This window comes from uncultured Pseudoramibacter sp. (assembly GCF_903789625.1).
GTDB classification, from domain to species: domain Bacteria; phylum Bacillota; class Clostridia; order Eubacteriales; family Eubacteriaceae; genus Pseudoramibacter; species Pseudoramibacter fermentans.
Genome location: NZ_CAIFFF010000009.1, coordinates 1 through 57,671, shown reverse-complemented (window position 1 = coordinate 57,671; position 57,671 = coordinate 1). Strand labels below are relative to the sequence as shown.

Below are 57,671 nucleotides of genomic sequence, written 5' to 3'. Positions count from 1 at the left end.
CGAGTGCATTGTCCGGATCTTTCTCTATGAGAGACCGGGCCTGCGTACGAAGCGACTGCAGTTCCGGATTCTCGTAATACCATAGGTTCATCAGGATTTCTCTGGTTTTACGAAGATTCGTAGGACTCTTTATTTCAAAGCTAAGGTATTCGTTTAGCTTGTCTTTGTATTCTTCTTCCGGCAGATCCTCGGATAACAATTCGACAGCTTTATTCAGCCATGTCATCTTCAAGTTCCTCGAAAGTCCGACCATCTTACCCATTGTTATCCACCGCCTTTATTTTGATAAATGGGACGATTACCTCGTCCACTGTGATTCCTCCGTGTGTCATCACCTTGTCGCCTTTCGCATCAAAAGATTTTCCTATGTTGCAAATCAAATAGTCGTACTTTTTGTCGAGGAAGTACTTCGGGTACTCGATCATGTCATATTGTTCCTTCATTTTCTCTTTGTTGGCAAATTGCTCCAGAACCAGCATGCGATGGCTCTTTGTTTCCGTTTCGACTCCGAGCTTCATCAGCTTACCCTGTCCAACACAAGGAGTATTGCCGTGGTCTGCCGAAATGTAGACATCAAATCCTTTCCCGAGCAGGTTTCGTACAAGCGTCGCCAGCTTCTTGGTGCTGGCCAGATATTCAACGTCACGATACATCCCGGAGCGTCCCTGCTGCTGACCGTGTACCATATCGTCTATGTCATTGATGATGACACAGCCGCATCGGATCGTCGGTCCAAAATCCGCGTCGTATCCTCGATGGTATTCAACCTGCTCTTTACGTAGGTCGAAGCTCATCGCACAGTCAGTGAATTCTTTTCCTTCCTTGCTTGTGCTCCACGGGCTTAAAAGCTGCAGCGGGTATTTGCTGGAGACAAGGCTCTGCCGTGAAAGTGATGTAATTGTCGGAATCATGGCAAAAGCTGCAGATCGTTCGTACTTTATGTCTCCGAAGCTTTGCGACAATATCGTCCAGTCGAATTCCGACATACCATCCATGACGATGATCACGAATTTGTCGCTGTGACTATACATGTAGTCCATTGCGCCTTTGACGAGCACTGGCGTTTCGCGATCAGAAGTTATTTTTCCTGACAATTTGCCGAAGTTTTCCAGTACGTATTTCAAGAACGGTTCTTGCACAAATTCTGCATTCGCATCGATTCCGTAAACCGCACAGAAGACATCAATCTCGGATTTTGCCTCAGCGACCTTGCTCCAATCCCTATAGTTCTGAGCCTTTTCTACCTGCACTGAAACATCTTTAATCCGCTGGTTCACGTATTCTCGAACATTGTCCTTGCCGTATACGACATCGTCTATGAAGTCTTTCGTCTTATCGTACGTGCGGCAATCGTCAAAAAGGCTCTTGTATGCCATACAGAGAAGGTCATAGTTCAGATTCGGCCAGTCCCGGACGCACTGCACATTCAGGCGCGAGAAGAGATTCGCCAATGAAATCCGGAACCTATAGGAGCCGCATGCCTGCAAAATGTCGTATGGTATATAGGCTTTTGGCTGTGCAAGAATCAGATACTTATCCCGGCCATTTTTGAATTGGTCTTCCCATTCAATCCTGAAGCTCAGGTCGTCCTTATACCGGATGATCTGAAAACCTCTGTTTTCAAATTCATCGAGATAATGAGTCTTTTCCTCAAGCCCATCCTCGTCATAGAGGACCATACGTGAAGTATTAGAAGCGTACGTTGTCTCGTATACATATTGTGCAAACACCATCACGCCTCCAATCTGACAAGCAGGCATAATCTGAATTCCGGATAAACCTCTTGTCCTTTTTTATATCGTTCCTCTACAGTTTCCTTCTCTTTTTCGAGTCGCTGCAGCCGGGACTTTCTGATATTATCAATGCCAACATGCTCCGTTGCCTCTGTCCGCAGTTTCAGAGCATACATGTATTTGTCGTAGCTTTCCTTATTCCTTTTTAGCTGCTTATCCTTTAATTCAAGAAACGAATCGTAAGCAAATTCTGTGCTCAGATTTTCGAGCTGCTGGTATTCTTCTCCAGTTAAGTTCGGTACGGAATGGACTGAAAGTCGTGACGTTCCGTCGAGAAACACATCCATGATCCGCTGCCCAGCCATTGGCCGCAGCACAAAATCTTTGTTGACAAATACGGGAAGTATTCTCTGGTCCATTTCTTCATCGGTTACAGACAGATCCCAGAGCATGAAGTAGCCTTCCTCGTTCGGAAAATCCTGAATCGAAACCGACAATATCGGGGAGAATCGATCCTGAATCACGTTTGCATTGAGATGCCGCGTAATGCTCTCGTCATTGATACTGATATCCATAATGAGCCGCGGGTCCAGTCCCTGCCATGCATCATAATAGGTGAGCATCTGGCGTAGAGCGGAATCTACATCAAAGTTCGATTCCTTCCCGACGAGCTTCGTCAGGTCTTTGTCTTCATGAAGCAGGCTCTTGTATTTCTGCGCGTTTTTCAGCTCCTGCCGCAGCTCAGATTCTACTGGATACAGATTCTCATCGGATTTTCTATGTGGCCTGCTGATCGAACGCATATAGACGTCGGTAAAATCGACCTCTGCGACTTCGCTATCGAGGACATCGGAATACTTATCGACCCCCATTTCTTTGAGTATCACAGAGAGCTTTTCTTCCAGCACCTCTCGTACACGGTTTTCAATCGTGTCTGTTACAATAAAATTGAAAATCTGCACATCTCGCGTCTGACCGATACGATCCACACGACCGCAGCGCTGTTCGATCTTCATCGGATTCCACGGCAGATCGTAATTGATGATGATATTCGAGAACTGCAGGTTCAGGCCTTCGCCACCGGCGTCAGTAGAAATAAAGATATTCGTGCTGTCCCGGAATTCCCGGAGCGCCTCGTTGCGTTCTTCAATGCTCATCCGGCCATTCAAGATTGTCACTGTATATCCCATTGAAGTCAGCAGCCGCTGGAGATATTCCTGCGTGGCCACAAATTCCGTAAAGATGATGATTTTCTGGTTTCGATCTGCGTTCAGAAGCGCGTCTATCGTGTTCTCCAATGTTTCGACTTTTACATCCGGGTGCTGGAACTCTGCCTGCTTGGCAACGGCGATGATATTCTCCAGCTCGCTGATTTCTTCTTCCATGTCAAGGGACATTGCCTGAAGAGCATCCTCGACACCGTCTTCGATATCAAGTTCCGCCAAATCCTCCTCGGTCAGAGAACCGAGCTTGGTATTCTGGGTTTTCAGGATTTCAAGTCTGCGCTCAAGGCTTTGACGAATGGCAGCCGTGCTGCTCGTGACCATGCGCTGCATTATGATAAGCAGGAAAATCAGGCACATGTTTTTCTTACGATTCCGGAGCGCCTTGTTATAGGTCTTCGAAACGTAGGACGTGACCATCTCATAGAGCTTTCGCTGATAAGTATGCCGTTCGTCCCAGGTCAGCTCGACCAGATGTGTGACGCGGTTCTTAAACAGCAAATTTCCATTATTATCTATGGCTTCCCGCTTTTCCGTACGAATCAGGAACGGGGCTACCTGTTCCTTGACGACGGATTTTGCGTTCGGAAAGGCGTCTTCATCCAGCAGGCGGACTAGCCGCAGGAACGGCTCAGTCTTACCGTTATGAGGTGTGGCTGTCAGGAGCAGCAGGTATGGGCTTGCCTGCGAAAGCAGATATCCGAGCTTATAGCGCGCCACTTCTCCGGAAGAGCCAGCGACGCGGTGCGCCTCATCGATGATGATCAGGTCCCAGCCGCTGTTGATAATGGAATAAATCCGCTCCTGGTTATATTGCTCGACGCGTTCCTCCGTCCAACCGGCATGTTTTTCGAGCGGCTTGATCGAATCCATCGGGGAGATGACTTGATCGTATTGCCCATAGACATCCTCGCTGTCCGTAAGCCTGCGAATCGTATCGTAGTCCGACGGAAGAATCACCTGAAACTTCTCGTGGAATTTCTCCTGCATTTCCGCAGACCACTGCGTTACAAGGCCGGTCGGGCAGACCACAAGCGTCCGCCTGACCAGTCCTCTTGCTTTCAGTTCCTTGATGACCATGCCAGCCTCGATCGTTTTCCCGAGGCCGACCTCATCCGCCAGAATATAGCGGATGTTGTTTGTGGACATCACACGATTCAACACATGCAGCTGATGCGGCAGCGGAATGACACCGCTGGCAAGAGAAGTCAGGAGTCCTCCTGCAGTTTCGTTTTTAATCTTTGACAGCAACGTAACATAGCGCAGATAATTCTCATCGTAGGTATTCGATCCAACTGAATCACTCAGGCTGTCCTCCATCACTTTATAGACGGTTCCGGTCGATGGATCGAAGACGCGATAGGACACATATCCCCACACTTCGAGCCGTTCGAGCACCTGTACACTTCTTCCTGTATTCCTGTCAAAGGCGAATTCCCCTGCCTTCAGCATGCATTGCCACCTCCAAAAATGTGCAGATCAAAGCCTTACTGCACGCGGCTCAAACTAATGTCGTAATACATCAGTAATTTGTCATCTTCCTGAATAGTCTGCTCAGGCAGACGTTCTGCCATATCAACAATGGCCTGATAGTTCTTGTCCTTCCAAAGCCGCGAGAAACCGACACGAATAGCTTCTGAGCGGAACAATTTCAGCTTGCCTTTGCTATTCATGTAACCTTCAAACTCTTTCCAGAGATTCTTTTCGCGGAGCTTGGCAACATCGCCTTCCTTCGTTCGATCCGGAATATACCAGCGACCTTTGTCATCCTGAATAAAGTTCTCGTCCAGCATAACAGACAGCTCAGGCATATCCTCATAGCGGTCAACTGACTTCACTTCCTGCATGAACTTCGGCTGAAGTTCTGCATATGTCTGCGGTGTATCAAGCTGCTGGTACAGCCACGCAATGGCAGACTTCTCATTTGTTACAAACAGCTCAAACTGAACCGGCTCAACATCCATTTTTATACGAGCGGTATCGTACTCATTTATCTGATCCGGGAGAAAATACATGCCGTCGCGTTTCAAAAACCTCTCGTCAAGACCTTTGTAAAAATCCGTCGCATCAATCGGCACCGGAATCCCATTCATGATATGGTAAGCCACCATGCGGTCGAAGAGCAGATAGGCCTGACGTTCGGAGATTATGTCTATTTTCCCGTCATGATCTGCATCCACTACAACCGGAAGATTGGCGAGGTGCTGGCGGACGAAGGACCATGCGGTTTCTTCTGAACCGGCATTATCTACAAAATCTTTTCTGAATCGATCAGTAGGTTTATATGCAGAAATTACCAAGTCTTGTTTTACCGCACCATTTGTCGTAACCTGTTTAAAACTTCCTTGCTTCTTATCAAGAGTTCTAACATCAGCAATAACAAAACCAGCAACAGACAAGGCTTGCTGGATTGCATTCCAGACAGCATTTTTTGAATTATGGAATTCTACAGTCATCCATCTGTTTGGCTTTAAGATTCTGAAAAATTCACTAAAGCACTGTTCTATAAGTCTTTGATAATCAACAAGTTGTTTGCCTTGTACAGTATTTATGATTGCCTCGTCTTTGTTGTTCGTAAATACCTTCAGCCAAGCTTCCCACAAGAAATTACTTTCGGAGTACATTATGTTATCGCCGAAAGGCGGATCAACAAAAATGTAATCTACGCTGTTATCGAAGATATTACATAAATCATCACTACTTTGAGTTGATACTAAAACATTTCCAGTTTCAAATCTGCTTTCTAAATAGAATCTTTCAATGTCATCAACCTTGTTACTAAAGCCATTAAAAACATTCAATTCCGGATAAAGAGAAGGAATATAAAGCATCCCACTAATAGGCCCTGGAGCCATATGCAAAGAGGGTAGCCACTTATTTGTTCTGTTTAATCGAGGCATGGCTCCAGTTAAAGCAAACATCAGCATTAATTTAGTACGTTCATCATCGCATTTATTAATTGCTCTATACAAAGCTGATAAAACAAGAAGATTTCTTTTTGTGTAAAAGTGGTGCGAATGAGTATATCCTTTATGATAACCACTTCTATAAATATCTCCCCACTTTCCATCTCTGAAAAGCATCTTAACAGCAGGAATGTCTTTTCCCTCGAGAGAAGTCTCTTCAATTTTCTTCAAGATATCATAATCATATTGGTTCAATGGCTCCTCACATTTTTTGCCTGCATATTTATATATCTTAAAAACCGGGACTTCGCTCGCTCTCGTAACCGTTTGTTCTATTAGTTCATCATAAAATACATCTTCCTTGTTCAGTGCCTGATTCTTGGTCATCGAAGCGCCGCAATTTGGGCATATAATATTTTTCTTTACTTTTCCTTCCTTATTTACACCTTCTTTGTAAAATACAAAATCTTTACCACAGTGTGGGCAAATCAACACCGATGACCAAACGGTGTTTGTAATTGTCCCTTTTGTCTCAATAAATGACCCCTGAGCCTTCTCATTCGGAATTGTCTCATACATCCATCCACATTCTTTATATGCCTCCTGAATAACTCGCTCTGCCTCAGACTTGAATCTTTTTATATCAAAGCCAATATTATAGTTTGCTGCAATATACGAACCGGCAACAGCAAGGTCGCTAACGATTGCTTTTCTTTTTCCCCATTGTATATTGTCTATTTCATAATCAAGTAGCTGTTTAAACTCTGTAGATGGCGTCCCACACTTTTGTGCGGCAACCCCAGTCATTCCAGTACCGCAAAAGCCGTCAAACACAATGTCTCCCGGCTTAGTGTAATGCAGAATATAGCGCATAATCGCCTTGTATGGAACCTTTGTGTGATAACTGTGTGCGTTGTATATTGGATCATTCTTCCCTTCACTCACATCCGCTGCAAACGGCTCACAGTGATAGTCATCCGTCTCCTCGTCATAAGGAGTCCCGTTCTCCTCGATAAACTCCTTAATGAATGGATTCGGGCAGGCCGTGTAGTACGGCGCGTCAGAGAGCGCAATAATGTCCTCGTCCGAGCCGATCGGGAAGCCTTCTATATCACGGACCTTGTCGAGGTCCTCCTTGGTCAGTTTTCTCTTCTCCATGTTTTTTAATTCTCCTTACGCTTTACGACGATGCGCAGTTTGCTTTCATCCTTGCCCTTTGTATACGAAGCGATGATGTCCTTCAGCTTCTTACGGAAGTTCTCTTCACTGAGTGGCTGCAGCTGTTCGAGTTTCTCAACCAGTGTTTCCGCGTTGATGACCACCGGCTCAAATCCCTTCAGAAGCGCGGTGATGCTATCGACAAAGAAATTATCCACCCGTTTCGGCAGTTCCTTTGAATTCACGAAGTCATCAATAACCTTTTGCTGGTCATCGTTCAGATACTGCTTCTGCGCCAGCACCAGCGGATCGGTGACGGTCTCCAGCAGCTTCTTTGTCCATTCGCGCGTCAGTTCGTCAATGCCGTCATCAATCTGATCCAGAAGTCCATGCACATTTCTCTCATGGCTGCTCATATCGAAATGGCAGTGCGGGCAGATTGGATTCTTCTTGAGCTCAGTAGGTGTCAGCTCGTAGCAAACCTTAATGTTCGCCATCGAGGTTTCAAGGTCAGACAGCTTCGCTCCCGGTAGTATCGTAATGCTATGCAGCTTGCGAAGGTTCTTGAGCGCAAGGCTTTCCTGAATTTTGCCTTTCCGCTGCGCTTCCTCAATGCCAAGACGCTTCTTTGAATGTGCGTCATAGTAAAGATCGATGTACTTCTGCTGAACCGGTTCCAGCGCATCCTTTACTGCTCTAGCTGCATCTGTTCCAGAAGTTCCTTCTGCGATGCTGTCTCTGGCCGTACGGAAAGCTGTGCGTGCATCTTCGATGGACGTTTTAAGTTCTTCGATATCAAAATTCTGAACGCTGGCAATATAGCCGACAAGGTCTCCACATTCGTTCTTGAAATCCAGATATTCCGGAATGCGGCGCATTGTCCAGATCTGCTTTTCGATTTCCTGAATCTCATCGATTGTGTGGCGGAAGTTGTTCAGCTTTGCGAAAGTATTGTATTTCGCCTGGTAGTTGCTGAACTCAGTTTTCACCTTGTCACAGGCGCTCTGCATTTTTGCTTTCATCTGTGAATCCGCAAGTGGTTCTCCCCAAAGTTCGAAACCATCGGAAAGTTTTCGGCTTCCAAGAACGGCATCATTGCAGAGATTCTGCGCGGCCTGGATCAGTTGCTTCACTCCGTTGTCCCTATCCTTCGGAAGATCAAGAAGTGCCGGATTCAGTCCGAGAACTTCGAACATCTTCTTGAGCTCAGCCAACGCCATCTTTGCTGGACGAGAGATGTATTTGAACTCGTACAGATCGAGAGCATTGGTATTTGGAATCTCATCCAGATTAGACGCTGTGATTGTCTTGCCACTGTTCAGCGTAATCACGGCATATCCTGCGTAAACAAGCGACAGAAAAATGATCGGCGTGAAAAGGAAGCTGATCTTAAATTGCTTGTCTATATACACTCCCATGAACTGTTCTTCAAACAGGTCTGTATAGTTCAGTACACCTTGTGGCGGAAGCTTCTGCAGAAGATCGATATAATATCTTGCATACTTTGAGTTTTCTGGCTTAATCTTGTCGTCCTCGAGTACGCCAAAGCTCTCCAACATCATTCGTGCCTGCTGCGTCTTCCGACCAGCAAAATAATCAAAGGAATCCCGTGCCAGTGCAGCCATGTTCTTTCTGGTGACTCTGGTCTTCATGATCGGGTAGTTTGGATACTTGCCGTTAAAATACTCATCAAGGCAGATAGATGCCGCAAGATCGATGGTGTCTTTGAACGTCAGATCTGGGCGATATTTGCCTTTCAGAACTTCGATCAGCTGCCGCATCTGTGCCTTATATGTCACGTTGAAACAGGTGTTCTTATTATCACTCAGATACTTTACGAGCTGGCGATTGAACATTTTGGCCTTGTTTAGATAGGCTTCTTTATCCTTGCCTTCGCTAATTTCTGCCAGTTGATTGGCAGCTGCATAAAGCTCCAGGTTCTTCTTGAACTCATCCGAAGAGCGGAAGAAAAAGTAGACCTCATCTGGGAGATTTGCAATATCCACATTGTCATTGTCATACGGCGGCATAATATGAATATAAAAGTCCCGCTCCGGCTGGGCCGTGCTGCGTTCTCCCGGAAGTCCCATGAAGAGATATCCTTCTCGGAATATGTTGTGGCTGTTCCAGTTCAGGTCGTACTCATAGATCTTGAAATTTGTAACATATTCCTTTGCATCCCATTCGAGGCAGTTATAGACAACAGTATAGAAGTACCGGTTCAGCTCCGCCGGGGCCAACAACGATGCCTTCTGGTTGATCTTTTCATCATAATCGACGATCTTATCGACATCTATGTAGTACTGGTTATTCGCGTCGTTGTGAATGATGAACTGCCCTGAGACGGTTGTCATAATGTCCTTGAGCGTCGTGTTGACAACTCCGAGAAGGAAGTCCGCGTCGTTTTCCGGCATAGAATCCAGATACAGGCAAAGATCATCCTTGAGGTTTTCGGCCGTGAGTCCAAACTGAACGTCGAGGCCGTTCGTCGTCAGCCGGTGCACACTGAGCGCATAGATGATCTGAATTGCCATCGGCTTATAGACCTTGTGTGGGAAGGATCGGTTAATGATCTCCTCCAGTTGTGTGCTGGCATTCACGACCTTGCTGATTGTGACGTCACTTTTCAGAAGCCCATTTCCCTTGATCGCAGGCCAATAGGTGTCGAAGGAATAGATTCCTGGTGCATCTTCCGGCACGTCTTTATCAAAAATGTCACGGATAACCTTGGAGATGTTCTTCAGGATGTGCCGGTTCTCTACGAGGTAGACCTTGTTGAACACATCAATATATGCTGGATGAATCGGAAACAGATCTACGAATTCATCCATGCGCGTAGACATCCCACTGTAAAGGCTGGAGAACTTCTCGAGGTGATTGCGGATCAGCGCCTTCTGCTCAGGATTCTTCTTCAGGATTCTTTCTGAAACAACGTACTCCGTATCTTCCTTTGTGATTTCCATCTGCGTGAAGCGGTCGCTGACATGCTTCAGCGTTTCGGACACAAAACTGAACTTCGGATTGTCGAAGATCTTCTCCTGAATGCCGAGGATGATCCGGAGGTTGCTCTTGGAGCACATCTCTCCAAACGCACGCAGCACTTCCAGGTCGAGAACCAGCTGGCGCTCGTCTCTGGAAGTCAGGTAGGCAAGGAACTCATCGACGACGATCAGATATCCCTTGTCCGTATACTTTGCATTGAAGGCTTCCATCATCTGACGGATGACCTTCTTGTTATCGCGGACTGTAGAGTAGTCTGGCTTCTTGAAATCAATGCCGCGGTGCTGGAAATCCTCCTCTATGTAGTCGAAGAGAATGTCATAAAGCGTCATGGTGACACCGCCGATTTCCAGACGCAGAATCTCGAACTTTCCTGCGACCGGTTCCATGCGCTTGGCGAAATTCTGGTTCTGCAGGTACTGAAGATTATCTGCGTCATTGGCAACTGCGGAGATCACGCTCATCAGGTGTGATTTACCAGTGCCGTAGTTACCTACGATGAAAACGCCTTTGTTATCGACCACTTCATCCATCTGTAGCTGGTCGATGACAGGAGCCTGCAGGCTCTCCGCCATGCTGTCTGACATGACGTAAGTCTGCACGAGTTCCTTGACTCCGCTTTGTGTTTTAGTACCCTCGACAAGCTGTATTGTCGATTCGATTGGCTTGAAGCTTATTAGCTCTGAATACTTCATATTGGCGTTTCCTCCTTAAATGACACAGGTGATGTCATAGTTCTTTACTTCATATGTTTTATAGTCCGGGTACCCCTGCTCGCTGTAATAAAGCGTCCCGTTTTCATATCGTCCCGGCCAGATAACGCTGTATGGTTTGCCTTTCCGGGCCTCGGTCAAGATTTTCAAAACGTCGACCTGATAAGCTGGATTGAACATCACATCGATATCCTTGATGACCACATTGTCCGGATATTGTGCGAGCACGCTTTGAAAGCATGAGGCGAGCCTCATAGTCCTGCTCCTCGATGATACGTCCTGCAGCTTTTTCGATAGAGGCTTGCTGATGGACACCGGCTGAGAAGACAACTCCCGTATTCGAGCCCAGTAGATGAGCAACCGGGAGATAGCGTTCTTCTGCCTTTTGAGATTTCCGTATTCAATAATCTCACCCATGCCGATCCACCTTCCTCATTTTGCCTCTTCGTTCGTCATTTCCATTATGTCGCTGACATCACAGTCCAAGGCAACACATATTTTTTCTATAATCTCTGTATTTACATTTTCGTTTTTTCCAAGTTTTGTGATTGACGCCGAGCTGATACCGGCAGCCTTCTGTAAGTCCTTCTTTTTCATATCGCGATCTATCAGTAGTTTCCACAATTTCTTATAGCTAATGGCCATGACGCTTACCTCGCTTTCCGCCAAAATCAGACTTATAGACCTATTATACACATTCGCCAATGCAAAATCAAGATTCAATCGAGCGTTCGCAAGAAAATTTCCATCGAATTCTTGAATTGTACATAAGATTTTGATATACTGTATTTAATCTATCTTTCTTCACCATGCAGCACACTTAGGAGGTGGTCCTATGATCTTTATCAGTGGCATTCATGCGGTCGGCAAAGGCTACTTCTGTGGCCTTGTGAAAAAGGAACTGGGTATCGAGGCGTACTCGGCAAGTGATCTGATTGCTAAGGCGCGTAATGCCGGTTTCAGCAGTGACAAGCTGGTCGCCGACATAGAGGAAAACCAGCAGTATCTTTGGTTCTTCACGAAAACTTGGGGGGATTAACTCCGAACAAATGGTAACGAAAGATAACGAATGAACGTGAAAAAGTAACACTCATTTCGATACCCGTATCCAATGCGTTTGGCCACTTTGATCTTATTGTTAAACCCCTCAAGTTTTCCTGTGTTGATCGGATATACGGCGTGTGCAATTAAACCAGATAAGCGTTTTTCTTTGAGTCTGGCAAACTTTTCAAGCGCCAGTATGCCGCTTGCCTTAGCCGCTTCGAACCACCGTTTCCAGCCATTTTCTGCCGCTTTTTCGTCCCTAAGCTCAAAGAGTCGGGTCATTTCTTCTTTCATAGCGTAGCAGACCGCAAGGCTTTCGTGTTCGCTTAAAATCTCATCAAGATTTGCCTGTCTTTCTGTGCTCAGATTCTTACCGTTTCTTAAAAGTGTCCAGCGTGCATTTTTCAACTTGCTGTAAGCACGCTGTTCTGCCTGCGCTTTCTCTTTGATGTCTTTCTTCTCTGCTTTATCAGATATTTCGTTTAAGCTGCTCTTGAGTGCTTTTGAACTGTTCTGATGCTTCCGGGCTTCCTCCAGGCGAACAACGCCCAGAACATCCCGTCCAAACTGCGCCTGCATATGATACCTGTCATAGACAATCTTCGCTTTTGGAAGATGTTCTTCGACTAGCACGTTATACGCCGCGTTCATGTCCATCGCGACAGCTTTAACTTCAGAGAGAAACGAAGGCTTGACTTCTTCAAAGAACTTTGCGAAATCCTTTTTCGCCCGGCCTTTGCCAACCCAGATCAATTCTCCCGTTTCAAGATCCATCACGCAGGTCGCGTAGCGATGCCCTTTATAGATTGCGAACTCATCAACCGCTAAAAACGTTGGCTTGTAGTCTTTTCCACGAAGCGCCTGCCTTCTTTCAGTCAACGCCTTGTCCATTACATCTTTCTGAACGGTGCGAATCGTATCCCAGTGAATGCCGGTAAGCTTCTGGGCAGCACTAATAGAAAGACCTTTGCTCAAAAGCGCTTTGATCCACTGCACTGCAAAGGTCGTAATACGCGTCCCCGGATATTTAAACGGTGTCTTTTCCGTAAATGTCTCGCCGCACGCGCTACAGCGGAAGCGGTGTCCAGAAAACTTGATAAAGGCGGGCTTTTCCGGTATAAAAATCGTTTTGAGACGTGACTTAAAAGCAGCGTGGATGTGAACGTGACCACCGCAGACCGGGCACTTGAAATCCTCTGATCTGCGCGTGCTCTTTAATTCAAGAATAGTTGAATTAGAATTTTTATTAAAAATCACATTTTCCAAAGACACGCCTTGACAATTGAACCAATTTTCGATAATTTTAAACATGAGCACCGGCTTCTCCTTCTTTTGGTTGTAGCGACTATATTTTGGGGAATATGGTGCTCTTTTTCAATACTTATTTTTTATTTGACCCCAGTTTTTCGTGAAGAACCAAAATTATTGTATAAAAAGCATTTCATTTTAGATTTAATAGCCATTGGCCACTTTTTCTAAAATCACAAATCCAGACTATCTGGATTCAAAAGGAAATCGTAAATCGACATAATCGTCACGCCCTGTTCGTTGCGCCACAGCGGTGCATGATCGCCGGTGATAATGATCTTTTTGAACGAATCCGAAACATGGATCAGCGATGCCTGTTCCTGATTCATTTTCTCCATATCGGGGATCGCGTAGGCTGACTGCAGATAATAACGCCGGCTCCCCTGATTGGCGACAAAATCAATCTCAAGCCGTTTGGTCACGCGTTTACCGTTTTCCATCACGCGCACTGGCACGACGCCGACATCGACCGAAAAGCCGCGGTAGCGCAATTCGTTGTAAATCACATTTTCCATCAAATGCGTCTGCTCAAATTGCCGAAAGCCAAGTAGGGCATTTCTTAAGCCGGTGTCAGTGTAATAGTACTTCACCGGCGTTGAAATGTATTTCCGCCCTTTCACATCGTAGCGCTCAGCCTCCGAAATCAAACCCGCGTCCTTCAAATAAGACAGATACGCCTGAATCGTCGGGAGAGAGATACCTTTCATACCGGCACTGGCAAACGTATTGGAGATCCGCTGCGGATTCGACAGCGAGCCGACCGACGACGCGATGACCCGCATAAGTTCTTCCATGCCATCCAGATTGGTCACGCCGTAGCGTTCCTGAATATCCTTGAAATAAATTTCTTGATTCAAAGTCGTCAGATACTGCATTTTCTGTTCATCGCTGTTTAACGACAAGATGTGCGGCAGTCCGCCGTACTGCAAATAAGCCGTCCACGCGTCCGGCTTGGAAAGCCCCGCCGCCGGAAAGTATTCGGAAAAGGACAACGGCAAAACGTGGATTTGGTCGCCTCTGCCTCGGAACGTCGTCAGCACGTCCGTCGCGAGCAGCTTTGAGTTGCTTCCGGTCACATAGACGTCGACGTTCCGCCTGCGGAGCAGTCCGTTAAATACGCCGTAAAGCGCAACATCCGTGTCAGACTGTTTGAGTTCTTCTTTTGAGATCGCGAGCTGAATTTCATCGAGAAAGACAAAATAATGTGCCGAGGAAGATTGAATCCGCTCCTTTAAATAAGCGTACAGCGCATGTGGATCGCGGTAGGCCTCGTTTTCGATATCGTCGAGGGCGAGGGTAATAATATGATCCGCTGGCGTGCCGTGCTCGAGCAGATAATGGTAAAACAGCTCAAAGAGCAGAAACGACTTCCCGCATCGGCGCACCCCGGTGATGACTTTGATCATCCCATTGCCAATGCGTGAAATCAGACGCTTCAAATACAAATCGCGTTGAATAATCATGATCGACTCCATTTTAGATTTTGTGGCCATTGGTACTATTTTCTAAAATAGATGAAAGATCGGCCGATGTCAAGGTTCATTTTAGATTTTGTAGCCATTGGCTACATTTTCTAAAATGGCCACCCGCTGATATCCAATCTGAACGCAAATAAAGCGCACCTGCCCCCGCAGATACGCTTTTTGTGATTGAAATGATTTTCGAAATTATTTCCCAGGTAATATTTATTGGTGGCTTGCTTTCCAGTCGGTCCCGATCTGGTCGGCCTTGAGGATCGCGTCGACGAGGATGTCCGGGCTGGTTTCGACCGGGACGGCGGCGATGTGCTTGGTAGTCATGGCCTTTTCGGCGACCTGCTGCAGGCTGGCGGTGTTGTCCCGCGAAATGCCGATATCCGACAAAGTCAGCGGCAGGCCGACGTCCTGATTGAACGAAAGGACGGATTCCAGGGTCGCCTGGTCGTAGTTTTCGAGGACGAGCTCGCAGATGGTGCCGAAGGCGACGATTTCCCCGTGGCTCGCGTGCTGGCATTCGGGCAGCGCGGAAAAGCCGCTGTTGAGGGAGTGGGCGCCGGCGCACCCGGCGGATTCGACGCCGATCCCGGAGAGCAGGGTGTTGACTTCGATGATGTCCTCCACGGCTTCGGTCAACTCGTGGTTCTTCACGTCGGCGAGGGCCTGGCGGCCTTCGGCCATCAGGGTCGTGTAGCACAGTTCTGACAGCGCCATTGCGGCCAGCGGCGTCTTGTACCCGGCGCGGACGCGGTTCTTCGTGTCGGAATCCACGTGAGCCTTCGCTTCGAAATAAGTCGACAGCGCGTCGCCCATCCCGAAGGCCAGGTATTTCGCCGGCGCGTCGAGGATGATCTGGGAATCGACGAGCACGAGATCCGGATTGCGTTTATAGTAGATTGATCCGGCGTGTTCGCCGCTTTCGGTGTACGTTGCCGACAGCGCCGAGGTCGGGGCGTCAGTCGAGGCGATGGTCGGGACGGTCACAATCGCCGCGCCGGTTTGAATCCCGGCGTACTTCCCGGCGTCCATCGCCTTGCCGCCGCCGATGCCGATCACCACGTCGGCGTCCGCTTCGCCCGCCAGCGCCGCCAGGCGGTCGAGCTCGGTCCGGGTCGTCTGCCCGCCGAAGGCTTCGCAGGTGATCATCAGCCCTTCGGCCTCAAAGGTCTGGGTCAGCATCGGGGTCAGCTTGTCCACAAAGGACGGGGTGATCACGGCGAAGGCCCGCGTCGTTTCCAGATCGGCGCACCATTTGGCGAGATTTTCGATTTCGCCGGGGCCCTGAACGTATTTAGATGGGCACGCGAATGCCCGGGTTGTTAAAGTCATACTCTCCTCCATTGCGATTGGGTTTTCTTTTATTATAGCACGGCTGGGCGGGGCGCATCAGAGCGAAAAAAATTACACAAAAAAATTCCGGCCGAAGCCGGAATTTTGTGATGCGTATTATGCGCGGACGATGACAGAAATCCCGTTCGGGATGACCGTAAAGGTCGCGTCTTCGCCTCTGATTTCTTTTGCCTTTGCGACTGCTTCGTCCAAAGTCGCCGCGTACATCATCTTCATTTCTTCGATGGTCTGCTTCATTTCTGGACGGCTGACGTAAATGACCGGGTGATGGATCAGAATACGGGACTGAATCTGATATTCCCACTGGTCTGGCTGGGTTTCGTCCTGCGGCACTTTCAGGATTTGATCCATCAGGGCCTGCGGGCTTTCGCAGTTCTTCAGCGCGTTGTAGAAGCCGTCGCCGCCGGTGCCGTCGGCACATTCAGCGCAGATGATGATGACGCCGCCTTCTTTTGTCGTCGCTTCAGCCGCGGTCATCCCCTTGACGCACTGATACATGTTCTGATCCAGCGGGGCACCGCCGTTGCTGGTGATCGAAATATCCGCCGGCACCGCCTTGACCTGGCAGTAGCCAGACAGGAATTCGCAGCCGGATTTGTGGGCTTCAAAAGGATCGCCGGCAAAGGCCGCGACGACCTTCTTGTCTTCGTCGATGACCACGTTGACGATGTAGGCCAGTTTCGCCATCTTCGCCGCCGCGACCATATCCTTGTGCAGCGGGTTGCCTTCGAGAATACCCGTTCTCGCGTACGGGCTGTCGATGAATTTCGAGCAGTGGTTGCCCATCACGGTCTTGCGGTCACAGACCCCTGGCAGCACGCTCTTGCGCCCGCCCGAAAAACCAGCGAAGAAATGCGGTTCAATGAAGCCTTCGGAGACGAGCAGATCCGCGTTCGCCGCGACCTTGTCGATGATGCAGTCCGCACCCGACGGCAGCACGCCGATCTTCACATTGGATTCTGCGTTAGCTGAATCGTGAACGACGATCTTTTCGCTGTCGACGATGGCGTCGCCGAATTTCGCGCGCATTTCCTTTTCAACTGACAGACGGTGGAAGCCCGTCGCGATCAGTAGGGTGATGTCGATATCCGGGTTCCCTTCTCTTAATTCCTTGAGCATAAACGGAATGATATGCTTACTCGGCACTGGACGGGTATGATCCGAGCAGATAATCGTGCAGGTCTTTTTGCCCTTCGCCAGTTCCGCCAGGGTGGTGCCGCCGTAAGGCTTCGCCATCGCGGCCTGAACGATTTCATCTTCGGTTCCGGTCGCCTTCATCGTGCCGATGTTCGATTCCAATACGCCGACAACCTGTTCATCAGGCAGGGTCAAGTCCAGCTTCTGCTGGCCACACGGTATTTTAAAATTCATTGTAAAACCCCCTATTTTTATTGGTCTGACCAATTGATAATTTCAGTATAAACCGATTTCATACATAGTGCAAGTACAGGGCAAAAAATTACACAAAAAAACCTCCGGCATCTGCCGAAGGTTTAAGAATTGATTTAAGAAATTAAATAAACGTGTAGCCGGCCGCCTTGTAGAGCCGGTTGATCAGCGCGAGGGTGTCGTCTGTCACCGGAATATCCTCCGCGAAAATGTCGGTGGCGCCGAGGTCGTCAAAGGCCCGCAGGCAGTCGAACAGCTTGTGGGACATGCCCGCCGGATCCTTCCGGCTGCCCAGGGACAGAATCAGGCCCTTGTGGTAGCGGTCGATGGTTTCGTCGGTGGCGAGAATCGCGCCCTTCTGGTCGCCGTGGAGCTTCCCGATCCCCTCGTTGATCTTGGCGACCATTTCGTCGAGGTTCCCCTGAGCGATGACCATTCGCCCCTTTGGGGCGTAGTGGCGGTATTTCATCCCCGGCGAGCGCACTTCCTTGAGTTCCACCGGCTTGATCGCGCCGGGTGAGACCTTCACGTCGCCGATCACGCGGCGGATGTCGTCGACGGTGACGCCGCCCGGGCGGTACACCGTCGGCGGGGTCGTCGTCATGTCGATGACGGTGGATTCGAGGCCGACGTCGGATTCGTCGCCGACGAGTATGGCGTCCACCTTGCCCAGCATGTCCTCGAGGACGTGTTCCCCCTTGGTCGGACTCGGCCGGCCGGAGATATTGGCCGAGGGCGCGGCCACCGGCCGGTCCGCGGCCTTCAAAAAGGCGTTCGCCATCGGGTGGCTCGGGTAGCGGATGCCGACAGTGTCGAGTCCGGCGGTGACGGTGTCGGGAATGCGGTCCGAGCGCTTCATGATCATCGTCAGCGGCCCGGGCCAGAAGGCGCCGGCGAGGCGCTTCGCCTTGTCCGGCACCGCTTCGACGAGGTCGTCGAGCTGGGCCAAATCGTAAATGTGGACGATCAGCGGATTGTCGCCAGGGCGGCCCTTCGCCGCGTAAATCTGTTCAACCGCAGCCGGGTCCAGGGCGTTGGCGCCGAGGCCGTAGACCGTTTCCGTCGGGAAGACGACGGTGCCGCCCTTTCGGATGATGTCGCCGCAGACCGCCATCGCTTCGGCGGTATCGTCGGTATTCAAATCGAAAATCTGGGTGTCCTTTTCAGGAATAGGCTGGTCGTTATGGGGTTTCGTTTCTGGCATAGTCGTACTCCTTTCCTGTTTGGTGTGTGTTTTCTATAATTAAACGTTAAAATGACGCGTCTTATTTCGACGCTTTTCTGTCGACGTTGCGTTTTTTCGGGTCTTCAAAGGGCGGTTCGGTCTCGGTCAGATCGACGTCGGCTTCGTCGAGCAGATCCTGTTTCAAATCCCACAGCTTGCGGGACAGGTCGACGTGGTACACGTGGGGGTTGACCATGCGCTTGTAGGTCGGCCACAGCGTGCGTTTTTCTTCCCGCAGGTGTTCGCGGATCTCGTCGATGGACGGCTTGTCGTAGACGCATTTCCCGTCCACGAAAATCGGCACCAGCAGTTCCTTGGCTTTAAAGTTTCTCAGAGTCATCTGCTTCCAGGTGTGGATCGGGTGGAAGATGCGCAGCGGCTTCGTGTCGTCGACCACTTCGTCTTCGAGGTAGAGCTGGTCGGCCATGGCCATGCCGTTGTCCCGGGAGTAGAACCGGACGATTTTCTTCGTGCCCGGGTTAGTGATCTTGCCCGGGTCGTCGGAGATCTTCATCTTCGGCTTGCCGTTGATTTCCGCCATTTTGTAGACTCCGCCGAGGGACGGCGAATCGAAGGCCGTGATCAGCTTCGTGCCGATGCCCCAGGAGTCGATCTTCGCGCCCTGGGACTTGAGGTCGCGGATCAAATACTCGTCGAGATCCGAGGAGGCGACGATTTTCGCGTCGGTGAAGCCGGCGTCGTCGAGCATTTTGCGCGCTTCAGAGGTCAAATAGGCCAAGTCCCCCGAGTCGATGCGGATGCCGTAATTGCCGGTGATTTTCCCGGCGGCCTTGTATTCACCGAACACCTCGATCGCGTTGGGCACGCCGCTTTCCAGCGTGTTGTAGGTGTCGACGAGGAGCACCGCGTTGTCCGGGTTGTAATCGCAGAATTTTTCAAAAGCCTCCCGTTCGGTGTCGTAACTGAGCACGAAGGAGTGGGACATTGTCCCCATCGACGCGCGGTGGAGCATCGGTTCGGTTTCAACCACCGACGTGCCGGCGCAGCCGCCGATCACCGCCGCGCGGGCGCCGAAATAGCCGGCTTCCGTGCCGTGGGCGCGGCGCAGGCCGAATTCCATGACCGGGCCGTCCCCGGCTTCCTCGACGATGCGGGAGGCTTTGGTCGCGATCAGCGTCTGGTGATTCATGATCGCGAGAAGGGTCGTTTCGACGAGCTGCGCCTCGATCAAGGGTGCCTTGACCCGCACGATCGGTTCGTGTGGGAAGATGATCGTCCCTTCCGGCACCGCGTAAATTTCGCCCGAGAATTTGAAATGACGCATGTAATCGAGAAAGGCGTCGGTGAATTCCGGGTGGTAGTGATGCAGCTGGGCGATGTCTTCGTCGGTGAAGGCCAGCCCATTGATGTAGTCGATCATCTGTTCGAGACCGGCCGCGACGGTGTAGCCGCCGTTGAACGGATTGCGCCGGATGAACGCGTCAAACACGGCGGTTTCGCCGGCCTTGCCGTCGTTTAAATACACATTGCCCATGCTGAGCTGATAGAGATCAGTCGCCAGCTGTAATTTTCTTGGAAACTGCATGTCTTCTCCTTTGTTTCCTTATCGTTTTGAAATTTAAAATCCAGGCGAAGCTTATTTCGCCACAAAGGTATCTGGGATGATCGACGCGTCGGTCTGACGCACCATTCTAGCTGAGATCGTCCCCTTGGTGTAGGTCTTGTTTTTGGTGTTGTAGCGCACCGCGGCGAAGGTCTTGTGAACGTCGTCGGTGGTGATTTTCCGATTGACCCAATAGATGTTGAAGCCGTAGCGTTCCCCGTCGTAGGTTTTGCCCTTGTGATTGGGGAGCATGACCCAGGTGTAGTGGTTCTTCACTGTCTTCACCTTGGTGTCCATCGCCTTGGCCAGCTTTTTGCTCACGTAGTACTCGTAGCGGGAGGGTACGCTGTAGGTCTCCGAATCGGTCATGTAGCGGTACTGCCCGTTCACGGGCTTCATGTAATAATGCTGGCGCAGGGAATAATTGACGTCCACCTCGCTGTGGTCCAGCACCAGCGCCGCGATGGTCTCACAGCCGACGTGGGACGGCGCCTTGGACGTGTAGGTGATGTGGTCGGAATCGACGGACGGCGTCTTGACCTTCGTCGCCTTCGACGCCTTGACTGTCACCTCGCTGCCGGAGTTGGCCGTGCCCGCGTAGTGGTTGCGCACCGCAAAGCCGTGGAGCCGGCCCATCATGTAAAGTGCGAAGACCACCGAGGCGATCGCCGCGACGTAAATGAGGCGCAGCGCCCAATTCGGCAGCTCAAAGGCGCCCGGCACGCGGTGCTTTTGGTTCTTGTTTTCCATATTTTTCTCGTTTCTATTTATTGTTGTGAACTTAACGATTCATTATACCACGCAGCAGGACGGCGCTCAACCGCGGGGAACTGCCTTTAAGACTTTTTTACGCCGTCCTGGGCTTCGGCCTGCTGCTGCAGCTCCGCTTTGGTGGCGTCGGACAGATCGACGTCGGGATTGACGTGGATCATGCAGTGCTTCAGGTTCGGGTAGCGTTCCTCGAGGACGTTGTGCAGCGTCTCGGCGATGGCGTGGGCCCGCTGGATGTCCAGGGTGTGGTCCACGGCGATTTCCAGATCGATGTAGAAATTCGAGCCGAAGGTCCGGCTGCGCAGGTCGTCGACCCGGACGACTCCCGGGTGATGTTCGGCGACCCTCAAGATCGCCGCCAGGGTCTTTTCGTCGACCGAGCGGTCCACCATTTTATTGATGCTGTCCTTCCCGATGTCGAAGCCGACCTTGATGACCATCAGCGCGATGATTATTTCGGCCAGCGGGTCGAGAATGGGCAGCCCGAGGCGGGCACCGGCGATCCCGATCAACGCCCCGACCGAGGACAGGGCGTCGCTGCGGTGGTGCCAGGCGTCGGCCTTCAAAGCGCCGGAATTGACCCGTTTGGCCGCGCGGATTGTGTAGTGGTACATCCATTCCTTGACGGCGATGGACACCACGGCCGACACCAGGGCGAGGACGCCCGGCACCGCGATGGCCTTGCCCGAGGCGATGGTCTGAACGCCGCTTTTGCCGATCAAAAAACCGGTCACGGCGAGGAGCCCGGCCAGAATCAGCGAGGCGACGCATTCCATCCGGTCGTGGCCGTAGGGGTGCTCTTTATCTTCCTTCTTCGAGGAAATGCGCACGCCGACGATGACGATGATCGTCGAAAACACGTCCGAGGCCGAGTGGATGGCGTCGGAGATCATCGCGCCGGAGTGGGCGACGATCCCGGCAAAAAGCTTCATCAGCGAAAGGGCAATATTCACGACAATCGACACAATCGACACGTGCGTCGCCGTCTGGGCGAGGGTTGAAGTGTGTGGCTTGCTTTCCATAGAATTCATCTCACTTTTTTCTTTTATATTTTTTACAAACACACAGCCAATTAGGATTCGGCCGCAAACTGGCGCAGCCGCTCAATTTCGCTGCGGTAGCCGGTGTAATTGGACTGGGGCGTCTCCAGGAAAAAGGGCAGGTCCCTCAGCGCCGGGTGAGTCACGATGCGGCCCACGGCGTCCCAGCCGATGCTGCCGGCGCCGAGCTTTTCGTGGCGGTCCTTGTGGCTGCCAAATTCGGTCTTGCTGTCGTTGAGGTGCACCGCCTTCAGCCGGTCGAGGCCGACGACGTCGTCGAAATGCTTCAGCACCCCGTCGAGGTCGTGCACGATATCGTAGCCGGCGGAATAGACGTGGCAGGTGTCGAGGCAGACGCCCATGTGCTCGGGCACCTCGACCCGGGCGATGATGTCGGCGAGCTCCTCGAAGCTGCGGCCGATTTCCGTTCCCTTGCCCGACATGGTCTCCAGGAGCACCGTCGTCGTCTGCTCATGGGTCATCGCGCCGTTGAGAATGTCGACAATTTCGTCGATGCCCACCGCCGCGCCCTGGCCGGTGTGGCTGCCGGGGTGGAAGTTGTAAAGGGCGCAGGGCAGCTGGGCCATGCGCGAGAGATCGTCGGCGAAGGTTTCGGCCGCGAATGCCCGGGTCTTTTCCGTCTTCGAGGCCATGTTCATCGTGTAGGGCGCGTGGGCCAAAAGGGGCCCGAAGTGGTGGTCGGCCAGCCCCTTTGAAAAGGCGGCGATCTCCTCGGGATCGAGGGCGCGGGCGGCGCCGCCCCGAGGATTGCGGGTGAAGAACTGAAAGGTCGATGCGCCAATAGCGCAGGCGTCCTTCAGCGCGGCGAGGTAGCCCTTCGCGATGGACGTGTGGGGGCCGACAATCAATGTGTTGGTGTGTGCCATGGTATCCCTTTCTCAAGAAAAAACAGCCAGTGGACACTGGCTGTCGTAGAATGCGTTAGGCCTTTGGATGAGCGGCGTCCCATTGGGCGATTTTCTCGTCGAGACGGGCGTTGGCGACGGCTTCCGCCTCCTCGAGGGTCGTCCCGTCGTCGGGCATGACCGCCTGACCGAAGGACAGGCCGATTTCCGGACAGTTCGGGTATTTCGCCCGTTCGATTTCCATTTCGGTGCGGGCGTTTTCGACGATCTGGGCGATCTGCTCGCCGCTTTTGGCGTGGCGGATGAACAGCGCGAAGTAGGCGCCGGAGTAGCGGCCGATCACGTCCTGCACCATCAGCGACGTCGAGAGGACGAAGCCGAGGCGGTGGAGCATCTTGTCGCCGACCTTTTCGCCGCAGACGCGGTCGATTTCAGACAGGCCGTTGAGGCAGACCAGGGCGAAGACGCGCTGGCTTTCTTCTCTGGCCTCGAGAATCCAATTGATGGTCATCATCGTCGACGGGCGGTCCTGCAGGCCGGTGACCAAATCCATGTGGGCGCGGCGCGGCGCAGTCGGGCTCGAGGCCACCGGTTCGATGTGGCCGATGGTGTGCGGGCTCACGGCACCGTGGACGCTGATGGTCGTCGGCGTACACGTCGCCCGGCGCCATTCGTACTCCCCGTCCTTGCGCAGGCCGAGAAAATCGACCTCGGTCGCCGTCCGGGATATCAGAGCCTTTTCGTACTCGCGCACGGTGCTGATGTGAACCATCTTGTGGTTGCGCAGGTTTTCGAGATAATTGTCGATCACCTTTTCTTTCACTCCGCCGTTTTCGTCCCGCACAATGAAAAAGAAACGGTCCTGCTCGACGTCGTAGTCGAAGCTCGAAGTCGCTTCGTAGCGCGCGATGTTGCGGTAATTCTGATTGAAGGTGACCGTCGTCGGGTCGACTTCTTCTTCGTTGTCCGAGCCGGTGATCATCATGCCGACCTTCGGGTATTCGTACTGCCGCTGGACGCACCAAATCCGCAGGTGGGCCTGCAGCATGACCTGATCTTCAAAGACGAGGCGGGCCGTCATTTCGCCGCTGATGCCTTCAGCGCTCTGGCGCAGGCAGCGGATGACGTTTTTGCGGTCCGGCTCGTATATTTTCGAGAAGACGTTGTCCTTCAGCGCGGCCTGTTTCTGGCTTTTGTAGCCGAAAAGGCGGCGGTACCAGGTGTTGCGGTATACGGGCACCAGTTCCCGTCCTTTTTCAATTGTAAAAATGACAACCCCGCAGGGCAGATCGTCAAAATAACTAAAATCCTCTATGAGCTCTTCAAGCTGATGCTTTTGATCCCGGGATGCCATAATTTCCTCCAAATCCAAACTGATCTCATTTGATTTTATAATGTGATCGGTGAGCTTTTCAATAATAAGTTAAACTTTAAAATATTCTACCATATTCCCCGCGTTTTAACAAGCGCCCGCCGCCTGGAGATTTGCCGGTTCCCGGCCTTCATTGCGAAGGGCGTCCGGTTGTGATATACTCTTTCTACTTTAAATAAACGCAATGCGTCATCAAAGGAGAACACAACGCAATATGGGCTTTATCGGTATTTTATTGTTGGCCTTCGGATTGGCCATGGACTCCAGCGCCGTCTCTGCCTGCGAGGGTCTGGCCATGCCGAAATACAACGCCAAGCTGGCCGCCACGATCGCACTGTCCTACGGCGGCGCCGAAGGGCTGATGTCCTTTCTCGGCTGGCTGCTGGGCTCGCAGTTTTTCAACCTCATCTCGTCCTTCGATCACTGGGTGGTCTTCATTCTGCTCTCGATCGTCGGCGGCAAAATGATCTGGGACGCCTTCCACGAAGACCCCGCTGACCAGGCCAAGGCCTCTTCTGAACACTTCACACCCCAGGAAATCATCCTACTCTCGATCGTCACCTCGGTGGACGCGCTGGCGGCGGGTGTCAGCTTCGCTTTCATCAAAATCAACGTCCCGGTGGCCGTCATCACCATCACGGCGGTCTCCGCTGGGTGCTCCTTCGGCGCCACCTTGATCGGGCATTTCATCTCGGCAAAGTTCGGACGGGTGGCGGAAGTCGCCGGCGGCGTCATTCTGTTTTTGATCGGCCTCTACGTGCTGCTCCACGACCTCGGGGTGATCGCGTTTTGAAAACCCGATTTGACATCCACAACCGGCGCCACGCCGAAGGGCTGCTCGCGGCGGTCATCTTCGCGCGCTCAACCTCGTTCCTGCTGGTCAAGCACTGCCTGACCGCCTTTGACGTGTTCAATCTGCTGGCAGTGCGTTTCACCATCGCGGCGGTGCTGCTGGTGATGCTCTTCAACCGCCGTCTCAGAGGTTTAAAGCTGATCACCCTCGCTCGGGGCGCGGTGCTTGGCGTCGTCTTCTTCGCGGTGATGGCCGGCGAAACCATCGCGCTGTCCAAAACCTCCAGCTCCACCACGGCCCTCGTCGAAAGTTCCGCGATCATGCTCGTGCCCTTTCTCAGCTGGGCGTTTTTCCACGACAGGCCGACCCGGGCCAACATTTTCGCGGCGGTGGTCGCCTTCGTCGGTGTCGTCTTCACCATCGGCCAGACCGGCCACATCGTCATCAGTTCCGGCATCCTCTGGTGCCTCGGAACGACGGTGGTCTACGCGCTGTCGGTCATCGTCACCGACACGCTCTCGAAGCGGGACGACGCCATCGCCCTCGGCGTGATCCAGGTAGCCGTGATGGCCCTCTGCTCGATCGGGGCGGCTTTGCTGACCGAAACCCCAACCCTCACTGCGCCAAGCGATGTTTGGGGAAATGTGTTATACTTAGCAGTAGTCTGCTCGGTGTTCGGCTTCGCGATTCAGCCCTACGCCCAATCGGGGACGACCTCCGACCGGGCGAGCCTGTTCCTCGCCATCACCCCGGCCACTGCGACAGTACTCGGCGTGGTCTTTCTCCACGAGACCCTGACCTGGCTCGGCGCCATCGGCGTCGCGCTGATTCTGTCGTCCTTCTTTCTGGCCAACCGGCCGCCGAAGTGGCTGCGTTAATATTGAAAGATTATACAATTGAAATAAAGCATTTCTGCGAATAGGAGTTTTTATGGATATCGTACACCGCTACGGTCAATGGATCAAAAATAAACTGCCGGACAATCCCAAGGCGGCCGGCCGCTACATCCGCCTGGGGCTGCGCCTCGAGAGCTTCGCGAAGCGCCACCTCGGCGACAAGAACGTCCCACTGCCCTACCGGGATTTGAACTGTCTGGCGCTGGACGGGATGCTCCACACCCTGGAGCACCCGGAATCCGCCGCCTGGACCAATCTGTTCACGCCGGTCGAGATTCTTCAGAATTTCGATTTGAGATGTCTCTCGATCGAAATGATGGGCTCGTTTCTCTCGGGCTTCACGATCGAGGACTGGTGCATCGACCAGGCCGAGGCCGAAGGCATCGCGCCGACCCTCTGCTCGTACCACAAGGCCTTCATCGGGGCGGTGGACGCGGGCTTAATCCCGATGCCGAAATGCGCGGTGACGACGTCAATCGTCTGCGACGCGAACCTCCTGACCTTCCGCTACACCGCCGATTCGAGACATATCCCGACGACCCTCCTCGACATCCCCAACGAAAAGTCGAAGGACAGCGTCGCCTACGTCGTGACCCAGCTCAACGACTGGATCGCTCAGCTCGAGGATTTGAACCATCAAGGCTTCGATCTCGACAAGCTCCGAGACACCCTCGACCGGGAAAACCAGTCCTTTGAGGCCTACCGCCATTTCATCGAGCTGACGCGCTCGCGCTACTACCCGTCGACGCTGACGCTGCAGATGTTCGTCCTCTACGCGTCTCACCTGATCATCGGGAGCCCCGAGGCCCTCGATTTCTTCAAACGACTCGAGGCTGACGCGGCGTCCCGGCCGGTGTTCTCCGGCAAGCGGATTTTCTGGCTCCACGTGCTGCCCTTCTACGAACCGGCGCTGAAGCACGCCTTCAATTTGAGCCGGAAGTACCAGATTCAGGCCACGGACATGAACCTCGACTACAACAAGCCGCTGGATCTCGAACGGCCCCTGGAAGCGCTGGCGGAAAAGATGATCGACAACATCTTCGTCGGGCCCCTCGACCGCCGCATCGAGGCGGAACGCCGCCTGATCCGCGAGACCGGCGCCGACGGCGTCATCTCCTTCAACCACTGGGGCTGCAAGCAGATGGCCGGCGCCGCGAACCTGATGAAAAAGGCGCTTGCCGACGCGAACATCCCCTACCTGATTTTGGACGGCGACGGCATCGACCCGCGCAACAGCCCGGAGGGTCAAATCAAGACCCGGCTCGAAGCGTTTCTGGAAATGCTGTGATGATAAAGAGAGAACCACATGTTAGCTTATATCTGTAAATACACGCCCATCGAATTGTTTGAATCCATCGATGTGGACATGGAATTGATGGAGCCGGAGGTCGTCCAGTTCAACCGGGCGGAGGCGATCCTCCACCCCAACGTCTGCGCCTACGTCAAAGGGGTGCTTGAAATGTTCGCCGACCTGGTGAACAAACGGGACGACGTCGAGGGCATGATCGTCACCTCCTGCTGCGATTCGGGCCGCCGGCTCTACGACGCGCTGAAGGCCACCTACCCCGACAAGTTCATCTACCTGCTCGATCTGCCGCGGAAGGTGACGCCCGAAGCCGTGAAGCTCTTCACGAAAAACGTCAGCGCGATGGTCTCGGCCTACAGCGAACACACCGGCCGCGCCTTTTACAGCGACGGGATGATCCGCCCGCTGAAGGCCTATCTCAAGGCCCATCCGGCCGAGCTTCGGGGAGAAGAGCCCGCTGACGCAAAGGTCAACGTCGGCCTGATCGGCGCCCGGTGCAGCCAGTCCCTGATCGACACCCTCCACGCCCACGGCGCGCGGATTTTATTTAACGTGACCTGCAACCATCTGGCCCGGCTCTTCGACCCCAACGCCATCGGCCGGCTCGAGGACTACTGCGAACAGCTGCTCGCCCAGTTCCCGTGCATGCGCATGGCCGGCGCGGAGGACCGCCTGAACATGCTCGACGACTTTGAGGACAAGCTCGACGGGCTGATTTACCACACGGTCAAATTCTGCGACCAGTACCACTACGAAGCGGCCGCCTTGAAAAAGCTCGATTCCTTCCACGTGCCGGTGTTAAATCTCGAAACCGATTTGACACGGCAGTCCAGCGGCCAGATCAAGACCCGGATCGAAGCCTTCATCGAAGAAATTTCAGCGAATAAAGCCCGACCGGCTGACGAGGCGGCAGTCTCAGCCGAAACACAGCCGGAGGCGGTAAAAATCGTTCCGGCCGCCCATCACCAGGCGCCCTACGTCCTCGGCATCGACAGCGGCTCGACCTCGACCAACGCCGTCGTCATCGACGGCAGCGGGCAGCTCGTCGCCTGGGACATCGTCCGCACCGGTGCGAAATCCATTTTGTCGGCCGAAAAGGCGATGAACCAAGTGCTCGACAAGGCGAAGCTCAAGCGGGAGGACCTCTCGCGGATCGTCTCCACCGGCTACGGCCGGGATCACCTGCCCTTCGCCGACGCGGACCTGACCGAAATCACCTGCCACGGCAAGGGCGCCCACGCCTTCGATCCGGCGGTGCGCACGATCCTCGACATCGGCGGCCAAGACAGTAAGGCGATCCGCCTAAACGAGGCCGGTGACGTCGTCGATTTCGTGATGAACGACAAATGCGCGGCTGGGACGGGCCGCTTCCTCGAAATGATGGCCCACACCCTAGACGTCTCCCTCGAGGAATTGGGGCAGCTGTCCTTGAGATCCAAGGAGGACATCCGCATCTCCAGCATGTGCACCGTCTTCGCCGAATCCGAGGTCATCTCGCTGATCGCCGAAAACAAGGAGCCGGAGGACATCGCCCACGGCGTTCACGTGGCTATCGCCGGGCGCGCGATCTCGCTGCTGCGCCGAGTCGGCATCGAAGAGGACGTGATGATGACCGGCGGCGTCGCCAAGAACCCGGGCATGGTGACTGTGCTCGAGGAACAGCTCGGCCTCAAGCTGAAAATCGTCGAAGAGCCCGAAATCGTCGGCGCCTACGGCGCGGCGCTCTCGGGCCTTGAGCAGCTCAAATAGTTTCTGCAAATTTATCTAACAGACGGACCCGCTCAAAAGCGCAGCGGCTTGTCCGTCTGTTTTTTTGTGAGCAGGCGCACCGCGACCGCCGAGGCGCCGAGGGCGGCGCCGCCGAAAAGAATCCAGAGCGCGTAGGCGGACAGCCGCGCGGCCGGCATCAAATAGGCCAGCAGGGTCACGGCACCTGCCGGCGGAAACCACAGGCCCCACCGCCACGCGAGCAGGAGCAGTAGCGCGAAGGCAGCCGCCGCGGAGACAGCGGCCGCGAAGCCCATCGTTTCGGTGAGCACGAGGCGGCACCCGGAGCCGAACACGGCCGCGGCGGCGCAGAGGATCAAAATTTTGACGAGGGTCATCAGCGGAATCGGCTTCGGGTTGTCGACGACACCGGCCGCCCCGACGATTAACGGCGGGGCGATAAGCATCAGCCGGTTCAACTGCCAGCCGAGGGCCGCCAGCACCAGCACAAAGACGAGGAGCAGCCCGAAACGGCATACCTGAGCGCGCACCGGAAGGGCGTCGTCCCGTTTGGTCTGGACCGCGTCAGCATCGCCGTGCATCGCGCCCGCCGGCAGCAGAATGACCGCCGCGAGGACGGCGACCGCAAGGCAGTACACCGGCGTGTCGACGCCGAGGATCACCGGAAGCATCACGGCGGAAAACACCGGATAGAGACTCGAATGACTGACGACGATCAGCGCCGCGCCGCAGGCGTAGCCCACCGCGATCTTGACCATCAGCGGCGCGGGCAGCCACGCCGAAATCCCGTAACCCAAAAGCCCGGCGGTCACCATCATGGCCGCCCCCTGCTTGGCGCCGACGCGCCACGGACAGACTGGCGCGGTCCAGAAGCCGATGGTCAGTGCCGCGGCCTCCGGAAAGATGATGTCCTCAATCCCCAGGATTTCCGCTGCGGCGACCATCGCCGCGACGACCCCGATGGCCAGCGCGAAGACGGCCGTCCTCGGCAGCTGATGAGTCTTTGTACTGCGGTTCATTTTCATTTCTTTTTCTCCAAAACCCTTTCTAAATTTTATCTAAAATATGGCAATCTGCGCTTTTCCACGCGGATTTCTGTGATATAATCATCCTCATCATAACACAATCCAGCGTAAAACTTTGAATTTTATCCACGCAATAATTCATCATACGCGAGAAAGGAATTTGTATGCTCAACATTATCAAATCGATTATTTTCGGCATTGTGGAAGGGATTACCGAATGGCTGCCGATTTCCAGTACGGGCCACCTGTATCTCTTTCAATCCTTTATGAATTTGAACGAACCGAAGAGCTTTATTTCGATGTACATGGTCGTCATTCAGCTCGGCGCAATTCTGGCGGTCGTGCTGCTGTACTGGAAGCGGCTGTGGCCGATCCGCCGCATCCGCACCACCAAAGATCGGGTCGGCAAAATCGGCTGGGACCACAACATCCTGAAAATGTGGCTCAAGGTCATCATCGCGACAATTCCGGCGGCGGTCATCGGCGGCCCCTTCGACGATTTCTTCGAAGCCCATTTCTACAACCCGACGTCCATCGCCGTGATGCTGATCCTATTCGGGATTCTGTTCATCGTCGTCGAAAACCACAACGCGACCAAAAAGGCCCGGGTTTACAGCGTCGACGATTTCACCTACAAGGACGCAATCATCATCGGGATCTTCCAGTTAATCGCGGCCCTCTTCCCCGGCACGTCCCGCTCCGGTGCGACGATCATCGGGGCGCTGATGATCGGGATCTCCCGCACCTCGGCCGCAGAATTTACGTTCTTCCTGGCGATCCCGGCGATGTTCGGCGGCTCGCTGCTGAAGCTGCGCCACTTCCACCATTTCACCGGCGACCAGGGCGCGGTCCTCGCTGTCGGGATGATCGTTTCCTTCGTTGTCTCGGTGCTGGCCATCAAATTCCTGATGCAGTACATCAAAACCCACGATTTCAAGGCCTTCGGCTGGTACCGAATCGTCCTCGGGATTATCGTTCTCGCCGTGGGATTCCTCGTTTGACATTTGATATTTGCAGCGGACCGAAAGGTCCGTTTTTTATTGAGCGCTGACTAATTTTGGGCAATAAAAAAACTCCGAAACAAAAGTTTCGGAGCGTTGTGATCTGCGAATTTTAGAATAAATCGCTGTGTGTTCCCGTTCGTGACAGATATAAATATAAAACTTCTTCGTCGACTTCGTAAATCAGAAGCCAGTCTAGCGTAATGTGGCATTCTCGCTTCCCGATGTAGTTCCCAGTCAGCGCGTGATCCGAATTTTCCGGTGCTAATTGTTCGCCATTGGCAAGCTTTGTCACAATTTCTCTGAGCTTCTCTACAGGATATCCACGCTTTTTTGCGCGTTTATAGTCCTTTTTAAATCTCGTGGTTCTTAAAATACGATATTTCATTACGCTTCAAGATCTGCAAATAACTCGTCTACACTATCGTAAGCCTTGTACTGATCCGGATGTTTTTTCATCTCTTCAACTTCATGGAAAGCTTCCAGTGTTTCAGCATTGGGTTCACTGTCCATTCGAGTTTCATTATTGGTTGTACGCATCACACTACCTCTCTTTTTGATTACATTTTTCAGTGTTTTATATGCATCCGAATTATAAGCAATAAAAAACTCCGAAACGTCTGTTTCGGAGTGTGTGATCAAATGGTGATCCCTACAGGGCTCGAACCTGTGACCTCCACCACGTCAAGGTGGCGCTCTTCCAGCTGAGCTAAGGGATCAACTCGCGACTACCTGATTATTATAGCGGTCTATTCGCATTTTGTAAAGCCTTTTTTTAATTTTTTGTGAATTTTTTTGAAATTTTTTGTACTGACGTACACTGTGGTTTTTAAGGTCTTTCTATTCAAATCATTGTATAATTGTTTTACTTAATCGGCATTATGTTGTATACTTAATATATCAAAAATCATAATCAAGTGCGCTTTATGCGCTTCGATTGAAAGGAAAGAAATGCAAAACTTTACGAAAACTCAGCTGAGAAAAAACAAGAAATACCTGGAGTTGCTCTCCAAGGATTTCCCGTCGATCACCTCGGCGGTCAGCGAAGTCATCAACCTGCGCGCGATTTTGAACCTACCGAAGGCGACAGAGCACTTCCTGACGGATATCCACGGAGAGGACCTCGCCTTCAACCACGTCATCCAGAACGGCTCGGGCGCCATCCGCCGCAAGGTCATGGAAGAACTCGGCAACACCGTGTCCCTCGAGGATTTGGAAGAGCTGATCCCGCTGATTTACTACCCGCAGCAGAAGCTCGACCTGATCAAGCAGGAAAAGAAGGGCAAATACCTGACCAATTGGTACGAGCTGACGATCTACCGCCTGGTCAAGGTGTGCCGCGCGTCGGCCGGCAAATACACCCGCTCTAAGGTCAGAAAGAGCCTGCCGAAGGATTTCCGATACATCATGGACGAATTGATTCAGGAAGACGAAAAACGCTACAACAAGCGGGATTATTACCGCGCGATCATCCACAGCATCGTCGAGTACGGGATGGCCGATCACTTCATCGAAGAAATTTCCACCGTCATCAAGCGCCTGACCACTGACCACCTGCACATCATCGGCGATATCTTCGACAGAGGCCCGGCCCCCCACCACGTGATGGACACGCTGATGCACCACCACTCGATGGATCTGCAGTGGGGCAACCACGACATCCTCTGGATGGGCGCCGCGGCCGGCAACCGTGCCTGCATCGCCTGCGCCGTCCGTATTGCGATGCGCTACGCCAACACCCGCGTCCTCGAAAACGGCTACGGGATCAACATGCTGCCGCTGGCGACCTTCGCCCAGAAGACCTACGGCGACGACCCCTGCACCGATTTCTACCCGAAGAACATCGCCGACAAAAACGCCAGCATCGACATCGACTTGATCTCGAAGATGCACAAGGCCATCTCGATCATCCAGTTCAAAGTCGAGGAACAAATCATCGACCGCCACCCGGAATACCATATGGAAGACCGCTGCCTGATGCGCGCCATCAACCTGGAAAAGGGCACGGTCACCGTCGAGGGAAAGGAATACCCGCTCAACGACACGAATTTCCCGACCCTGGACCCCGAAAACCCGTCGAAGCTCTCCGACGAGGAAGAACACGTGATGTCGCTGCTGTGCCACTCCTTCCGCCATTCGGAAAAGCTGCAGCGCCACATCCGCTTCATGTACGCTAAGGGCAGCCTGTACCTGACCTACAACGACAATCTGCTCTACCACGCCATCGTCCCGCTGACCGAGGACGGCGAATTTGACACCGTCGTCTACAAAGGCGATACCTACTCGGGCAAGGCGCTGATGGACAAATTCGACCAGCTCGCCCGGGAAGCCTATTTCTCGAACGCTCGGGAAAACCCGCCGCGCAACGACTTCCTGTGGTTCCTGTGGTGCAACAAGAAGTCTCCGCTTTTCGGGAAGAAAAAGATGGCGACCTTCGAACGCTATTTCATCGACGACAAGACGACCCACCACGAAGAAAAGATGCCCTACTACAAGCTCATCGCCGACAGCGAAGAAATCGCCGACAAGATTTTGATTGAGTTCGGCCTCGACCCGAAGGACGGGCACATCATCAACGGCCACACCCCGGTCAAGACGAAGAACGGCGAATCGCCGATCCGCGCCGGCGGCAAGGTGCTGTGCATCGACGGCGGCTTCGCGAAGGCCTATCAAAAGACCACCGGCATCGCCGGCTACACCCTGACCTACAATTCCTACGGCATGACGCTGATCTCTCATCAGCCCTTCGAATCCGTCGACGCGGCCATCCGCAACGGCGTCGACATCAAATCGACCAAGGAAATCGTCGAAACCAACAGCCGCAGAAAAACCGTCGCAGACACCGATATCGGCAAGGACCTCCGGGATAATATCTACGACCTCGAAATGCTCATCGCGGCCTACCGCAAGGGCTTCATCAAAGAAAAAGTTTAATATTTCGGCCATTAAAAAAGGCAGACGCTGTGCGCCTGCCTTTTTAATTGCGATTGGTTTAGACCACCCGTTTTTTCCGCGGGACGCCGATAAAGAACACGCCGATGGCGTCCGGGCCGATGTGGGCAGCGATGACCGGGTCGAGGGTGTGGATCAGCACCTGATTCGGGTGAATGACCTCGCGGATTTTGCGCGAGAGGTTCTGCGCCTTTTCGATGCAGTCGGTGTGAGCGATCATCACCGGGCGGTCGTCGGCGTCGGCGATTTTGTGGCTCATGCGGTTCACAATCGCGTCGATAATGCCCTTGTCGCTCCGGGCCGAGGCCTTCGCGTGAATACCGCCGTCCTCGTCGACTGAAAGCAGCGGCTGACGCCCAAAGCTGCCCGCGAGACGGACCCGTCCCTTGAGCCGGCCAGAATGGGCCAGCGTCTTCAAATTAGGCACAGTGAAATATTGATGCAGACAGTTGCGGTCATCCTTGAGCTGGTCAAACACCTCGGTCAAGGTCGCGCCCTTTTCCTGCATTTCCGCCGCCTTCATCACCAAAAGTCCTTCGCCAAAGGAGACCGCCCGGCTGTCGAACAGACAGATCCGGCGCTCCGGATACTGCTTTTCCAGCCGCGACAGCACGGCCTTTGCCGTCGCGTACACGTCCGACAGGCGCGACGAAAAGCCGATGTAAAGCAAATCTTCCCCGTGGGCCAGGATTTTCTCAAATACCGCCTCACAGGCCGCCTCGTTCGCTGGAGACGTGCGGACGTCGACGCCGTCTCTGAGCCGCTGATTCCAGCCCTTCAGCGCTTCGTCGTCGTCGGCCAGCTCGCTGTCCAAAATCATCGGCTCGCGCCCGACAATCAGCTTCAGCGGGATCACCCGGATGTCGTACTCCTTCACCAGCTGCGCCGGCAGGTTGCACGCTGAATCCGTCACAATTGTATAGGCCATATTCCCTCCTTATGTATTTTTAAAAAAATAAAACCATACAGCGTCGGCGCTGTATGGCCTTGGATTCACCGATCGGCGGTTACGCGGTCATGGCTTTTTCCGCTTCCTGTGCTTCGTCCTTAATCAGCGCGATTCTGACGGCGCGCGTCAGTACGTCGGAATAGGAAAAGGACAGGCGTTCCGGCACATGACTTCTCGGATTTTCGACTTTCACGGTAAAAATACTCGGATAAATTCCTTCGATTCTGCCGATTTTCCGGTACAATTTCTTTTTGCTTTTATGGGCCTGAAGTTTAATCAAATCTCCCTTGTGAGATTCCACTTCACGTTTGACATCATTTAAAGTCGCATGGATACGTTGCGGCATCTTTTTCACCTCGCTTGTATGTTGTAACCATTATAGCACGATACCATCTAAAAGTAAAGGTTTGATATTATAGCAATTGAAATAACAGATGTCAAGCTGTAAATTTGTGCAAATTATTTGATTTGTAAATAATTACACTATTAAAATTTTTATATGGGATTTTTGCCGCTTTTTTCAGGTTTTTGACGCCCATATATTGATTTTCAGCCGATTTTAACCCCAATTTCTGCGTTTCATGAATGAAACTAAACGAATTTTTTTGCATATTTTGAGAAATAACCGGCACATTCTCTGTACTTAATTCTTTCTTAATTTTAAATAAAATTCCGCAGGATGCGCGGCCTCTGAAAACTATCTGCCCCGTTTTGTCCGCTTTTGTGTTATGATTGAAAACACAATGAAAACAGAAAGGGAGACAATCATGGTATTCACCGGTGAACAGCAATCGTCGATGGCCCGCTACCTGCAGATGAAGCGGCAGATACGGGCGCCGCGCGCGGCCGGCCTCATCGCCTATTCCGGCACCCAGGGCTCGTACGCCGAAGAGGCCTGCATCCGCTTCTTCGGGGACGACCGGCTCTTGATTCCCCACAAAAGCTTCGGGGACGTGTTCAAGACGATCACCGGCGGCGGCGCGGACTACGGGGTCGTGCCGATCGAAAACTCGACCACCGGCGCCATCAACGAAAACTACGACCTGCTCATCCGCTACCAGGCGTCCATCGTCGGCGAGGTGCTGATTCCGGTGCACCACTGCCTCCTCGGTGTGCCCGGGGCCAAAATATCGGACATTCAAAGCGTCTATTCCCACGAGCAGGGCTTCTACCAATCCCGGGATTTTCTCTCGAAATACCCCGAATGGGCCTTTGTGCCCTACCACAACACCGCCGTCGCCGCGAAAATGGTCCACGACGCCGGGGATAAATCCAAGGCCGCCATCGCGAGCCGGCGCGCGGCCCAAATCCACCACCTGGACATCCTCGCCGGGCCGATCAACGGCGCGGACAACAACACGACGCGGTTCATCGTCGTCTCCCGAATGCCAGAAAACCGGCCGGGGCGCAACAAAATCTCGCTGCGCTTCACGCTGAAGGACGAGCCCGGCGCCCTGTACCACCTCCTCGGCATCTTCGACGCCGAACATCTCAATCTCTCGAAGATCGAGTCCCGGCCCATTCCGGCGAGCCAGTGGCATTACCAATTCTTCATGGATTTCATCGGCGACATCGACGAAGATCATTTGGACGCCATTATCGGACAGGTCATGGCGCACACCCGCTCCTTTGAATTTTTAGGCTTCTATCCTCACGGATGAGGCCTTATTTTTTTGCCTGCGTCTCACCGATTCGGCGGTTCAAGGTCCTCAGCAGCGCGAGGGTAAAGGGCAGCGCGATGACAAAGGTCAGCACGTCCGACACCGGCTGGGCGATCTGCACGCCGAGGAGCCCGATAGTCCGGGGCAGAATCAAAATCAGCGGGATGAAGCACAGCCCGTTGCGCAGCAGGGCGAGAAAGGTCGCCTTTCCGGCGATACCGGCGCTTTGGTAGGTCATGTTCGTCATCGTAAAGGGCGGCGTGACCACCAGAGCCGCGCATTGGTAAATCAGCGCCGGCGCAGCGATGGCGATGACCTTCGGGTCGCCGATGAAGAGGCTGACCACGGCCCGGGCGTTTAAGCCGACCGCGAGGGCCAGCGCCAGGGCGACGCAGGCCGACAGGCTTACCGTGAACACGAAGGCGCTCTTCAGCCGTTTCCAGGCCTTGGCGCCGTAGGAAAAGCCCGCCACCGGCTGGAGCCCCTGACCGATGCCGATCACCACCGCGAAAACCATAAAGGTGACGCGGTTGACGATACTCATCGCCGAAATCGCCGCGTCGCCCCATCCCGCGGCCGCGATGTTCAACAGCAGCGTCGACACCGTGTTGAGCCCCTGACGGCAGAGGCTCGGCATGCCCACAGACAGAATCTCCAGAATCACCGGCGCCTTGAGCTTCACCAGACGCAGAGACAGCCGCGTCGTCGTCCGCCCCGACAGGAAGAAATAGAACAGCAGCCCGAAGGCGATGACCTGGGACAGCGCCGTCGACAGCCCCGCGCCGAGAATGCCCAGATGGCATTTAAACATTAAAATCGGGTCGCCGGCGATGTTGAGCAGCGCGCCAATAGTGAGGCCCGTCGTTCCGAGGACCGCCCGGCCCTCGTAGCGCAGCACGTTGTTCATCAAAAAGCTGGCCGTGATAAACGGCGCCGCCAAAATGCAGCGCCCGTAAACCCGCGCGTAGGGCAGAATGGTCGGCGTCGCGCCGAGGAGGCGCATCAGCGGGTCGATAAAGATCAAGCCAAGGACGGTGATCACCAAAGTCATAATCACCACGAGGGCGAGCCCGGTCGACACGACGACGCTGGCCTCCCGCGTTTTTTTGCGTCCGAGGTACCGGGCGATGATCGACCCCGAGCCGTGGCCGCACATGAAGCCCACCGCCTGGAGCACTGCCATCAGCCCGAACACGATGCCCGTCGCCGCCGACGCGGACGTCCCGAGGCGGCCCACAAAATAAGTGTCGGCCGCGTTGTAGATGCTCGAGACCATCATCGAAATGATCGTCGGAATGGACAGGGCGACGATCAGCTTGTGGACCGGACTGTACATCATTTTGTTGTACTGCGCGTCCTTCTGGTTTTCTGCCATCTTTAACGCCTCCTTCTTTTCTTTACACAAACTCATAATTGTACAACATACCACAATGATCTGAAATGAAAACGCATTTGCTCACGCTGCTCTGCTAAATGCCACCGTTGTCAAAAGCGGCCAAACCTGTCATAATAATCAATAGAAATTCCATTTTATTACACGAGTACAGGAGGCACAAATGGTTCAACACGAAATACGCGAAGTCGTCGAAAACATGGCCGGCGGCGTCGGCAAGGCTTATCGCTACCACATCGTCAGCGCAGACAAACTCTACGGCCACGGCAGAATGTACGCCAAGGTGGTGCTCCCGCCGGGATCGACCATCGGCTGGCACCAGCACATCCACGAAACCGAGCCCTACTACATTTTGTCTGGCGAAGGCACCTTTATCGACAACGACAAATCGAGAACGACCGTCCACGCCGGCGATATCTGTACGATTGAACCTGGCCAGTGGCACAGCATGGAAAACAACAGCAGCGAAGATCTCGTCTTCATCGCGCTGATCTACAATGACTGACCCTTTTTCAGAAAATCGCAAATTCAACCGAAGCGCGCGCTTCGGTTTTTTATTTTGGAAAATATAAAAACAAAAAGAGCCGGTGCAGCGCACCGACTCCTAATGATCGATATGGATAAATTAGAATCTGCCGATTGTGTTGTTTGCAGTGACGATTCTCTGGATTTCGTTGGTTCCTTCGAAGATCTGGAAGATCTTAGCGTCGCGCATGAGTTTTTCAACCGGGTATTCACGGCAGTAGCCGTAGCCACCGAACATCTGAACAGCTTCAGTGGTGATTTCCATTGCAGCGTCAGAAGCGAAGCATTTAGCCATTGCAGCTTCTTTGGTGTAGCGTTTGCCCTGATCCATCAATGTCAGTGCGTAAGCGTTGAGCTGACGAGCTGCTTCGATCTTGATTGCCATATCAGCAATCTTGAACTGCATTGCCTGGAATTTCAGGACTGGACGGCCGAACTGCTGACGTTCTTTACAATAAGCAATCGCTTCGTCCATAGCTCTCTGAGCTAAACCGACGGAGACAACACCCATCCAAGCACGTGCCTGGTCGAGGGTTTCCATTGCGATCTTGAAGCCTTCGCCTTCGCCACCGAGGAGGTTTTCCTTCGGTACGCGGACGTCTTCGAAGATAACTTCTGCAGTGTTGGACAGACGGATACCCATCTTGTCTTCTTCTTTACCAGTTGACAGACCCGGTGTGCCCTTTTCAACCAAGAAGATGGACATGCCGTGGTGTGTGCCCTTGGATTTATCAGTCATGGCTGTGACGCAGTAGAAATCTGCGATCCCACCGTTGGTGATGAAGCATTTTGTACCGTTGATGATGTAATCATCGCCGTCTTTAACAGCTGTGGTTTTGCCAGCTGCCGGGTCAGAACCTGCACCAGGTTCAGTCAGTGCGAATGCGCCGAAGCCGCCGTTGCAGAGGATGTCGCAAACGCGTTTTTTCTGGTCGTCGTTGCCAGCGATCAGAACTGGTTTAGTACCAAGGCCGGAAGCGGAGATTGTGGTTGCGAAGCCAGCATCTGCTCTTGCCATTTCTTCGAAAAGCGCAGCGATATCGACACGGGACATCCCTTCTTTATCATCTGGGTTGGAGATTTCCATTCCGCCGTATTCCGTCGGAACTTCCAAAATGTTCAGGCCCATTTCCTTAGCCTTGTCGTACATTTCGGTTGGGAATTCGCCAGTTTTGTCGTATTCCTTTGCCTGTTCGATGACTTCTCTTTCGCAGAAATCATGAACGTCGTTCAATAAGTCCTTCGCCTGGTCAGAAATTTGATAAGCCATGTTTTAGTTTCCCTTCTTCTCTTTAAAATTTTTCTCTTTTCAAATTTTTCCGCAAAATTTATAAAAAAGTTCTGTTAATCCGGATTGAGAAGGTTCCGAATTAACAGAACATATTATATCACAGAATTTTCGTGTTGAAAAGTAAACTGTGAAATATTTGTCAATTTATTAAATTTATCTTTAAAAAGATAATATTTAGTCATCCGCTTCCGGATCGAAGCAAACCTTGCCTGGGTTCATGATCATGTTCGGGTCGAAGACTTTCTTGATGCCGCGCATGAGTTCCATGTTCTTTTCGCCGACCATGTTCTTCAAATATTTCATCTTGCCCATGCCGATGCCGTGTTCACCGGAGATCAAGCCGCCGAGTTCGACGCATTTTGCGTAAACCTTGGTCATGAATTCATCAGATTCTTTCATGAAGGCTTCCTTGTCGTCGCCGTTGGAGCACAGATAGATGTGCAGGTTGCCGTCGCCAGCGTGACCAAAGTCTTTGATTTCGTAATCTTTGCCTTCGCCTAAGGATTTAGCGTAGATCAAGAATTCAGGAATCTTGGTGATTGGCACAACGACGTCACATTCGTCGAGGAGCTTGGTGCTTTCTTCGATGGTTTCAAGCAGGGATGAACGAATCTGCCATGCGTCTGCGAGCAGTCTCGGAGTATCGGCGACCAGAACGTCGAGTGCGCCAGCTTCGAGGACAACTTCTGATGCCTTTTCGATCTTGTCCATCAATTCGTCTTCGTCGTTGCCGTCGAATGTAGCCAGAACGTAGGCTTTAACTTCAACGCCGTCCATTTCTGCCGGATAAACGTCTTTTTCGAGGGATTTCTGAGTCGCCATCGTGACGTCTTTTTCCATAAATTCGAGGGCCTGCGGATCGAGGTGAGCCTGGAACAGTTTCGGCACAGCGCCGATTGCTTCTTCGATGCTCGGATAAGGAATGATCATCGACATGGTTGCCTGCGGAGCCACGATGACTTTCATCGTCATTTCAGTGACAATCCCGAGGGTCCCTTCTGCGCCGACGATTAAGTTCATCAGTGAATAGCCGGAACTTGTCTTCGCGACGGTCGCGCCTTCTGTGACGACTTCGCCAGTCGGCAGAACGACGGTCAGTGAACGGACATAGTCACGGGTGCAGCCGTATTTAACTGCGCGCATCCCACCAGCGTTAGTCGAAACGTTGCCGCCGACGGTTGCGAATTTTTCACCAGGATCTGGTGGATACATCAGGCCGTGTTTCAGGGCATCCTGTGCGAGGTCGTTCAGCAGAACGCCTGGCTGAATGCGGACGACCAGGTTTTCTTCGTCGTACCCGAGGATCTTGTTCATCTTCAGGGTTGAAATCATGACGCCTTTTTTGACAGAAACTGGGGCACCGGTTAACGCGGTACGTGCGCCTGACGGGGTCACTGGGATTTTGTTGTCGTTGCAGATTTTGACAACGGCCGCAACTTCTTCGGTCGTTCTCGGTTCAACGACGACATCCGGGTATTCCTGACCGTAGATGCGCATTTCGTCATGGGCGAAATCTTCGTTGATGTCTTCCCCTAAAATGACGTGGCCGTTGGCCGCTTCTTTAATCTGTTCGATAATTTCAGGGGTGACTGGATTGTACGTATAGCTCATTTAGCTTCCTCCTCTTACTCTCCACAAATACCGTTTTTATCAATCATAATAAATACACATGGTCGGCACATTTAAATTGGTCTGACCACTTCCTTTATTATAATGTAAACCTGTTCTAAAATCAAGCCATTCCACACAGTAAATGCAATTATTTTTGTAAAGCTTACTCTTTTTTGTGAAATCGTTTGTGACAAGATTTTTCTATATTATATCCTCTTTTTTCCTTTTTGGCCAGAAAAATTTAGTGAATCGTGATAAAATAAGGGCGGAATGAATTACGATATTAAATTTGGAGGTCAACTATGTACAATATTCGCAAAATTGATGACGATTTAACCTTCGTCGGCGTCAACGACAGACGGTTAACGCTTTTTGAAAACGTCCATCCGCTGCCGGAAGGCGTGTCCTACAATTCCTACTTATTAAAAGACGAAAAGACGGTGCTCTTCGACACCGTAGACTGGTCCTGCGGACGTCAGTTCTTCGAAAACGTCGAAGCGGCCCTCGACGGCCGCGATCTCGACTTCGTCGTCGTTCACCACGCTGAACCCGACCACGCCGCAACCCTCGACGAAATTCTGATGCGCTACCCCAACGCTCGCGTGCTGTGCTCCGCGAAGGCCAAAACCTTCCTCGAACAATTCGGCCACCACATCGCCGACCGCGTCGATACCGTCAAAAACGGCGACACCGTTTCCTTCGGCAAGCACGAGCTGACCTTTATCAGTGCGCCGATGGTGCACTGGCCGGAAGTCCTTGTCTCTTTCGACACGATGACGGGCACTTTGTTCTCCGCTGACGCCTTCGGCTCCTTCAAAACCCTCGACGGCGTCTTGTTCGAAGACGAAATCAACGGCGCTGAAGAAATCGCCTGGCTCAACGAAGCCCGCCGCTACTACACCAACATCGTCGGCAAATACGGTAAGAACGTCCAAATGCTGCTCAAAAAAGCCTCGGGTCTCGACATTAAAATGATCTGCCCGCTCCACGGCGTCATCTGGCGTCAGGACATCGACCGCTTCATCGAAAAATACGATTTGTGGAGCCGCTACGAACCGGAACACCTCGGCGTCGTCATCGCCTGCGGCTCTATGTACGGCAACACCGAACAGGCGGCGGACATCCTCGCCAACGCCCTCGTGCAGCGCGGCGTGAAGCGCGTCCGTTTCTTCGACGTCTCCAAGACTCACCCGTCCTACGTCATCGCGTCGATTTTCAGATATTCCCATCTGGTCGTCGCCTCGCCGACTTACAACCTCGGCATTTACCCAACGGTTCACAATCTGATCGACGACATGAAAAACCTGCACATCCAGAACCGCACCATCTCGATCATTGAAAACGGCAGCTGGGCGCCAAAATCCGGTTCTCTGATCGCAAAGGAATTGGAAGGGCTCGACAATATCACCTATCTCGGCGACCCGATCACCGTCAAATCCTCAGTGAACGACGAAACCCGCGAAAACCTGATCGCCCTGGGCCAGGCCATCGCCGACGACATTTACGAAAAGAAAAACAAATAAGCAAGTGCTTATTTCCGGGCAGGCTGATCGATCGGCCGCCCCCATTTTTTAGCAAAAAAATGATCCCCGCATCAATTTGACTTGATGCGGGGATCATTGCATATGGGTGTAATATTAGGCAAACCCTATGGGTTTCGCTTTTAATGAATCACCAGTCCAATCATCGGGAAGAAGTAGCAGATAATTCCCGCGAGGACCACAAAGAGCAGGCAGTACTTCGCTACCTTTCTCAGCACGACACTTTCCGAGCCGGCCAAGGCGACAGCGGATGTCCCAATGGCGATGCCCTGCGGGCTGATCATCTTGCCGATGCCAGCGCCCAATTCGTTGGCCGCGCACAGCCATGCCGGGTTCGCGCCGATAGCCTGTGCCGTCTGACGCTGCAGATCCCCGAACAGGACGGATGTCGATGTCCCAGAACCGGTAACAAAGGCACCGATGGTCCCGATCAACGGTGAGATCAGCGGGAAGGCTGTGCCAGTTGCAGCGACGAGAACGCTCGCGATTTCGCCGGTCATGCCGGAGTGAGTCATGATTTTAGCCAATGCCAAAACCGAGCAGATCGTCACAATGGTTTTCCAGTTGCCGGTCACGGTCTTGACGAAAACTCTGCCAAGTGTGCTGCCGCTGGCGCCCTGAGCTAAGCCGCCGATAATGGCCGCGATGAAGATCAAGACACCCGGCGTGTTGATCCAAGTGAAGGTCAACGGCGTTGCGCCTTTACCATTGTAGATCGTCACAGCCGAAGCAACCTTTGAAAGCGGATCGTGGATGAATGGTACCAAGCTTGAGGTCACAACCAAGATCACGAAAATCAAAATGAAAGGCAGCCACGCGTTAACGGCTGACGCGACGGTGAGTTTTTCTTTGACACCTTCGGCGTCCTGCTGTTGAATTGTGCTGTATGCTTCCGGTACTTCGCGGCCGCGCATTTTACGCGCCATCAAAATGGTCACAGCCATGCAGACAATGGAACCGACGATGTTCGGCAGTTCTGCGCCGACGAAACGGCCGACGATGAAGCACGGCAGTGTGAAGGCGAGGGATGAGACCAATGTGATGCCCCAGACGCCCTTCATGGCCTTTGCGCCTTTACCAAGAATCATAATCGCGATAATCGGTGAGATGAACATAATCAAGCATTCGATCAGCGCGACATTTGCGGAAAGTGCTGTGGCGTTTAAGCCCGTGACAGCGGCCATGGTCGTCGTCGGAACCCCTACGGAACCGAAGGCGGTCGGCGTCGAGTTGATGACCAGGCAGGCCACAACGGTCGGAATCGGATCAAAGCCGAGGCCGACGAGGATCGAAGCCGGAATCGCGACAGCCGTACCGAAGCCGGCCATCCCTTCCATGAAGTTACCGAATCCCCAAGCGATGATCAAAAGCAGGACACGCTGGTCAGTGGAGACTGACGCGAGCATTGCCTTGATTTTGTCCATCGCGCCGGTTTCCAGCGTGATATTATAAGTAAACAGTGCCGCGATGATGACCAATATGATCGGCCACAACGCATTGAGTGCCCCTTCCAGCGCCGCCGTTGCGACATTGGAGCCGGAGCTTCCGAATGAGACCATGGCAATCACCGCGCCGATAACCAGTGCGATGACACAGGCCCAATACCCTGGCATCTTCATCACCGCGAGGGCAATGATCAGCCAGATGATCGGAACTAATGCCAGTAGAAATAAACCAAAATTCATGTTTTCCCCCTTTTCTCGGCAGTTTTACACCTGTAAACGAATACCGATACCTTAAGTATATAGTGGTCAGACCAATTTGTCAATCTTAAATTCACCTAAAATTGAAATTTTCTATCCTTTTAGAACAAAATATTCACTATCTTGATTTTTGATTTGATTTAAAATAAGGCTTAATGAATAATAAATGAGTCATCGTGATTTTGAGAAAGGAGACACCCGTGAGCGCCAAAAACCCAAACGCATCCCGCGCTTTCCAAATCGTTATCCGCCGCATCCAGAGCGACATCCAAAATAAAAAGCTGCGTCCAGGCGACCGGCTGGCCCCAGAACGCCAGCTCGCTGAAAGCCTCGGCGTCTCCCGGGCGACCATCCGCGAAGCGATCCGCGCCCTCGAAATGATCGGTCTCGTCGTCAGCCGGCAGGGTGAAGGCAATTTCATCAGCGACCGCATGGATTTGGCGCTGCTTCAGCCGATGACCATCTCCTTCTACCTCGGCGGCGGCTCCCTTTACGACATCCACCACTTCAGGCAGAGCCTCGAAATCGAAGCGACCGGCCTTGCGGCCGCCGATCCCTCGCCTGATTTCATTCAGCACATCACAGCTGTTGCCGATCAAATGGAAATCGCCCCGGATATCGACACCTCCGCGTCCCTCGACGACGACTTTCACCAGTCCATCGCCGCCGCGTCAAACAACTGCCTGATCCGCGATTCGCTGACCGCCGCGACGACGCTGCTCGAAACCGTGCGCTACCAAGCCCGCATCGCGATCATTTCCAAAGAAAAGGACGAAGGCAACGCCCTCTATTTTCAGCATCGGCGCATCACCGACGCCATCGTCGCGAAGGATCCGATCCTCGCCCGCAAGCGCATGCTCGAACACATGATTTACGTCGAGGATTTTCTCTCCGACATTTCGCCGGACAAGCTGCCTGATCTCGCCGAGCTCCCAGCCAAAAAGTAGGCTCGGGCGGCTCAGAGCCGGGCGGCGCGGCCTCTTTTGCTTCGGCGCTTTTCCTTATACGTTTTCACCCATGGCCATTGAATCTATGCTATAATTGAGTTAATTAACAAAAACTTAAATAAAGCGAATCAAGGAGGCCATTATGAAATGCACCCACTGCGGCGCCAATTTAGATCCCAGCCTGCCCTATTGCCAGGTCTGCGGCGCGCCGAACCCCGATTACACCTCAGCGGATTACGACGACCTGCGCGCTGAAACCGACGACTTGACCGCGTACAGCCAAGACGCCTACGACCAGCCCAATGCGCAGCCCTACGAGCAGCCCGTCAAGCGGGAAAAACAGCCCGGAGCCAGCAACACGCTGGTCATCGTCGTCGCCATCGTCTGCGCGGCCGCCGTCGTCGTTGCCGCACTGTACTTCTTCGTGTTCAGAAACAGCAGCACGTCCCAAAGCAGTTCGGGCTCGAGCTCGATCCAATCGGAATCGCCAAAATCGCAATCGCGCAACAGCAGCTCAAATTCAGACTCAGACTCAGACTCGAACTCAGATTCGGATTCTTCTAATTCTTCCTCTGACGCCAACTGGATGAACCGGAGTTACATCCTTCCCAACTCGACAAGCGAATACCTGTCCTCAAGCGACATCAGCGGCTTCTCGGCCAAGGAATGCAACTACGCCCTCAACGAAATTTACGCTCGGGAAGGCCGCCGGTTCAAAGCCGCCGAGCTGCAGAACTATTTTGACAGCAAAAGCTGGTACAACGGGACGATCGATCCCGACGATTTCGACAACAACTACGAATTGTCGGACATCGAGCGCGCCAACGTCGAGCTGCTAAAAAATGCGATGGACGCCCGCGGCGGCTACACGCCGGAATAACGGGAGGGGGCTGCTGTATGAAACACCAAAACATTCTGATCGTCGTGATGGTCGCCATCATCGCCGTCTCGGCCGGCGCCGTCCTCTACGACGTCCACGCCCGAAATGCGTCCGCCTCCACGTCCACCTCGAAAAAGACGACGACAGCGTCCAAGACCAGCACCGCATCCCAATCAAAGACCGGCACCTCTACTCAGACGAAGCCGGCGGCCAATCAAAAGACCGTCGTGCTCGATCCGGGGCACTCCTCCGTCATGCCCTCGGGCAGTGAACCGGTAGGCCCAGGCGCCAGCGAAACCAAGGCCAAGGATATGGTCGGCACCAAGGGCGTCGCCACCGGCGTGACCGAGTACGACTTCATGCTGAACCTCGCGAACAAGCTCAAACCCGAGCTCGAAAAACGGGGCTACAAGGTCGTGCTGACCCGCACCGACAGCAATTCCGCCCATTCCTGCGTCGAGCGCGCGCAGGTGGCCAACGACAACAACGCCGACGCCTTTATCCGGCTTCACGCCAACGCCGCCGAAAGCAGCACGCCCACCGGCGCGATGACCATCAACATCACGGCGCACAATCCCTACACCGCCTCGACATACAGCCAATGCCGCAAGCTTTCGGACTGCCTGATCAAGGCTTACTGCACCGCCACCGGCGCCAAGAGCGAGGGCGTCGTCGAGCGCGACGACCTGACCGGCAACAACTGGGCGAAGGTACCGACAACCCTCATCGAGGTCGGCTACATGACCAACCCGACCGAGGACAAGCTGATGCAGACCGACGCCCACCAGACCAAAATGGTGCAGGGCATCGCGAACGGTATCGACCAGTTTTTCGCGAATTGAAACGCATTGATGCGCTGTCAGCTTTTGACTTTTGCATTGCTCCCATTGGACCAGAAAGGACTTAATTATGAGAATATTACTTTCCAACGATGACGGCTTCGATGCGCCGGGCATTCACGCCCTGGCCGCTGAGATGAAAAAGCTCGGCGAAATCGTCGTCGCCGCGCCGGCAGATCCCCAATCTGCCAAATCCCATTCCAAGGCGGTGCGCGGACAGCTGAAAGTCCACGCCGAACCCTTCGAGCCGGACGATCCGGCGCTTCAAAAGGGCTACCGCGTCTTCGGCACGCCCTACGACTCGGTTTCCGTCGCCCTTGAGGCGATCCTGACCGACCCCGACACCCGGCCCGACCTCGTCGTCACCGGCATCAACCACGGCTCCAACGTCGCCTACGACATCCTCCACTCGGGGACGATCGGCGCGTCGTCAGCCGCCTATTTTAACGGCGTCCCCGTGATCGCCATGTCGCTGAACGGCGGCAGCCGCTACGACTACACCTACTCGGCGAAATACGCCTTGAAGGCCGCCCGCTGGTTCGTCAATCAGCCGGACAACCGCGACTACATCCTCTCGATCAACACGCCCAACTGCCCCGACGCCGACATCAAGGGCACCATTGTCTCCCGAATGGGCCGGCGCCACAATTACGCCAATTCCTTCGCGAAGACTCAGGGCGAGGACGAAAATACGATGTACTTCGACATGAAGGTCGCCCCGAATCACGCCGACAGCGATGAGGATTTGAGCTACGACGATTACGCGGTCAACCACAACTACGTCGTCGTCACCCCGTTGGACATGGACGTGACCGATTACGCCCACATCGAACGGTTCATTGCAGTCGCCGACACTGACCTGAACCCGACGGTTTAAATCAATATCAACTATTTTGGCAAAAAAATAACACCTGGTTCGTCAGAATCAGGTGTTTGTTGTATGGCCGGTTTCTTCTTTTTCTTCCGCGATCTGCTCCATCGTGCGCCACAGCTCCCAAAGCAGGGTGATGAGCTGGCCCGATTTCTCCGGTCCCATGCGTTTGGCCGCTTCGTTGAGGGGCGTATCGAGAAACAGCCGGTGCTTCAGTATCGCGTCTCTGGCGTGAGGGGTCATTTCGAGAAAAACGGTGCGGCGGTCCCTTTGGCTCGGCACGCGTCCCACGTAGTCTTTTTCCTCCAGCACCCGCACAATCTGCGACATGTTGGATTTGGTGCAGTGATTGGCTCGGCTGAGGGAAGATACCGTCGTTTTTCTGCCTTCCTCATCCGCCCGCAAAATCTGAAGAAAGGCGATGAACTCGCCGTAGCGCAGCTCCATCAATTCCGCCTTTTCTCTCAAATACTGGGTGATGCTCCCTTTATTCAGCGTCAGTACCAGTTTGATAAATTCCGGTCCGAAGCCTTTCGTTTCGTCAACTGCGTCCATATTTCCCCCTGTTTTCAAGCATTACATATTTATCAGTCTGTTTAAATAATAAACCTTTTAACCCATTAAATCAAGTGTGAGAACCATAAAAAAATTACAGGAAAATGTAACATTTTAACCTCTTTTTAATCCGCTTTTTATCATCTTTTCACCTTTATTATTGTTATAATAGAAAGACTAAGCAAAGTTAATCATTAAGAAGGAGGCAATTATGATCAAAAAATTGTCGGAGAGTATCCGCGAGTACAAGCGCGAATCGATGCTCTCTCCGCTTTTTGTGACCCTCGAGGTCGTCATGGAAATCATCATTCCGTTGTTGATGGCGCGCCTGATCGACGAAGGGCTCAACCGCGGCGACATGCGTGCGACCTGGTTCTACGGGCTGATCATGCTCGCGGCCGCGTGCCTGTCCCTCAGCTTCGGTGCGCTGGCCGGGAAATTCTGTGCGACCGCCTCGACGGGGCTGGCGAAAAACCTGCGCCACGACATTTACGAGAAAATCCAGACTTTCTCGTTTAAAAACATCGACGGCTTCTCCACTGGGAGTCTGGTCACCCGAATGACCACCGACATCACCAACGTTCAGATGGCCTACATGCTGCTGATCCGCATCGCCTTCCGGGCGCCGCTGATGCTCATTTTCGCACTCATTATGAGCCTGATGATCAACGCCCAGCTGGCGGTCTATTTCCTGATCGCGATTCCGATCATGGCGGTGGGGCTCGGGCTGATTATCAAATTCGCCCACCCGCTGTTCCGCAAGGTTTTCAAGATTTACGACAAGCTCAACACCGTCGTGCAGGAAAACCTGCGCGGCATCCGCGTCGTCAAATCCTACGTCCGCAAGGACCACGAAATCGACAAATTCCGCGGCATTTCCGGCGACGTCTACACCACCTTCAGCAAGGCTGAAAAGCTGATGGCCCTCAACAGCCCGCTGATGCAGGCCGTCATGTACGCGTGCATGATCATCATCGCCTGGCTCGGCGCGAAATTCATCGTGGCCGGCAGCCTGACCACCGGCGAGCTCACCAGTCTAATCACCTACGTCATGATGATTTTGATGAGCCTGATGATGCTGTCGATGATTTTCACGATGCTCACCATCGCTCAGGCGTCTGGCGAACGTATCGTCGAAGTGCTCAACACCGAAAGCTCGTTGACCAACGCGCCGGCCCCGATCAAAAACGTCACAGACGGCTCGATTGTCTTCGACAACGTCAGCTTCTCCTACGCCGGCGACCCGAACAAGCTCTCGCTGATGGACGTCAACCTCTCGATCAGGTCCGGGGAAACCATCGGCATCATCGGCGGCACCGGCTCGGCGAAATCGTCGCTGGTGCAGCTGATCCCGCGCCTCTACGACGCGACGACCGGCACCGTCTACGTCGGCGGCGTTGATGTGAAAAAAATCGACATGGCAGTCCTGCGCGACCAGGTCAGTATGGTGCTGCAGAAGAACGTGCTCTTCGCCGGGACCATCGCCGACAACCTGCGCTGGGGGAATCCAAACGCCACAGACGCCGAACTCTGGCGGGCCTGCGAAGTCGCCTGCGCCGACGAATTCATCAAAGAAATGCCCGACGGGCTGAACACGATGATCGAACAGGGCGGCACCAACGTCTCCGGCGGCCAGAAGCAGCGGCTCTGTATCGCCCGCGCAGTGCTGGCCAAGCCGAAGATTCTGATTCTCGACGATTCCACCTCGGCCGTCGACACGAAGACCGACGCGAAGATCCGCCAGGGTCTCAAAGAAATTATCCCAGGGACGACGACGCTGATCATTGCCCAGCGGATTTCCTCGATCGAGGACGCGGACCGGATCATCGTCATGGACGGTGGACGCGTGGCCGACGTCGGCACCAGCGCCGAACTCATCGCGCGCAACGACATCTACCGCGAGGTCTACGACACCCAGATGCAAATGAAAGGAGGCCAGGTCAATGGCGAAGAAGCGTAAATTCAAGGACGGTCACTTCGTTGACGAACAAGGCAACCGCATGGATCACCCGATCCCGAAGGCAGCGCCCTCCCGCGCGGACGCCATCGACGGCGCCACCATCAGACGGCTTTTGGCCTACATCGGCCGCAATTACCGCTTCCGGTTCACCGCGGTGGTCATCTTCATCATCGTCTCGTCTATCGTCGGCGCCTTATCGTCGCTGTTCATCGGCAACGTCGTCGACGACTTCATCACCCCGATGCTCAAGCAGTCCCACCCGAACTTCGCACCGCTGCTCCACACGGTCATCGTGATGGGCGTCGTGTTCGCAATTGGGGCGGTGTGCAACCTGCTCTACAACCGGATCATGGTCACGATTTCCCAAGGGATCCAGAAGGATATCCGCGACGAAATGTTCACGAAGATGCAGGATCTGCCGATTAAATACTTCGACACCCACGCCTACGGCGACGTGATGTCCCGCTTCACCAACGACACCGATACCCTGCGCCAGATGCTGTCCATCGCGATCCCGATGTCTTTCTCAGCGCTGGTCTCCATCGTCGCGGTCTTCATCTCGATGCTCGTCACTTCCTTGCCGCTGACCCTTTTGACTGTGGTCTGCGTCGCGCTGATGATCGCTGTCTCGGGTAAAATCACTGGGATGAGCTCTAAATTCTTCATCCGCCAGCAGAATTCTCTCGGCGTCGTCGACGGGTACATCGAAGAATCGATGTCCGGCGAAAAGGTCATCAAGGTGTTCAACCACGAGGACGCGTCCATTAAAACCTTCGACCAAAAGAACGAACAGCTGTTCCGCGACGCCGAACGCGCCAACACCTACGCCAACATCCTGATGCCGGTCATGGGCAACATGTCCAACCTGCTCTACATTATTGTCGCGATTGTCGGCGCACTGATGATGCTCTCCGGCCACACGGCGCTGACCCTCGGCGGGCTTATCGCCTTCCTCAACCTGACCAAGAGCTTCTCGATGCCCATCGGCCAGATCTCCCAGCAGCTCAACTCCATCATCATGGCATTAGCCGGCGCGAAACGCATCTTCACGCTGATGGACGAAATGCCGGAAGAAGACGACGGCGACGTGACCCTCGTCAACGCGATCATCCGCGACGGCAAGCTCCTCGAAGCCGACCACCGCACCGAAACCTGGGCGTGGCGCCTGGAAGACCGTTCGAAAAACGTGATTCACTACCGCAAGCTCGAGGGCGCGATCACGCTGGATCACGTCGATTTCGAGTACGAGGCCAACAAGCCGATCCTCCACGACATCACGATCCACGGCAAGCCGAAGCAGAAAATCGCCTTGGTCGGCTCCACCGGCGCCGGCAAGACGACCATCACCAATCTGATCACCCACTTCTACGACATTGAACGGGGCCAGATCCGCTACGACGGCATCGACATCACCCGGATTAAAAAAGCCGACTTGCGCCGCTCCTTTGGGCTCGTGCTCCAGGAAACCAACCTGTTCACCGGAACGGTTGCTGACAATATCCGCTACGGCAAGCTGGACGCTTCCGACGCGGAAGTCCACGCCGCGGCCCGGCTCGCCAACGCTGACGAATTCATCAACCTGCTGCCCAACGGCTACGACACCGTCATCTCGGGCAACGGTGAAGGTTTGTCTCAGGGCCAGGCGCAGCTCCTCGCCATCGCGCGGTGCGCCATTGCGGACCCGCCGGCCATGATCCTCGACGAAGCGACGTCCTCGATCGACACCCGGACTGAAGCGCTGGTCCAGGCCGGGATGGACAAGCTGATGATCGGCCGGACGGTGTTCATCATCGCCCACCGGCTCTCGACCATCCGCAACGCCGACGCGATCATGGTCATGGACCACGGCCGTATCGTCGAACGGGGCACCCACGACGAGCTCATTGCCAAACACGGCATGTACTACCAGCTGTACACCGGCAAGCTCGAGCTGGAATAACAACTTATCTGCACAAAAAACGGCCCTGCAGTCAGAAATTTTTCTGATTGCAGGGCTGTTTGCGTGTTCCCGCTCGTTTTGTTTATTCTTCAGCGGTGATGACGCGGTTGTCCTCGGTGACGACGCGGTTGCGGCCGCCGTTTTTCGCCCGGTAGAGCATTCTGTCGAGGCGGATAAACAGCGACTCTTCGGTTTCGCCCGGATGAAAGCTCACGACGCCGATGCTGATGGTGACGTGGCCGGCGTAGGCAAAAGCGTGCTGGTCCACGGCCCAGCGGATGCGCTCGGCGATGTAGGTGGCGTCCAGCAGGCTCGTGTTTTCAAACAGGCAGACGAATTCCTCGCCGCCCCAGCGGCCCAAGGTGTCCGAGCGGCGGATCTGGTCCTGCACCACCTCGGTGATTTCTCTGAGAATCGCGTCCCCGGCCTTGTGGCCGTAGGTATCGTTCACGTTTTTGAAAAAGTCGACGTCGAACATCAGCGCCGCAAAGCCTTCGCCTTGTTTTGCCTGCCGCATCAAGGTGCTTGTCGCCTCGTTTAACAGACGTCGGTTGGCCAGGCCCGTCAGCTGGTCGTGCCGAGCGAGGGCCTCAAACTTGTGGATCGTCTCCTGCAGCTCGGCGGTCGTCTGCTCGAGGAAGGTCACCAGACGGTCCGATAAGGCCATCGGCTGCTCCGCGATATGTGCGAGCTTTTCATCCCGCACGGTGACCGACGTCCGGCCCTCTGCCCCGCCTTCGCGGAAGGCCGCCGCAACGATGCTGCTGTTGAGGATGCCGCCGTTTTTGCCGATTTTGAGGATTTCGCTGCCACCGTACCCCCAGGACGCCGCCGGCACCACCTGGGTGTAGTAGTTCAGTTCCCGGTCCGCGTCGGCGTTGCCGAGCAGCAGGCGGCGGTTCAGGCAGGTCATCATGAGGATGACCTCGGGCTTGAACGCGGCTTCCCGTTTGGCGCAGGCAAAGGCGTCGGCGAGCAGCATCCCTTTGCGGGAGTAGGACAGGCTGACCCGCGCGCCCTCGCGCATCGGCGTGAACATCTGCAGCGTGCCATCTTCCGTGAAATCAAAGGGGATGCGGGCCGAAAGGCTGTTGCCCGTCCATTCCAGCAGCGGAAAGGCGGCATTGTTCGCGTAAAAATATTGGTCCGGCTTCAGGCCCAGGTATTTTTCGTACAAATCCATCGCGGGCTTTTTGTCGATCGTCTCGATGGCGCCGCTGTCCGAGACCTTCGTGATGGTGTGGACCCGCCCCAGCGCCTTCCAGCCCAGCACCCGCTCGGCGTGAAGGTGCAGATCGGCGCCGCAGAAGGCGACGGCGACCGCCCCATCTAGATAGATCTGGGTGCCGTCAAACACGTAAAACTGCTCGGAGTTGAGCTCCTTGCCCCCCGCCTGGCCGCCGAAAATCGGCACTTCCGGAAAGGCCTGGGCCAAGGTGTCCAAATAGTCAGCGGACTGCTCGCCTTGCGCGCTGGTCAAAAGCATGACGCCCTTTAACGGCGCGCCCTGCACGGCGTCGGTGAAGGCGGCTGCCGCTGTCTTGACGGACGTGCGCGACAGATCGGCGCTCACCACGCTGGCCGTGCTGTTTTGAAACAGCAGCAGGCTGCAGACCGTGATCTGCTCGGGCAGGACCATTTCCTCGTTGAGCGGGCCGAGCAGGGTCATGCCGAAGACCTTGACCTCCGGCAGCTGCACCTTCAAAAAGGACAGATGCGCCGCAATGCGCTCGGGATCATTTTCACTTTCGTAAACCAGAAGGACGCGGTCTGACGCGGCGGCGTAATCGGGCTCCCCCTGAATCTCCCGGACCATGTCTGCCATGGTGTAGCCGCCGTGAACTGTATACTTTCTTTGAATCATTTGCCTGTTTTCTTTAAACCGGCTGCGCTCTATATATGCCGCCGGATTTTCCCTCTATCAACTGTAATGTACATTATATTCAATATAAGTATACCAAATGACCACACGCATTTCAATAAACGTGTGTATCCTTTACATATACCTATATAAAAAAAGATACCCCCTGAAGCTGAACAGGAGGTATCTTGAGATGGATGTGAATAAAATGGGTGGATTAACGCCTTATGCCATCGGGAAGAAGCCGGACGGTGCGTCGGACAAGTTAATCATGATGTTCTTTTTGACCGTGTAGGCGTCGAGAATAGCCAAGTCGGTTTCCCGGCCGTAGCCGGATTTTTTCACGCCGCCGAAGGGTGCGCCCGCCGGGATCATGTTGTAGGTATTGACCCACATTCTGCCGGTTTCGATTTTTCTCGCCACGCGCAGCGCGCGGGTGATATCGTGGGTCCAGACGCCGCCGCCCAGGCCGTATTCCGAATCGTTGGCCATGGCGATGACTTCTTCTTCTGTCTTGAACCGGATCACGACGGCCACCGGCCCGAAGATTTCTTCCTGAGCGACGCGCATGTCGTTAGTCACATTGGTGATCAAGGTCGGTTTGAAGAAGTTGCCCTTCGCGAGGTCGCCTTCGTTATTCTTTTCGCCGCCGGCCGCGATGGTCGCGCCTTCTTCTCTGGCGATGTCGATGTAGGAGGCGATTTTCTTGACCTGTCCCGCGTTAATCTGCGAACCGACCTGAGTGGCCGGGTCCAGCGGGTCGCCCTGAACGACTTTGCCGAATTGTTCGGTCAATTTCGCGACGAACTCGTCGTAAATGCCGTCCTGAACGAAAATCCGGGAGCCGGCGCAGCAGACCTGCCCCTGGTTGAACAGAATCCCCAGCTGGGCGCCGTCGAGGGCTTGTTCAAGGTTGGCGTCGTTGAAGAAAATGTTCGCGCTCTTGCCGCCCAGTTCCAGGGTCGCCGGGATGAGCTTGTCCGCGGCGGCTTTGGCCACGTTGTAGCCGACCTCGGTCGAGCCGGTGAAGGCGAGCTTGCGCACGTCCGGATGATCCAGCAGATACTGGCCGGAGCGGGAGCCCTTCCCACTGATGACGTTGATGACGCCGGCCGGTACCACATCCTGAATCAATTCCATCAGCGCCAACAGGCTGAGCGGGGTTGTCGAGGAGGATTTAAGGACGACGCAGTCCCCGGCAGCCAGCGCCGGCGCCAGCTTCCAGGCGGCCATCAAAAACGGGAAGTTCCAAGGGACGATCTGTCCGACGACGCCGATGGGTTCGCGCAGCTCCAGGCTCAAGAGCCCGCCGTCGAGCACCGTCGCGTTGCCCTTCTGGGTCAGGACCGCGCCGGCGAAATAACGGAAGTGGTCCGCCGCGTAGGGCACGTCAATCGTCGAGGTTTCGCGGATCGGTTTGCCGTTGTCAAGGGTTTCGATGCGCGCCAATTCTTCTTTGTTGGCGTCGATGATATCGGCAATTTTATATAAGACCGCAGCGCGCTGGCCGGGTTCGGTGTCGCGCCAAGCCGGGAATGCTTTCCAGGCGGCCGCCACTGCGGCGTCAACATCTTCTTTGGTCGCTTCTGCAACTTCAGCAAGCTGTTCACCCGTCGCTGGATTCATTACTTTAAAATACGCTTGATCGGATGAGGCTCTGAATGTGCCATCAATAAACAGGCCATATTTTTCTTTCAGGTTGCTTTGTGTTGTCATGTGAATAGCTCCTTTTGTTTAAGTTGGTGACATTATCCGCCAATTCTGATATGATGATAAGCGTCAGATTATTTTTATTTTATGGGACCAGAACAATGATTTCTTACGATTTATCCAAACGCGGCGATCTGCCGCGCTACCTCTATTTGTACACCCGCATCCGGAAGGACATCGCAAGCGGCCGCCTGCGCCCTGACGAGCGCATGCCCAGCAAGCGGCAGTTCGCCAGCGTCTTGGGCGTCAGCGTGAATACCGTGATGGCGGCTTACGATTTACTCGTCTCCGAGGGCTTTTTGTACACCGTCGAAAAGAAGGGCTATTTCGTCAGCAAATTGAATTACGTCGTGCCCAACCACGACGACAAGCCGATCGCGCCGCCTGACGAGCCGGAGGACGGCCACTGGTTCATGGATTTCCGCGCTGCCCACGCTTCCCTCAAATTGTTTCCCACCAGCCTGTGGGCTAAATGCATGCGGGAGGCCATTAACGCCTCAGACAGCGCGCTGATGACCACGATCTCCTGGAAAGGCATGCGGGTGCTGAGAGAGGCCATCGCAGGCGAACTCGCCAATTACCGGGGCATGACCCGGGTCTCTCCCGAGCAGATCGTCGTCGGCGCTGGGACCGAATACCTCTACAGCCGGCTGATGCAGATTCTCGGCCCCGGCATCACCGTCGCCAGCGCCGACACCGGCCCGTCCAAGTTCGCGCAGATCGCCAAGAACCACGGCAGCCATTGGCGCTACATCCCCATCGACGAGAAAAACCTCCGCGTGGATCTCGTCAGCCAGGCGGATGTGAACGTCGTGCAGCTCTCCCCCGCGAATCTATTTCCCTACGGCACAGCCATGCCCATCGACCGGCGCATCGCCTTTTTCGAATGGGCCAACGCCGGGAAAAACCGCTGGATTGTCGAGGACGATTACGACGCCGAATTCTGCTTTGTGCCGGCCGGCCACCGCTCGATGTTTTCCGAGGACGCCCACGACAAAGTGATTTACCTCAACACCTTCTCGAAAACCATGGTGCCCTCGCTGCGCATCAGCTACATGGTGCTGCCGCCGACACTGCTTGCGCGCTACGAGGAAACCGTGAGCTTTTACTCCTGCTCGGTGTCCAGCTTCGAACAGTACGCGCTGGCGCTGTTCATCCACCGAGGGTATTACGAGCGCCATCTGTTCCGCCTGCTGAAGCATTACCGCAGGCTGCGCGAGGCGATTCTCGACGAGATCGCTCACAGCCCGACGCTCTCTCCCATCGCCAAGGTCACCGATTACGGCGTCGGCACCTATTTTCTGATGACGGTCCGCACCGATTTGTCCGAAACGGAAATCCTAAAGCGGGCTGCGGCCAAATCCCTGCGGTTCCATTTCTTCCACCCGCTTCACCGCCAGCCACCGGAGGGCTGCGTCCAGATCATCATCAACTTTGCCAGCATCGACGCGGAGCACGTTCACGCCGTTTTCGAGCTGCTGGGGTCGATCTTTTAGCCGCGCCGCCGCACACAAAAAGCCGCCCTGTCCTATGACAGAGCGGCTCAGACTGTCGACAAAGTCTAGGGCAAACGCTCTAGGCTTTGTTTTTTTATAGC

The 57,671-nt window shown here is 53.9% G+C and carries 46 protein-coding genes and 1 tRNA gene (1 of these 47 running past the window's edge); 17 read left to right on the top strand and 30 right to left on the bottom strand.

The features are described 5' to 3' along the window. The 7 genes in view from QZX60_RS06450 to QZX60_RS06420 are tightly spaced (at most 53 nt apart) and all read right to left on the bottom strand, a layout consistent with a single transcriptional unit that may run on beyond the window. Positions 1-262 carry the 5' end (the start) of a hypothetical protein gene (locus tag QZX60_RS06450; RefSeq protein ID WP_295362597.1) on the bottom strand. The gene continues 452 nt to the left of window position 1, outside the view, so 262 of the gene's 714 nt are visible here — the first part of the coding sequence; the start codon lies at positions 260-262; the stop codon falls past the left edge of the window. Continuing rightward, the gene (locus QZX60_RS06445; RefSeq protein WP_295362594.1) at positions 255-1,679 is read right to left on the bottom strand and encodes a PglZ domain-containing protein; all 1,425 of its coding nucleotides are present in this window, start codon (positions 1,677-1,679) and stop codon (positions 255-257) included. The genes QZX60_RS06450 and QZX60_RS06445 overlap by 8 nt, the downstream gene beginning before the upstream one ends. Before the next feature lie 53 nt (positions 1,680-1,732). Continuing rightward, on the bottom strand, positions 1,733-4,408 hold the full coding sequence (locus QZX60_RS06440; protein WP_295362591.1) for a DEAD/DEAH box helicase: 2,676 nt from the start codon (positions 4,406-4,408) through the stop codon (positions 1,733-1,735). 35 nt (positions 4,409-4,443) lie between these two features. Further along, positions 4,444-7,020: a DNA methyltransferase gene (locus QZX60_RS06435; RefSeq protein WP_295362588.1), complete on the bottom strand. Its 2,577-nt coding sequence runs from the start codon at positions 7,018-7,020 to the stop codon at positions 4,444-4,446. Between the two features lie 5 nt (positions 7,021-7,025). Further along, positions 7,026-10,715 (bottom strand): DUF6079 family protein, encoded by a 3,690-nt coding sequence (locus tag QZX60_RS06430; RefSeq protein ID WP_295362585.1) that lies wholly within the window; start codon positions 10,713-10,715, stop codon positions 7,026-7,028. Between the two features lie 15 nt (positions 10,716-10,730). Next, positions 10,731-11,150, bottom strand: coding sequence for a BREX-3 system P-loop-containing protein BrxF (brxF, locus tag QZX60_RS06425; RefSeq protein WP_295362582.1), 420 nt, complete (start codon positions 11,148-11,150; stop codon positions 10,731-10,733). Between the two features lie 15 nt (positions 11,151-11,165). After that, positions 11,166-11,378, bottom strand: a complete 213-nt coding sequence (locus QZX60_RS06420; protein ID WP_295362650.1) for a helix-turn-helix transcriptional regulator — start codon at positions 11,376-11,378, stop codon at positions 11,166-11,168. Between the two features lie 190 nt (positions 11,379-11,568). Here QZX60_RS06420 and QZX60_RS06415 point away from each other — a divergent pair, with 190 nt between their 5' ends. Then, on the top strand, positions 11,569-11,772 hold the full coding sequence (locus tag QZX60_RS06415; protein ID WP_295362579.1) for a hypothetical protein: 204 nt from the start codon (positions 11,569-11,571) through the stop codon (positions 11,770-11,772). Here QZX60_RS06415 and QZX60_RS06410 read toward each other — a convergent pair. From QZX60_RS06410 to QZX60_RS06365, 10 genes are all read right to left on the bottom strand, one after another. Continuing rightward, positions 11,769-13,088 carry an ISL3 family transposase gene (locus tag QZX60_RS06410; RefSeq protein WP_295362576.1) on the bottom strand — a complete coding sequence of 440 codons (1,320 nt, stop codon included), beginning with the start codon at positions 13,086-13,088 and terminating at the stop codon, positions 11,769-11,771. The genes QZX60_RS06415 and QZX60_RS06410 overlap by 4 nt on opposite strands. A gap of 170 nt (positions 13,089-13,258) precedes the next feature. Continuing rightward, on the bottom strand, positions 13,259-14,548 hold the full coding sequence (locus QZX60_RS06405; protein ID WP_295362573.1) for an ATP-binding protein: 1,290 nt from the start codon (positions 14,546-14,548) through the stop codon (positions 13,259-13,261). 222 nt (positions 14,549-14,770) lie between these two features. After that, the gene (locus QZX60_RS06400; protein WP_295362571.1) at positions 14,771-15,889 is read right to left on the bottom strand and encodes a glycerol dehydrogenase; all 1,119 of its coding nucleotides are present in this window, start codon (positions 15,887-15,889) and stop codon (positions 14,771-14,773) included. 117 nt (positions 15,890-16,006) lie between these two features. Then, on the bottom strand, positions 16,007-17,281 hold the full coding sequence (gene larA, locus QZX60_RS06395) for a nickel-dependent lactate racemase (protein ID WP_295362568.1): 1,275 nt from the start codon (positions 17,279-17,281) through the stop codon (positions 16,007-16,009). 142 nt (positions 17,282-17,423) lie between these two features. Beyond that, positions 17,424-18,503: an L-threonylcarbamoyladenylate synthase gene (locus tag QZX60_RS06390; protein ID WP_295362566.1), complete on the bottom strand. Its 1,080-nt coding sequence runs from the start codon at positions 18,501-18,503 to the stop codon at positions 17,424-17,426. 61 nt (positions 18,504-18,564) lie between these two features. Then, on the bottom strand, positions 18,565-20,070 hold the full coding sequence (locus QZX60_RS06385) for a nicotinate phosphoribosyltransferase (RefSeq protein WP_295362564.1): 1,506 nt from the start codon (positions 20,068-20,070) through the stop codon (positions 18,565-18,567). A 51-nt stretch (positions 20,071-20,121) separates the two neighbouring features. Further along, complete coding sequence (locus QZX60_RS06380) at positions 20,122-20,838, bottom strand: hypothetical protein (protein WP_295362561.1); 717 nt, start codon at positions 20,836-20,838, stop codon at positions 20,122-20,124. 86 nt (positions 20,839-20,924) lie between these two features. After that, positions 20,925-21,881, bottom strand: coding sequence for a cation diffusion facilitator family transporter (locus QZX60_RS06375; protein ID WP_295362558.1), 957 nt, complete (start codon positions 21,879-21,881; stop codon positions 20,925-20,927). 50 nt (positions 21,882-21,931) lie between these two features. Beyond that, entirely contained in the window at positions 21,932-22,786 is an 855-nt protein-coding gene (locus tag QZX60_RS06370; protein ID WP_295362556.1) for a deoxyribonuclease IV, read from the bottom strand. A gap of 55 nt (positions 22,787-22,841) precedes the next feature. Further along, positions 22,842-24,119: a diguanylate cyclase domain-containing protein gene (locus QZX60_RS06365; RefSeq protein WP_295362553.1), complete on the bottom strand. Its 1,278-nt coding sequence runs from the start codon at positions 24,117-24,119 to the stop codon at positions 22,842-22,844. Between the two features lie 232 nt (positions 24,120-24,351). Here QZX60_RS06365 and QZX60_RS06360 point away from each other — a divergent pair, with 232 nt between their 5' ends. Genes QZX60_RS06360 through QZX60_RS06345 form a run of 4 tightly spaced genes read left to right on the top strand, consistent with a single transcriptional unit; the run spans position 24,352 to position 28,881 of the window. Beyond that, positions 24,352-24,930, top strand: coding sequence for a manganese efflux pump MntP family protein (locus QZX60_RS06360; protein ID WP_295362550.1), 579 nt, complete (start codon positions 24,352-24,354; stop codon positions 24,928-24,930). Continuing rightward, a complete protein-coding gene (locus QZX60_RS06355) occupies positions 24,927-25,808 on the top strand; it encodes a DMT family transporter (protein WP_295362548.1) in 882 nt (293 codons plus the stop codon). Before QZX60_RS06360 ends, QZX60_RS06355 begins: the two co-directional genes overlap by 4 nt. Before the next feature lie 52 nt (positions 25,809-25,860). Further along, positions 25,861-27,114, top strand: coding sequence for a 2-hydroxyacyl-CoA dehydratase subunit D (locus QZX60_RS06350; RefSeq protein ID WP_295362546.1), 1,254 nt, complete (start codon positions 25,861-25,863; stop codon positions 27,112-27,114). Positions 27,115-27,132: 18 nt separating this feature from the next. Then, complete coding sequence (locus QZX60_RS06345; protein WP_295362543.1) at positions 27,133-28,881, top strand: acyl-CoA dehydratase activase; 1,749 nt, start codon at positions 27,133-27,135, stop codon at positions 28,879-28,881. A 32-nt stretch (positions 28,882-28,913) separates the two neighbouring features. Here QZX60_RS06345 and QZX60_RS06340 read toward each other — a convergent pair whose 3' ends face one another. Next, positions 28,914-29,879, bottom strand: coding sequence for a hypothetical protein (locus QZX60_RS06340; RefSeq protein ID WP_295362540.1), 966 nt, complete (start codon positions 29,877-29,879; stop codon positions 28,914-28,916). A gap of 164 nt (positions 29,880-30,043) precedes the next feature. On the opposite strand from QZX60_RS06340, the gene QZX60_RS06335 reads away from it, so the two are divergent. Then, positions 30,044-30,886, top strand: a complete 843-nt coding sequence (locus QZX60_RS06335; RefSeq protein WP_295362647.1) for an undecaprenyl-diphosphate phosphatase — start codon at positions 30,044-30,046, stop codon at positions 30,884-30,886. Positions 30,887-30,998: 112 nt separating this feature from the next. On the opposite strand, the gene QZX60_RS06330 is transcribed toward QZX60_RS06335, so the two are convergent. From QZX60_RS06330 to QZX60_RS06320, 3 genes are all read right to left on the bottom strand, one after another. Then, positions 30,999-31,274, bottom strand: a complete 276-nt coding sequence (locus QZX60_RS06330) for a type II toxin-antitoxin system YafQ family toxin (RefSeq protein WP_295362539.1) — start codon at positions 31,272-31,274, stop codon at positions 30,999-31,001. Continuing rightward, entirely contained in the window at positions 31,274-31,426 is a 153-nt protein-coding gene (locus tag QZX60_RS06325) for a hypothetical protein (protein WP_295362537.1), read from the bottom strand. The genes QZX60_RS06330 and QZX60_RS06325 overlap by 1 nt, the downstream gene beginning before the upstream one ends. Positions 31,427-31,529: 103 nt before the next feature. Then, positions 31,530-31,605: transfer RNA gene (locus QZX60_RS06320), tRNA-Val, on the bottom strand. Positions 31,606-31,837: 232 nt separating this feature from the next. On the opposite strand from QZX60_RS06320, the gene QZX60_RS06315 reads away from it, so the two are divergent. Beyond that, entirely contained in the window at positions 31,838-33,820 is a 1,983-nt protein-coding gene (locus QZX60_RS06315; RefSeq protein ID WP_295362534.1) for a fructose-1,6-bisphosphatase, read from the top strand. A gap of 58 nt (positions 33,821-33,878) precedes the next feature. Here QZX60_RS06315 and QZX60_RS06310 read toward each other — a convergent pair whose 3' ends face one another. Together QZX60_RS06310 and QZX60_RS06305 are read right to left on the bottom strand one after the other, a co-directional pair. Then, positions 33,879-34,766, bottom strand: coding sequence for a DegV family protein (locus QZX60_RS06310; protein WP_295362532.1), 888 nt, complete (start codon positions 34,764-34,766; stop codon positions 33,879-33,881). Positions 34,767-34,845: 79 nt separating this feature from the next. Continuing rightward, a complete protein-coding gene (locus QZX60_RS06305; protein ID WP_295362529.1) occupies positions 34,846-35,133 on the bottom strand; it encodes a Veg family protein in 288 nt (95 codons plus the stop codon). A 397-nt stretch (positions 35,134-35,530) separates the two neighbouring features. Between QZX60_RS06305 and pheA the strand changes: the two genes are divergently transcribed. Further along, positions 35,531-36,448, top strand: a complete 918-nt coding sequence (pheA, locus tag QZX60_RS06300; protein ID WP_295362527.1) for a prephenate dehydratase — start codon at positions 35,531-35,533, stop codon at positions 36,446-36,448. A 4-nt stretch (positions 36,449-36,452) separates the two neighbouring features. Here pheA and QZX60_RS06295 read toward each other — a convergent pair whose 3' ends face one another. After that, complete coding sequence (locus tag QZX60_RS06295) at positions 36,453-37,823, bottom strand: MATE family efflux transporter (RefSeq protein WP_295362524.1); 1,371 nt, start codon at positions 37,821-37,823, stop codon at positions 36,453-36,455. Positions 37,824-38,004: 181 nt separating this feature from the next. On the opposite strand from QZX60_RS06295, the gene QZX60_RS06290 reads away from it, so the two are divergent. Further along, positions 38,005-38,346, top strand: coding sequence for a cupin domain-containing protein (locus QZX60_RS06290; protein WP_295362521.1), 342 nt, complete (start codon positions 38,005-38,007; stop codon positions 38,344-38,346). 120 nt (positions 38,347-38,466) lie between these two features. On the opposite strand, the gene QZX60_RS06285 is transcribed toward QZX60_RS06290, so the two are convergent. Further along, on the bottom strand, positions 38,467-39,636 hold the full coding sequence (locus QZX60_RS06285; RefSeq protein WP_295362518.1) for an acyl-CoA dehydrogenase family protein: 1,170 nt from the start codon (positions 39,634-39,636) through the stop codon (positions 38,467-38,469). Positions 39,637-39,831: 195 nt separating this feature from the next. Then, on the bottom strand, positions 39,832-41,268 hold the full coding sequence (locus QZX60_RS06280) for an FAD-binding oxidoreductase (RefSeq protein ID WP_295362515.1): 1,437 nt from the start codon (positions 41,266-41,268) through the stop codon (positions 39,832-39,834). Positions 41,269-41,570: 302 nt separating this feature from the next. Here QZX60_RS06280 and QZX60_RS06275 point away from each other — a divergent pair, with 302 nt between their 5' ends. Then, complete coding sequence (locus tag QZX60_RS06275) at positions 41,571-42,791, top strand: FprA family A-type flavoprotein (RefSeq protein ID WP_295362512.1); 1,221 nt, start codon at positions 41,571-41,573, stop codon at positions 42,789-42,791. Between the two features lie 140 nt (positions 42,792-42,931). Here QZX60_RS06275 and QZX60_RS06270 read toward each other — a convergent pair whose 3' ends face one another. Beyond that, entirely contained in the window at positions 42,932-44,494 is a 1,563-nt protein-coding gene (locus QZX60_RS06270; protein WP_295362509.1) for an L-lactate permease, read from the bottom strand. 218 nt (positions 44,495-44,712) lie between these two features. On the opposite strand from QZX60_RS06270, the gene QZX60_RS06265 reads away from it, so the two are divergent. The 4 genes from QZX60_RS06265 to surE all read left to right on the top strand — a co-directional run bounded on the left by QZX60_RS06265 (position 44,713) and on the right by surE (position 48,055). Continuing rightward, a complete protein-coding gene (locus QZX60_RS06265; protein WP_295362506.1) occupies positions 44,713-45,459 on the top strand; it encodes a FadR/GntR family transcriptional regulator in 747 nt (248 codons plus the stop codon). A 142-nt stretch (positions 45,460-45,601) separates the two neighbouring features. After that, positions 45,602-46,339 carry a YARHG domain-containing protein gene (locus tag QZX60_RS06260; protein ID WP_295362502.1) on the top strand — a complete coding sequence of 246 codons (738 nt, stop codon included), beginning with the start codon at positions 45,602-45,604 and terminating at the stop codon, positions 46,337-46,339. 17 nt (positions 46,340-46,356) lie between these two features. Continuing rightward, positions 46,357-47,181, top strand: coding sequence for an N-acetylmuramoyl-L-alanine amidase (locus tag QZX60_RS06255; protein WP_295362500.1), 825 nt, complete (start codon positions 46,357-46,359; stop codon positions 47,179-47,181). A gap of 67 nt (positions 47,182-47,248) precedes the next feature. Beyond that, entirely contained in the window at positions 47,249-48,055 is an 807-nt protein-coding gene (gene surE, locus QZX60_RS06250; RefSeq protein ID WP_295362497.1) for a 5'/3'-nucleotidase SurE, read from the top strand. A 48-nt stretch (positions 48,056-48,103) separates the two neighbouring features. Here surE and QZX60_RS06245 read toward each other — a convergent pair whose 3' ends face one another. Next, entirely contained in the window at positions 48,104-48,604 is a 501-nt protein-coding gene (locus QZX60_RS06245; RefSeq protein WP_295362494.1) for a MarR family winged helix-turn-helix transcriptional regulator, read from the bottom strand. A 211-nt stretch (positions 48,605-48,815) separates the two neighbouring features. Here QZX60_RS06245 and QZX60_RS06240 point away from each other — a divergent pair, with 211 nt between their 5' ends. Beyond that, entirely contained in the window at positions 48,816-50,564 is a 1,749-nt protein-coding gene (locus QZX60_RS06240; RefSeq protein ID WP_295362491.1) for an ABC transporter ATP-binding protein, read from the top strand. 40 nt (positions 50,565-50,604) lie between these two features. Then, on the top strand, positions 50,605-52,503 hold the full coding sequence (locus QZX60_RS06235; protein ID WP_295362645.1) for an ABC transporter ATP-binding protein: 1,899 nt from the start codon (positions 50,605-50,607) through the stop codon (positions 52,501-52,503). 82 nt (positions 52,504-52,585) lie between these two features. Here the strand turns inward: QZX60_RS06235 and QZX60_RS06230 are convergent, their stop codons facing one another. Then, a complete protein-coding gene (locus tag QZX60_RS06230; RefSeq protein WP_295362488.1) occupies positions 52,586-54,367 on the bottom strand; it encodes a diguanylate cyclase in 1,782 nt (593 codons plus the stop codon). Positions 54,368-54,589: 222 nt separating this feature from the next. Next, a complete protein-coding gene (locus QZX60_RS06225; RefSeq protein ID WP_295362485.1) occupies positions 54,590-56,080 on the bottom strand; it encodes an aldehyde dehydrogenase family protein in 1,491 nt (496 codons plus the stop codon). Between the two features lie 95 nt (positions 56,081-56,175). Between QZX60_RS06225 and QZX60_RS06220 the strand changes: the two genes are divergently transcribed. After that, the gene (locus tag QZX60_RS06220; protein WP_295362482.1) at positions 56,176-57,570 is read left to right on the top strand and encodes a PLP-dependent aminotransferase family protein; all 1,395 of its coding nucleotides are present in this window, start codon (positions 56,176-56,178) and stop codon (positions 57,568-57,570) included. Positions 57,571-57,671 lie beyond the last annotated feature (101 nt).

Bases quoted from the DNA above. Each gene is read 5' to 3' on its own strand.
- QZX60_RS06445 (WP_295362594.1), bottom strand. From the start codon at position 1,679: ATGGTCCTCTATGACGAGGATGGGCTTGAGGAAAAGACTCATTATCTC.
- QZX60_RS06440 (WP_295362591.1), bottom strand. From the start codon at position 4,408: ATGCTGAAGGCAGGGGAATTCGCCTTTGACAGGAATACAGGAAGAAGT.
- QZX60_RS06435 (WP_295362588.1), bottom strand. From the start codon at position 7,020: ATGGAGAAGAGAAAACTGACCAAGGAGGACCTCGACAAGGTCCGTGAT.
- QZX60_RS06430 (WP_295362585.1), bottom strand. From the start codon at position 10,715: ATGAAGTATTCAGAGCTAATAAGCTTCAAGCCAATCGAATCGACAATA.
- brxF (WP_295362582.1), bottom strand. From the start codon at position 11,150: ATGGGTGAGATTATTGAATACGGAAATCTCAAAAGGCAGAAGAACGCT.
- QZX60_RS06420 (WP_295362650.1), bottom strand. From the start codon at position 11,378: ATGGCCATTAGCTATAAGAAATTGTGGAAACTACTGATAGATCGCGAT.
- QZX60_RS06415 (WP_295362579.1), top strand. From the start codon at position 11,569: ATGATCTTTATCAGTGGCATTCATGCGGTCGGCAAAGGCTACTTCTGT.
- QZX60_RS06410 (WP_295362576.1), bottom strand. From the start codon at position 13,088: ATGTTTAAAATTATCGAAAATTGGTTCAATTGTCAAGGCGTGTCTTTG.
- QZX60_RS06405 (WP_295362573.1), bottom strand. From the start codon at position 14,548: ATGATTATTCAACGCGATTTGTATTTGAAGCGTCTGATTTCACGCATT.
- QZX60_RS06400 (WP_295362571.1), bottom strand. From the start codon at position 15,889: ATGACTTTAACAACCCGGGCATTCGCGTGCCCATCTAAATACGTTCAG.
- larA (WP_295362568.1), bottom strand. From the start codon at position 17,281: ATGAATTTTAAAATACCGTGTGGCCAGCAGAAGCTGGACTTGACCCTG.
- QZX60_RS06390 (WP_295362566.1), bottom strand. From the start codon at position 18,503: ATGCCAGAAACGAAACCCCATAACGACCAGCCTATTCCTGAAAAGGAC.
- QZX60_RS06385 (WP_295362564.1), bottom strand. From the start codon at position 20,070: ATGCAGTTTCCAAGAAAATTACAGCTGGCGACTGATCTCTATCAGCTC.
- QZX60_RS06380 (WP_295362561.1), bottom strand. From the start codon at position 20,838: ATGGAAAACAAGAACCAAAAGCACCGCGTGCCGGGCGCCTTTGAGCTG.
- QZX60_RS06375 (WP_295362558.1), bottom strand. From the start codon at position 21,881: ATGGAAAGCAAGCCACACACTTCAACCCTCGCCCAGACGGCGACGCAC.
- QZX60_RS06370 (WP_295362556.1), bottom strand. From the start codon at position 22,786: ATGGCACACACCAACACATTGATTGTCGGCCCCCACACGTCCATCGCG.
- QZX60_RS06365 (WP_295362553.1), bottom strand. From the start codon at position 24,119: ATGGCATCCCGGGATCAAAAGCATCAGCTTGAAGAGCTCATAGAGGAT.
- QZX60_RS06360 (WP_295362550.1), top strand. From the start codon at position 24,352: ATGGGCTTTATCGGTATTTTATTGTTGGCCTTCGGATTGGCCATGGAC.
- QZX60_RS06350 (WP_295362546.1), top strand. From the start codon at position 25,861: ATGGATATCGTACACCGCTACGGTCAATGGATCAAAAATAAACTGCCG.
- QZX60_RS06345 (WP_295362543.1), top strand. From the start codon at position 27,133: ATGTTAGCTTATATCTGTAAATACACGCCCATCGAATTGTTTGAATCC.
- QZX60_RS06340 (WP_295362540.1), bottom strand. From the start codon at position 29,879: ATGAACCGCAGTACAAAGACTCATCAGCTGCCGAGGACGGCCGTCTTC.
- QZX60_RS06330 (WP_295362539.1), bottom strand. From the start codon at position 31,274: ATGAAATATCGTATTTTAAGAACCACGAGATTTAAAAAGGACTATAAA.
- QZX60_RS06325 (WP_295362537.1), bottom strand. From the start codon at position 31,426: ATGCGTACAACCAATAATGAAACTCGAATGGACAGTGAACCCAATGCT.
- QZX60_RS06315 (WP_295362534.1), top strand. From the start codon at position 31,838: ATGCAAAACTTTACGAAAACTCAGCTGAGAAAAAACAAGAAATACCTG.
- QZX60_RS06310 (WP_295362532.1), bottom strand. From the start codon at position 34,766: ATGGCCTATACAATTGTGACGGATTCAGCGTGCAACCTGCCGGCGCAG.
- QZX60_RS06305 (WP_295362529.1), bottom strand. From the start codon at position 35,133: ATGCCGCAACGTATCCATGCGACTTTAAATGATGTCAAACGTGAAGTG.
- pheA (WP_295362527.1), top strand. From the start codon at position 35,531: ATGAAAACAGAAAGGGAGACAATCATGGTATTCACCGGTGAACAGCAA.
- QZX60_RS06295 (WP_295362524.1), bottom strand. From the start codon at position 37,823: ATGGCAGAAAACCAGAAGGACGCGCAGTACAACAAAATGATGTACAGT.
- QZX60_RS06290 (WP_295362521.1), top strand. From the start codon at position 38,005: ATGGTTCAACACGAAATACGCGAAGTCGTCGAAAACATGGCCGGCGGC.
- QZX60_RS06285 (WP_295362518.1), bottom strand. From the start codon at position 39,636: ATGGCTTATCAAATTTCTGACCAGGCGAAGGACTTATTGAACGACGTT.
- QZX60_RS06280 (WP_295362515.1), bottom strand. From the start codon at position 41,268: ATGAGCTATACGTACAATCCAGTCACCCCTGAAATTATCGAACAGATT.
- QZX60_RS06275 (WP_295362512.1), top strand. From the start codon at position 41,571: ATGTACAATATTCGCAAAATTGATGACGATTTAACCTTCGTCGGCGTC.
- QZX60_RS06270 (WP_295362509.1), bottom strand. From the start codon at position 44,494: ATGAATTTTGGTTTATTTCTACTGGCATTAGTTCCGATCATCTGGCTG.
- QZX60_RS06260 (WP_295362502.1), top strand. From the start codon at position 45,602: ATGAAATGCACCCACTGCGGCGCCAATTTAGATCCCAGCCTGCCCTAT.
- QZX60_RS06255 (WP_295362500.1), top strand. From the start codon at position 46,357: ATGAAACACCAAAACATTCTGATCGTCGTGATGGTCGCCATCATCGCC.
- surE (WP_295362497.1), top strand. From the start codon at position 47,249: ATGAGAATATTACTTTCCAACGATGACGGCTTCGATGCGCCGGGCATT.
- QZX60_RS06245 (WP_295362494.1), bottom strand. From the start codon at position 48,604: ATGGACGCAGTTGACGAAACGAAAGGCTTCGGACCGGAATTTATCAAA.
- QZX60_RS06240 (WP_295362491.1), top strand. From the start codon at position 48,816: ATGATCAAAAAATTGTCGGAGAGTATCCGCGAGTACAAGCGCGAATCG.
- QZX60_RS06235 (WP_295362645.1), top strand. From the start codon at position 50,605: ATGGATCACCCGATCCCGAAGGCAGCGCCCTCCCGCGCGGACGCCATC.
- QZX60_RS06230 (WP_295362488.1), bottom strand. From the start codon at position 54,367: ATGATTCAAAGAAAGTATACAGTTCACGGCGGCTACACCATGGCAGAC.
- QZX60_RS06225 (WP_295362485.1), bottom strand. From the start codon at position 56,080: ATGACAACACAAAGCAACCTGAAAGAAAAATATGGCCTGTTTATTGAT.
- QZX60_RS06220 (WP_295362482.1), top strand. From the start codon at position 56,176: ATGATTTCTTACGATTTATCCAAACGCGGCGATCTGCCGCGCTACCTC.